At 46.6% G+C, this 57,671-nt stretch carries 52 protein-coding genes and 2 tRNA genes (1 of these 54 running past the window's edge); 32 read left to right on the forward strand and 22 right to left on the reverse strand.

Annotation, left to right across the window (positions count from 1 at the left end):
• Positions 1-265 precede the first annotated feature (265 nt).
• The 4 genes from A3773_RS14565 to greA all read left to right on the forward strand — a co-directional run bounded on the left by A3773_RS14565 (position 266) and on the right by greA (position 6,214).
• Positions 266-1,054 carry a substrate-binding periplasmic protein gene (locus tag A3773_RS14565; protein ID WP_231902218.1) on the forward strand — a complete coding sequence of 263 codons (789 nt, stop codon included), beginning with the start codon at positions 266-268 and terminating at the stop codon, positions 1,052-1,054.
• A gap of 237 nt (positions 1,055-1,291) precedes the next feature.
• Positions 1,292-2,425 carry a glutamine-hydrolyzing carbamoyl-phosphate synthase small subunit gene (carA, locus tag A3773_RS14570; protein ID WP_067987388.1) on the forward strand — a complete coding sequence of 378 codons (1,134 nt, stop codon included), beginning with the start codon at positions 1,292-1,294 and terminating at the stop codon, positions 2,423-2,425.
• 101 nt (positions 2,426-2,526) lie between these two features.
• On the forward strand, positions 2,527-5,736 hold the full coding sequence (gene carB / locus A3773_RS14575; RefSeq protein ID WP_067987391.1) for a carbamoyl-phosphate synthase large subunit: 3,210 nt from the start codon (positions 2,527-2,529) through the stop codon (positions 5,734-5,736).
• A gap of 1 nt (position 5,737) precedes the next feature.
• Entirely contained in the window at positions 5,738-6,214 is a 477-nt protein-coding gene (gene greA, locus A3773_RS14580; protein WP_067987394.1) for a transcription elongation factor GreA, read from the forward strand.
• Positions 6,215-6,271: 57 nt separating this feature from the next.
• Here the strand turns inward: greA and A3773_RS14585 are convergent, their stop codons facing one another.
• Positions 6,272-6,574, reverse strand: coding sequence for a YhbY family RNA-binding protein (locus A3773_RS14585; protein ID WP_067987397.1), 303 nt, complete (start codon positions 6,572-6,574; stop codon positions 6,272-6,274).
• Between the two features lie 125 nt (positions 6,575-6,699).
• Between A3773_RS14585 and rlmE the strand changes: the two genes are divergently transcribed.
• The 15 genes from rlmE to pnp all read left to right on the forward strand — a co-directional run bounded on the left by rlmE (position 6,700) and on the right by pnp (position 21,993).
• Positions 6,700-7,320: a 23S rRNA (uridine(2552)-2'-O)-methyltransferase RlmE gene (gene rlmE, locus A3773_RS14590; protein ID WP_067987400.1), complete on the forward strand. Its 621-nt coding sequence runs from the start codon at positions 6,700-6,702 to the stop codon at positions 7,318-7,320.
• A 103-nt stretch (positions 7,321-7,423) separates the two neighbouring features.
• Positions 7,424-9,385: an ATP-dependent zinc metalloprotease FtsH gene (gene ftsH, locus A3773_RS14595; RefSeq protein WP_067987541.1), complete on the forward strand. Its 1,962-nt coding sequence runs from the start codon at positions 7,424-7,426 to the stop codon at positions 9,383-9,385.
• A gap of 80 nt (positions 9,386-9,465) precedes the next feature.
• A complete protein-coding gene (gene folP, locus A3773_RS14600) occupies positions 9,466-10,323 on the forward strand; it encodes a dihydropteroate synthase (protein ID WP_067987404.1) in 858 nt (285 codons plus the stop codon).
• A 10-nt stretch (positions 10,324-10,333) separates the two neighbouring features.
• Positions 10,334-11,680, forward strand: a complete 1,347-nt coding sequence (gene glmM / locus A3773_RS14605; protein WP_067987407.1) for a phosphoglucosamine mutase — start codon at positions 10,334-10,336, stop codon at positions 11,678-11,680.
• A gap of 45 nt (positions 11,681-11,725) precedes the next feature.
• Positions 11,726-12,475: a triose-phosphate isomerase gene (gene tpiA, locus A3773_RS14610; RefSeq protein ID WP_067987410.1), complete on the forward strand. Its 750-nt coding sequence runs from the start codon at positions 11,726-11,728 to the stop codon at positions 12,473-12,475.
• Between the two features lie 15 nt (positions 12,476-12,490).
• Positions 12,491-12,871 carry a preprotein translocase subunit SecG gene (gene secG / locus A3773_RS14615; RefSeq protein WP_067987412.1) on the forward strand — a complete coding sequence of 127 codons (381 nt, stop codon included), beginning with the start codon at positions 12,491-12,493 and terminating at the stop codon, positions 12,869-12,871.
• Positions 12,872-12,890: 19 nt separating this feature from the next.
• Positions 12,891-12,977: transfer RNA gene (locus A3773_RS14620), tRNA-Leu, on the forward strand.
• 50 nt (positions 12,978-13,027) lie between these two features.
• Positions 13,028-13,104 (forward strand) — tRNA-Met (locus A3773_RS14625).
• 194 nt (positions 13,105-13,298) lie between these two features.
• Positions 13,299-13,757, forward strand: coding sequence for a ribosome maturation factor RimP (gene rimP, locus A3773_RS14630; protein ID WP_067987415.1), 459 nt, complete (start codon positions 13,299-13,301; stop codon positions 13,755-13,757).
• Between the two features lie 32 nt (positions 13,758-13,789).
• Entirely contained in the window at positions 13,790-15,280 is a 1,491-nt protein-coding gene (nusA, locus tag A3773_RS14635; protein ID WP_067987420.1) for a transcription termination factor NusA, read from the forward strand.
• Between the two features lie 27 nt (positions 15,281-15,307).
• Positions 15,308-17,869 carry a translation initiation factor IF-2 gene (gene infB, locus A3773_RS14640; protein WP_067987423.1) on the forward strand — a complete coding sequence of 854 codons (2,562 nt, stop codon included), beginning with the start codon at positions 15,308-15,310 and terminating at the stop codon, positions 17,867-17,869.
• A gap of 17 nt (positions 17,870-17,886) precedes the next feature.
• Entirely contained in the window at positions 17,887-18,288 is a 402-nt protein-coding gene (gene rbfA / locus A3773_RS14645) for a 30S ribosome-binding factor RbfA (RefSeq protein WP_067987427.1), read from the forward strand.
• 3 nt (positions 18,289-18,291) lie between these two features.
• Complete coding sequence (truB, locus tag A3773_RS14650; RefSeq protein ID WP_067987430.1) at positions 18,292-19,281, forward strand: tRNA pseudouridine(55) synthase TruB; 990 nt, start codon at positions 18,292-18,294, stop codon at positions 19,279-19,281.
• A gap of 140 nt (positions 19,282-19,421) precedes the next feature.
• On the forward strand, positions 19,422-19,691 hold the full coding sequence (rpsO, locus tag A3773_RS14655; protein WP_067987434.1) for a 30S ribosomal protein S15: 270 nt from the start codon (positions 19,422-19,424) through the stop codon (positions 19,689-19,691).
• Positions 19,692-19,887: 196 nt separating this feature from the next.
• On the forward strand, positions 19,888-21,993 hold the full coding sequence (gene pnp / locus A3773_RS14660; protein ID WP_067987437.1) for a polyribonucleotide nucleotidyltransferase: 2,106 nt from the start codon (positions 19,888-19,890) through the stop codon (positions 21,991-21,993).
• A 262-nt stretch (positions 21,994-22,255) separates the two neighbouring features.
• Here pnp and A3773_RS14665 read toward each other — a convergent pair whose 3' ends face one another.
• A complete protein-coding gene (locus tag A3773_RS14665; protein WP_067987440.1) occupies positions 22,256-23,656 on the reverse strand; it encodes an aminotransferase-like domain-containing protein in 1,401 nt (466 codons plus the stop codon).
• A 142-nt stretch (positions 23,657-23,798) separates the two neighbouring features.
• Between A3773_RS14665 and A3773_RS14670 the strand changes: the two genes are divergently transcribed.
• Positions 23,799-24,677, forward strand: coding sequence for a DMT family transporter (locus A3773_RS14670; protein ID WP_067987544.1), 879 nt, complete (start codon positions 23,799-23,801; stop codon positions 24,675-24,677).
• Between the two features lie 37 nt (positions 24,678-24,714).
• Here A3773_RS14670 and A3773_RS14675 read toward each other — a convergent pair whose 3' ends face one another.
• Both A3773_RS14675 and A3773_RS14680 read right to left on the reverse strand, forming a co-directional pair.
• On the reverse strand, positions 24,715-25,755 hold the full coding sequence (locus tag A3773_RS14675) for a class I SAM-dependent methyltransferase (protein ID WP_067987443.1): 1,041 nt from the start codon (positions 25,753-25,755) through the stop codon (positions 24,715-24,717).
• Complete coding sequence (locus A3773_RS14680) at positions 25,752-26,447, reverse strand: pseudouridine synthase (protein WP_067987446.1); 696 nt, start codon at positions 26,445-26,447, stop codon at positions 25,752-25,754. The genes A3773_RS14675 and A3773_RS14680 overlap by 4 nt, the downstream gene beginning before the upstream one ends.
• A gap of 144 nt (positions 26,448-26,591) precedes the next feature.
• Between A3773_RS14680 and A3773_RS14685 the strand changes: the two genes are divergently transcribed.
• Entirely contained in the window at positions 26,592-27,428 is an 837-nt protein-coding gene (locus tag A3773_RS14685) for a 6-carboxytetrahydropterin synthase (protein WP_067987450.1), read from the forward strand.
• An 85-nt stretch (positions 27,429-27,513) separates the two neighbouring features.
• Here the strand turns inward: A3773_RS14685 and A3773_RS14690 are convergent, their stop codons facing one another.
• From A3773_RS14690 to dksA, 10 genes are all read right to left on the reverse strand, one after another.
• Positions 27,514-28,695, reverse strand: a complete 1,182-nt coding sequence (locus A3773_RS14690) for an acetyl-CoA C-acetyltransferase (protein ID WP_067987453.1) — start codon at positions 28,693-28,695, stop codon at positions 27,514-27,516.
• A 390-nt stretch (positions 28,696-29,085) separates the two neighbouring features.
• Complete coding sequence (panC, locus tag A3773_RS14695; protein WP_067987456.1) at positions 29,086-29,934, reverse strand: pantoate--beta-alanine ligase; 849 nt, start codon at positions 29,932-29,934, stop codon at positions 29,086-29,088.
• A 2-nt stretch (positions 29,935-29,936) separates the two neighbouring features.
• Entirely contained in the window at positions 29,937-30,731 is a 795-nt protein-coding gene (panB, locus tag A3773_RS14700; RefSeq protein WP_067987459.1) for a 3-methyl-2-oxobutanoate hydroxymethyltransferase, read from the reverse strand.
• A 40-nt stretch (positions 30,732-30,771) separates the two neighbouring features.
• Complete coding sequence (folK, locus tag A3773_RS14705; RefSeq protein WP_067987462.1) at positions 30,772-31,257, reverse strand: 2-amino-4-hydroxy-6-hydroxymethyldihydropteridine diphosphokinase; 486 nt, start codon at positions 31,255-31,257, stop codon at positions 30,772-30,774.
• The gene (pcnB, locus tag A3773_RS14710) at positions 31,247-32,668 is read right to left on the reverse strand and encodes a polynucleotide adenylyltransferase PcnB (protein WP_067987465.1); all 1,422 of its coding nucleotides are present in this window, start codon (positions 32,666-32,668) and stop codon (positions 31,247-31,249) included. The genes folK and pcnB overlap by 11 nt, the downstream gene beginning before the upstream one ends.
• Positions 32,669-33,285: 617 nt before the next feature.
• On the reverse strand, positions 33,286-34,686 hold the full coding sequence (locus tag A3773_RS14715) for a sigma-54-dependent transcriptional regulator (RefSeq protein ID WP_067987468.1): 1,401 nt from the start codon (positions 34,684-34,686) through the stop codon (positions 33,286-33,288).
• Positions 34,687-34,708: 22 nt separating this feature from the next.
• Positions 34,709-37,642: a sensor histidine kinase gene (locus A3773_RS14720; protein ID WP_067987473.1), complete on the reverse strand. Its 2,934-nt coding sequence runs from the start codon at positions 37,640-37,642 to the stop codon at positions 34,709-34,711.
• On the reverse strand, positions 37,635-37,805 hold the full coding sequence (locus A3773_RS17875) for a hypothetical protein (protein WP_156473545.1): 171 nt from the start codon (positions 37,803-37,805) through the stop codon (positions 37,635-37,637). Before A3773_RS17875 ends, A3773_RS14720 begins: the two co-directional genes overlap by 8 nt.
• A 3-nt stretch (positions 37,806-37,808) precedes the next feature.
• Positions 37,809-38,693, reverse strand: coding sequence for a tRNA glutamyl-Q(34) synthetase GluQRS (gene gluQRS, locus A3773_RS14725; RefSeq protein ID WP_067987475.1), 885 nt, complete (start codon positions 38,691-38,693; stop codon positions 37,809-37,811).
• A 45-nt stretch (positions 38,694-38,738) separates the two neighbouring features.
• On the reverse strand, positions 38,739-39,167 hold the full coding sequence (dksA, locus tag A3773_RS14730) for an RNA polymerase-binding protein DksA (protein WP_067987478.1): 429 nt from the start codon (positions 39,165-39,167) through the stop codon (positions 38,739-38,741).
• 279 nt (positions 39,168-39,446) lie between these two features.
• Between dksA and A3773_RS14735 the strand changes: the two genes are divergently transcribed.
• Both A3773_RS14735 and sfsA read left to right on the forward strand, forming a co-directional pair.
• Positions 39,447-40,613 (forward strand): pyridoxal phosphate-dependent aminotransferase, encoded by a 1,167-nt coding sequence (locus A3773_RS14735; RefSeq protein ID WP_067987481.1) that lies wholly within the window; start codon positions 39,447-39,449, stop codon positions 40,611-40,613.
• On the forward strand, positions 40,610-41,314 hold the full coding sequence (gene sfsA, locus A3773_RS14740; RefSeq protein ID WP_067987483.1) for a DNA/RNA nuclease SfsA: 705 nt from the start codon (positions 40,610-40,612) through the stop codon (positions 41,312-41,314). The genes A3773_RS14735 and sfsA overlap by 4 nt, the downstream gene beginning before the upstream one ends.
• Positions 41,315-41,319: 5 nt before the next feature.
• Here sfsA and A3773_RS14745 read toward each other — a convergent pair whose 3' ends face one another.
• A complete protein-coding gene (locus A3773_RS14745; RefSeq protein ID WP_067987487.1) occupies positions 41,320-41,637 on the reverse strand; it encodes a Rieske (2Fe-2S) protein in 318 nt (105 codons plus the stop codon).
• Positions 41,637-43,169: a bifunctional aminoglycoside phosphotransferase/ATP-binding protein gene (locus A3773_RS14750; protein WP_067987489.1), complete on the reverse strand. Its 1,533-nt coding sequence runs from the start codon at positions 43,167-43,169 to the stop codon at positions 41,637-41,639. The genes A3773_RS14745 and A3773_RS14750 overlap by 1 nt, the downstream gene beginning before the upstream one ends.
• A 142-nt stretch (positions 43,170-43,311) precedes the next feature.
• Here A3773_RS14750 and mrcB point away from each other — a divergent pair, with 142 nt between their 5' ends.
• Both mrcB and A3773_RS14760 read left to right on the forward strand, forming a co-directional pair.
• Complete coding sequence (gene mrcB, locus A3773_RS14755) at positions 43,312-45,576, forward strand: penicillin-binding protein 1B (RefSeq protein WP_331709177.1); 2,265 nt, start codon at positions 43,312-43,314, stop codon at positions 45,574-45,576.
• Positions 45,564-46,172: a tetratricopeptide repeat protein gene (locus A3773_RS14760; protein ID WP_067987496.1), complete on the forward strand. Its 609-nt coding sequence runs from the start codon at positions 45,564-45,566 to the stop codon at positions 46,170-46,172. The genes mrcB and A3773_RS14760 overlap by 13 nt, the downstream gene beginning before the upstream one ends.
• A gap of 97 nt (positions 46,173-46,269) precedes the next feature.
• Here A3773_RS14760 and A3773_RS14765 read toward each other — a convergent pair whose 3' ends face one another.
• The 4 genes from A3773_RS14765 to A3773_RS14780 are packed head-to-tail and all read right to left on the reverse strand — an operon-like array spanning position 46,270 to position 50,542.
• Positions 46,270-46,869, reverse strand: a complete 600-nt coding sequence (locus A3773_RS14765; protein ID WP_067987499.1) for a hypothetical protein — start codon at positions 46,867-46,869, stop codon at positions 46,270-46,272.
• A complete protein-coding gene (hemL, locus tag A3773_RS14770) occupies positions 46,869-48,149 on the reverse strand; it encodes a glutamate-1-semialdehyde 2,1-aminomutase (protein WP_067987501.1) in 1,281 nt (426 codons plus the stop codon). Before hemL ends, A3773_RS14765 begins: the two co-directional genes overlap by 1 nt.
• Positions 48,150-48,167: 18 nt before the next feature.
• On the reverse strand, positions 48,168-48,797 hold the full coding sequence (gene thiE, locus A3773_RS14775) for a thiamine phosphate synthase (protein WP_067987546.1): 630 nt from the start codon (positions 48,795-48,797) through the stop codon (positions 48,168-48,170).
• Between the two features lie 20 nt (positions 48,798-48,817).
• Positions 48,818-50,542: a chloride channel protein gene (locus A3773_RS14780; protein WP_067987503.1), complete on the reverse strand. Its 1,725-nt coding sequence runs from the start codon at positions 50,540-50,542 to the stop codon at positions 48,818-48,820.
• A gap of 602 nt (positions 50,543-51,144) precedes the next feature.
• Between A3773_RS14780 and A3773_RS14790 the strand changes: the two genes are divergently transcribed.
• The 7 genes from A3773_RS14790 to A3773_RS14815 all read left to right on the forward strand — a co-directional run bounded on the left by A3773_RS14790 (position 51,145) and on the right by A3773_RS14815 (position 55,954).
• Positions 51,145-51,528 (forward strand): hemerythrin domain-containing protein, encoded by a 384-nt coding sequence (locus A3773_RS14790; protein WP_067987512.1) that lies wholly within the window; start codon positions 51,145-51,147, stop codon positions 51,526-51,528.
• A gap of 66 nt (positions 51,529-51,594) precedes the next feature.
• The gene (gene hmpA / locus A3773_RS14795; protein ID WP_067987513.1) at positions 51,595-52,800 is read left to right on the forward strand and encodes an NO-inducible flavohemoprotein; all 1,206 of its coding nucleotides are present in this window, start codon (positions 51,595-51,597) and stop codon (positions 52,798-52,800) included.
• Between the two features lie 38 nt (positions 52,801-52,838).
• Positions 52,839-52,976 carry a hypothetical protein gene (locus tag A3773_RS17880; RefSeq protein WP_156473546.1) on the forward strand — a complete coding sequence of 46 codons (138 nt, stop codon included), beginning with the start codon at positions 52,839-52,841 and terminating at the stop codon, positions 52,974-52,976.
• Between the two features lie 68 nt (positions 52,977-53,044).
• Complete coding sequence (locus tag A3773_RS14800) at positions 53,045-53,473, forward strand: Rrf2 family transcriptional regulator (RefSeq protein WP_067987518.1); 429 nt, start codon at positions 53,045-53,047, stop codon at positions 53,471-53,473.
• 383 nt (positions 53,474-53,856) lie between these two features.
• Positions 53,857-54,891 carry an N-acetyl-gamma-glutamyl-phosphate reductase gene (argC, locus tag A3773_RS14805; RefSeq protein ID WP_067987521.1) on the forward strand — a complete coding sequence of 345 codons (1,035 nt, stop codon included), beginning with the start codon at positions 53,857-53,859 and terminating at the stop codon, positions 54,889-54,891.
• 162 nt (positions 54,892-55,053) lie between these two features.
• Positions 55,054-55,410 carry an iron-sulfur cluster insertion protein ErpA gene (gene erpA, locus A3773_RS14810; protein ID WP_067987525.1) on the forward strand — a complete coding sequence of 119 codons (357 nt, stop codon included), beginning with the start codon at positions 55,054-55,056 and terminating at the stop codon, positions 55,408-55,410.
• Positions 55,411-55,504: 94 nt separating this feature from the next.
• Positions 55,505-55,954, forward strand: coding sequence for a DsrE family protein (locus tag A3773_RS14815; protein WP_067987528.1), 450 nt, complete (start codon positions 55,505-55,507; stop codon positions 55,952-55,954).
• Positions 55,955-55,969: 15 nt separating this feature from the next.
• Here the strand turns inward: A3773_RS14815 and A3773_RS14820 are convergent, their stop codons facing one another.
• Both A3773_RS14820 and A3773_RS14825 read right to left on the reverse strand, forming a co-directional pair.
• A complete protein-coding gene (locus tag A3773_RS14820; protein WP_067987531.1) occupies positions 55,970-57,076 on the reverse strand; it encodes an anhydro-N-acetylmuramic acid kinase in 1,107 nt (368 codons plus the stop codon).
• 5 nt (positions 57,077-57,081) lie between these two features.
• Positions 57,082-57,671, reverse strand: the final stretch of a protein-coding gene (locus tag A3773_RS14825) for an OapA family protein (protein WP_231902220.1). Its footprint extends 793 nt past the window's final position; only the last 590 of its 1,383 coding nucleotides appear in the window; its start codon lies off the right edge, out of view — the gene reads right to left on this strand; its stop codon occupies positions 57,082-57,084.

Here is a 57,671-nt window from a genome sequence, read left to right on the forward strand (position 1 = left end):
GCCGATGGTAGTGTGGGGTTTCCCCATGTGAGAGTAGGTCATCGCCAAGCATTTATTTAGAGAAACCCCGGTTACTATGTAGCCGGGGTTTTTTGCGTCTGGGATTTAGATTTTGGTCTGCGAATGGCGGGGCTATTTAACCGTTTGAGTTGAGCGCGGTGTTGCTTCTAGGTTGATAGGGTTCTTTTTGAGTTGCGTGTGTTTGAGTTTGCCGCCTATACTAAAACTTGTAGGTTCGATGTGCTTTAGTGTTGGAGTTATTTGTTTGAAAAGTCATACGTATTCCTTATTGTTTTTTATTGTTATAGCGTTGTTACCGCTCTCTATTCTTCGTGCGGATGAGTGCAGTACATTAACCGCAACCGGTAATGCCGAGTATCCACCCTATTTGTGGCGAGACCCTAAGGGAGGGAAGCAGCTTTTAGGGGCTAATCAATACGTGGTTGATGAGGTGGCGAAGCGCTTAGGTATTGTCATAGAGTTAAAAGATGTGGGCTCTTGGGCGAGGGCGCAAGAGGCGTTGAAACGGGGTGAGGTTGATCTGTTGGCCGGGGCTTTTTATACAGATTCTCGCCGTCATTATATGGATTATATCTACCCTGCTTTTTTGAATACCACCAGTGTTGTGTGGAGTAAGCCTGGCGTGAGTGATCGTTATCACGCACGCGAAGATCTTATTGGTTTAAAGGGCGTGACGGTTATTGATAACAGCTTTGGTCAAGAGTTTGATGAATATATTAAAGCGAAACTGGATCTGACGTATGTGCCGTCACTAAAGCAGGCGTTTTTGATGTTGAGTCGGGACCGGGCTGATTACATTCTTTACGAGAAAAATCCCGGATTAGTTTATGCAGAGTTGCTTGGTTACAAAGGGCGTTTTGATATTTTAGCCCCGGAGGTGAGTGCTGAAAGTTTATACCTGACAATTTCCCGCCAATCCAAATGTAATACTCCTATGTTTCGAGAGCGTTTAGCTAAGACGATACGGGATATGCAGGCGGATGGTTTTATGGATAAGGCGCTGATACAGGGCTTTGAAAGCTGGCGCCTCTAATTCTGTGAGTTGATTGTTTTTATATGTGTGATAAGGATTTTGCTTAATTATGTGGCTTTTCGCAATTGCGTAATAGACATAAAGCGCCTTTATGACATAGAATACAGCCGGTTTGCCTATAGCAAACCATTTGTACAGATTTCTTAACAAGGAAGCGAGGCTGAATTTCGGTTTGCCTCGCTTTTTTGCACGTATCGTTTCTGATTTTGTTGTTGCGCATTTTGCGGGGAGGTTCAATTGGCGAGACCAGCCATTCTTGCTCTTGAGGACGGAAGTATTTTCAAGGGCGTAGCCATTGGCGCAGACGGGCAGTCTAGCGGCGAGGTTGTATTTAATACCTCTATGACGGGTTATCAGGAGATTCTGACTGATCCATCTTATTGTCGTCAGATAGTCACCCTAACTTACCCTCATATAGGTAATACAGGTACCAATGCCGAGGATGAGGAATCGTCTCGCACTTGGGTTGCTGGCTTAGTTATCCGTGATCTTCCTTTAGTTGCGAGTAATTTTCGTAATGAGAAGAACCTCGATGATTATTTGAAAGATAATAATATTGTGGGTATCGCGGATATTGATACACGACGCTTAACTCGAATCCTTCGTGAGAAAGGTTCATTGAGCGGATGTATTATGGCTGGCGATATCGATGAGGCTAAAGCACTTGCTGATGCTAAATCTTTCCCTGGACTAAAGGGTATGGATCTAGCGCAAGTTGTTACCACGGAAAGTGCTTATGAATGGAACTCATCGACCTGGAAATTAGGGTCTGGTCATGCTGATATTGATCCCGCTTCTCAGCCGTTCCACGTAGTCGCATATGACTATGGGGTTAAACGTAATATTTTACGTATGCTGGTTGAACGTGGTTGTCGCCTGACCGTTGTGCCTGCTAAAACACCCGCATCAGATGTGTTGGCGATGAACCCTGATGGTGTGTTTTTGTCTAATGGCCCGGGTGACCCTGAGCCATGTGATTACGCTATTACCGCTATATCTGAAATCTGTAAAACCCAGATTCCTGTCTTCGGTATATGTTTAGGTCATCAGCTTTTGGCGTTGGCATCCGGTGCTAAGACAGTAAAAATGAAGTTTGGTCATCACGGCGCTAACCATCCAGTGCAAGATTTGGCGGGTAAGCAGGTTATGATTACTTCTCAGAATCATGGTTTTGCGGTTGATGAAGATGCATTGCCGGCAACCTTACGTGCTACGCACAAATCATTGTTTGATGGCTCTTTACAGGGTATTGAACGTACTGATCGTGCGGCGTTTAGTTTTCAGGGACATCCTGAGGCGAGCCCAGGTCCGCACGATGTTGCACCGCTGTTTGACCGTTTTATTGCTGATATGAAAGCAGCTAAAGCGTAAGTCATATGTAACCTAGAAATTAGGTTGTTTGAAACGATACAGGGAAGGTGTGAGTTGTCCGCCTTCCTTAGCTCCTAACTGATACGACTGGTTTAATACCGATGCCAAAACGTACCGATATAAAAAGTATTTTGATTCTTGGTGCAGGTCCAATTGTCATTGGGCAAGCATGTGAATTTGATTATTCTGGCGCGCAAGCGTGTAAAGCGCTACGCGAAGAGGGTTATCGAGTTATTCTTGTTAACTCTAACCCCGCAACAATCATGACTGATCCAGCCATGGCCGACTCTACTTATATCGAGCCTATTAACTGGAAAACAGTTGAAAAGATTATTGCAAAAGAACGTCCAGAGGCGTTGTTGCCTACGATGGGTGGTCAGACAGCCTTGAACTGTGCGCTAGACCTTGAGCGCGAAGGCGTGTTGGAAAAGTATGGCGTTGAGATGATCGGCGCTAATGCGGATACCATCGATAAGGCTGAAGACCGTAATCGTTTTGATAAAGCGATGAAAGCTATAGGTCTTGAGTGTCCACGTGCTGCGATTGCTCATAGTATGGAAGAGGCGCTGCAGGTTCAGGCGCAGCTTGGCTTCCCATGTATTATTCGACCTTCTTTTACGATGGGGGGTACCGGTGGTGGTATCGCTTATAATAAAGAAGAGTTTATCGAAATATGTGAGCGTGGTTTAGATCTATCTCCAACAACAGAGCTGTTGATCGACGAGTCTCTGATTGGTTGGAAAGAGTATGAGATGGAAGTTGTTCGTGATAAAAACGACAACTGTATTATTGTTTGTGCGATTGAAAACTTCGATGCCATGGGTGTACATACCGGTGACTCTATTACCGTTGCACCTGCACAAACGTTGACAGATAAAGAATACCAGATCATGCGTAACGCCTCTTTGGCAGTATTACGTGAGATTGGTGTTGAGACAGGGGGATCTAACGTTCAGTTTGGCGTAAACCCAGTAGATGGTCGTATGGTTGTTATCGAGATGAACCCGCGTGTTTCTCGTTCATCAGCGTTGGCGTCTAAAGCAACCGGTTTCCCAATTGCAAAAGTGGCTGCGAAGTTAGCCATTGGTTACACACTTGATGAGCTGCAGAATGATATTACTGGTGGTCGTACACCGGCATCGTTCGAGCCGTCAATTGATTACGTTGTTACTAAGATACCGCGCTTTACTTTTGAAAAATTCCCGCAAGCCAATGACCGTCTAACGACTCAAATGAAGTCGGTAGGTGAAGTGATGGCGATTGGTCGTACCCAGCAAGAATCACTGCAGAAAGCGTTGCGTGGTTTGGAAGTGGGTGCGACAGGTTTTGACTCTATCATCGATATTGAAAGCGATGATGCGCGCGCTACGATTGTACGTGAAATGAAAGAGCCGGGTGCTGAGCGTATTTGGTATCTGGGTGATGCTTTCCGTATGGGGATGAGCGTTGAGGAGTTGTATGAGATCAGTGGTATTGATCCATGGTTCCTCGTGCAAGTTGAAGACATTATTAAAGATGAGCTTTGTGTCTCTGAGATGACATTATCTGATCTAGATAAAGATGCGGTCTTTAAGCTGAAGCGTAAAGGCTTCTCTGATGAACGTTTAGCTAAGTTGCTTAGCGTATCGGAAAAACAGTTCCGTAAGCATCGTCACAACCTTGATGTTCGTCCTGTGTATAAGCGTGTAGATACTTGTGCTGCGGAGTTTGCATCTGATACCGCGTATATGTATTCCACCTACGAAGAAGAGTGTGAAGCTAACCCAACAGACCGTGAGAAAATAATGGTTATCGGCGGTGGGCCTAACCGTATCGGTCAAGGTATCGAATTTGATTACTGCTGTGTTCATGCTGCGCTTGCTGCACGTGATGATGGCTTTGAAACAATTATGGTTAACTGTAACCCTGAGACTGTTTCAACGGATTATGATACGTCGGATCGACTGTTCTTTGAGCCGATTACGCTTGAAGATGTATTAGAGATAGTACATGTCGAGAAGCCTAAAGGCGTCATTGTTCAGTACGGTGGTCAAACACCATTGAAGCTCGCGGTTGCTCTTGAGCAGGCGGGCGTGCCGGTTATTGGTACATCGCCTGAAGCGATTGATCGTGCAGAAGACCGTGAACAGTTCCAGCAGATGCTTAAACGCTTAGGCCTTAAACAGCCTGAAAACGCGACCGTACGTTCTTTAGAAGAAGCAATTATCGAAGCAGGTAAGCTTGGCTATCCTCTCGTTGTGCGTCCATCTTATGTATTGGGCGGTCGTGCGATGGAGATTGTGTACAAAGAGGAAGAGCTACGTCGTTATATGACAACTGCGGTTCAGGTTTCAAATGATGCGCCTGTATTGCTAGATCACTTCCTTAATGCCGCTGTTGAAATTGATATTGATGCGGTATGTGATGGTGAAACCGTCGTTATCGGTGCCATCATGCAGCATATTGAGCAGGCGGGTGTACACTCGGGTGACTCTGCATGTTCTTTCCCTCCATATAGCCTACCGGCTGATGTGCAGGATGATATGCGTGAGATGATTCGCAAGATGGCGCTTGAGCTGGGTGTTGTTGGCTTGATGAATGCTCAGTTAGCGTATCAAGATGGCGAGATCTATGTGATTGAGGTGAACCCTCGTGCATCACGTACAGTGCCTTTCGTGTCTAAATGCATTGGTGTTTCTTTAGCTAAAATCGGCGCTCAGGTGATGACAGGTAAGTCCCTGAAAGAGCTTGGTTTTACGGAAGAGATTGTGCCTAAGTTATTCAATGTTAAGGAAGCGGTATTCCCGTTCAATAAATTCCAAGGCGTTGACCCTATTCTGTCACCTGAAATGAAATCTACAGGTGAAGTTATGGGGGTAGGTGCGACCTTTGGCGAAGCGTTCATGAAGGCTCAAATCGGTGCGGGTGAAAACATGCCACAAGCCGGTCAAGCGTTTATCTCTGTGCGTAAAGTCGATAAAGAGGGTGCCATGCAAGTGGCGAAGGATTTAGTTGAATTAGGTTTCTCTCTTGTTGCTACACGCGGTACGGCGGCATTATTGGAAGAGAATGGCTTAGCGGTCAAGATCGTCAATAAAGTTAAAGAAGGTCGTCCAAATATTGTGGATATGATCAAGAATGATGAAATTGCCTACATTGTTAATACGACTGAAGGTCGTAAGGCGATTGAGGATTCTGCTGATATCCGTCGCAGCGCATTGCAGCATAAAGTGCCGTATACGACCACTTTGGCAGGTGCTGAAGCGATTACAATGGCCTTACAATACGGCGAAGAGAAAGAAGTGCGTCGAGTTCAGGACATAGGAGCGTAATGTGATTCGAGTACCCATGACAGCTGCAGGAGAGAAGGCACTTCGTGCTGAACTTGAGCAGTTAAAAACGGTTGATCGTCCACGCGTTATTGCGGATATAGCGGAAGCGCGTGAACATGGTGATTTAAAAGAAAATGCTGAATACCATGCTGCGCGTGAGCAGCAGGGCTTTATTGAAGGGCGTATTCAAGATTTAGAATCGAAATTGTCTAACTGTCAGGTGATTGATGTTTCTGCCATTCCTGCGACAGGTAAAGTAATCTTTGGTACGACCGTCACGATTATTAATCTTGATACGGAAGAGACTAAGACTTACCAGATCGTTGGGGATGATGAGGCGGATATCAAAGCAGGGAAAATCTCTGTTAATTCACCCATTGCGCGTGGCTTAGTGGGTAAAGAAGAGGGCGATGTCGTTAATATTCAGACGCCGGGTGGCGCGACTGAATTTGAGATTGATGAAGTCGCTCATCTGTAACAAGCTAAATAAAAAGGGGTGCCAATTGGCGCCCCTTTTTTTGTACAAAGACGGAAATTAACGAAGCAGGTTCGATAATTTAGCATTAGGTTCTAGCGCTTTGCGATAGATGAGGGCGATGTGTCCAATTTCTTGTACTAATTCAGCCTCAACGATAGAGCAGAGTTCGCGTATAATCTCTTTTTTAATCTCTCTGTCGCCCACTGCGAATTTTACTTTGATCAGCTCGTGATCTTCTAGTGCGCGATCGACTTCAAGTTGAACCGCTTCGGTTAAGCCTTTACCTGCTACAGTAACAACAGGGTTTAGTTTGTGGCCAAGAGTGCGATAATGCTTCTTTTGCTCAGGATTCAAGCTCATATTAAAATACGCTGCCTTAAAGTGTTTTGGTGAGCTTAGAGCTCAGAAAAGATAATATATCAATTTTACAACAGTTGTTCGCAGCTTAGTAGCGTACAACGCCTAAATCAGAGAGCAAGTGGTTAGTGGCAAAATCAGCAAGCAGTGAACGTTGGCTAAAAGAACATTTTGATGATCACTATGTGAAACAGGCAAAAGAGCATGGTTACCGTTCCCGTGCGAGTTTTAAGCTTATTGAGCTTGATACAAAAGATAAACTATTCAAACCTGGCATGACTGTGGTCGACTTAGGTGCGGCCCCTGGTGGCTGGTCCCAAGTGGCTGCTGAGCGTGTGGGCGAGAAAGGCCGAGTGGTTGCGTCTGACATCTTGCCGATGGATGGAATGTTCGGTGTCGAGTTTGTACAAGGGGATTTTACAGAGGAGACGGTGCTGCAGCAGATTCTTTCTGCTTTAGGAGATGAACCCGCAGACCTTGTAATTTCAGATATGGCCCCCAATATGAGTGGTATGTCAGCAGTTGATCAGCCTGCGGCCATGTATTTGGTAGAATTGGCCTTAGATATGGCGCGAGAGGTACTTAAGCCCGGCGGAAATTTTGTCGCTAAAGTATTTCAAGGCGAAGGTTTTGATCAGTATTTGCAAGATATGCGTACAAGTTTTAATAAAGTGGTCACCCGTAAACCTGACTCTTCCCGCGCCCGGTCGCGAGAAGTGTATTTATTAGGTAAAGGTTTTAAAGGGTAGACTGTGTTTTTGTGGTCAAGCGTGGCCGCTTAGTATAGTGTTTAGCGTCTCTGAGTAGAACGTAAAGCATAATCAGCAAATTGAGGGTATTCCATTGAATGATATGGCGAAAAATCTGGTTTTGTGGCTAGTGATCGCAGCGGTATTGCTGACAGTATTTAATAATTTTAATGAAAGTGCAGAGTCTCAACGTCTTAGCTATTCTGAATTTGTATCAGAAGTAAAATCTGGAAGTGTAGAAAAAGTCATTATCGACGGTTATACAATTCAAGGGCACCGCAGTAATGGTGAGACATTTGAGACAACGCGACCCGCGCTGCAAGATCCTAAACTTGTTGATGATCTGTTTGCGAATGATGTAATTATTGAAGGTAAACAACCTGAACAGCAGAGTATCTGGACACAGCTGTTGGTTGCCTCCTTTCCTATATTGGTCATTATCGCTGTATTTATGTTCTTCATGCGTCAGATGCAAGGGGGCGGCGGTAAAGGCGGCCCTATGTCGTTTGGTAAATCCAAAGCACGCATGATGGGTGAAGATCAGATTAAAACTACGTTTGATGACGTGGCCGGTGTTGAAGAAGCGAAAGAAGATGTTCGCGAATTGGTAGACTTTCTCCGTGATCCAGGCAAATTTCAGCGTTTAGGGGGACATATTCCCCGTGGCGTACTTATGTCAGGTAGCCCAGGTACAGGTAAAACCCTATTGGCTAAAGCGATAGCGGGCGAAGCAAAAGTACCTTTTTTTACCATCTCAGGTTCCGATTTTGTTGAGATGTTTGTGGGTGTGGGTGCATCCCGTGTTCGCGATATGTTCGAGCAAGCGAAAAAGAACGCACCCTGCATTATCTTTATCGATGAGATTGACGCGGTCGGTCGTCATCGTGGTGTTGGTATGGGGGGCGGTAATGATGAACGTGAGCAAACCCTAAACCAGTTACTGGTTGAAATGGATGGTTTTGAAGGGACTGAGGGCGTTATTGTTATTGCCGCCACTAACCGTCCTGACGTGTTGGACCCTGCATTACTACGTCCAGGACGTTTTGATAGACAAGTTCATGTTGGGCTGCCCGATATTCGTGGACGAGAGAAAATTCTTAAAGTCCATATGCGGAAAGTGCCTTTAGGGGACGATGTTAAGCCTGAACTCATTGCCCGTGGTACACCCGGTTTCTCAGGTGCTGATTTGGCTAACTTGGTCAATGAAGCTGCGCTTTTTGCTGCACGAGGTGGCAAGCGTACCGTTCGAATGGAACAGTTTGAAAAAGCAAAAGACAAAATCATGATGGGCGCCGAGCGTAAATCGATGGTGATGTCTGAGAAGGAACGCTTGAATACAGCGTATCATGAAGCGGGGCACGCGATCGTTGGTCGTTTAATGCCTGAACATGACCCTGTGTATAAAGTGTCCATTATTCCTCGTGGTCGTGCGTTAGGTGTGACTATGTTTTTGCCTTTGGAAGATCGCTATAGTCATAGCCGTCAGTCGATTATGTCCAACATCTGTTCGCTATATGGTGGTCGAATCGCTGAGGAGATGACCTTAGGTAAAGATGGTGTGACTACCGGGGCTTCTAACGATATTCAGCGTGCGACATCATTTGCTCGGAGTATGGTTGCGAAGTGGGGTTTGACTGATGAGATGGGGCCTCTGTTATATGATGAGGAAGAGTCTGATCCGTTTAACCGTGGCTACGGTCAAGGTGCTAAACCGCTTGCAGAGGAAACTCAACGTAAAATCGATATGGAAACGCGTAAGATTATCGATGAATGCTACAAGCGTGCTGAAAAGATCCTCGTAGATAATCGAGATATTCTTGAGTCTATGTGTGCTGCGCTTATGAAGTATGAAACGATTGATAGCAGCCAGATCGATGAGTTGATGGAACGTCAGCCTGTTTCTCCACCTGAAGGTTGGGTTGAGGGCGATGAGAGTGAAGGTGATACGCCTTCCGCGTCGGCAGATGAGTCGGCTAAGCCATCAAGTGATGACGTGGATATGAATGACGATGATGAGGGCGTTGATCCAGATGTACCTGATTCATCAGATAAAAATATCCACTAATTATTAAGTGGATTGAAAAAATAAGGCTGGCTTTGTAACGAGGCCGGCCTTTTTTAATTATTAGAATAAGGCAATATGCTATGCGTGAATTTAAATTCGGCACGCGTACTCTCGATTTATCTTATACCCATACTATGGGCATTCTTAATGTTACGCCCGATTCATTCTCTGATGGGGGTGCTTTATACAGTGGTCGTGACATTCAGCTAGATAAAGTATTGATGCAGGCGGAAAGAATGATTGCCGATGGGGCAACCATGCTTGATGTAGGGGGAGAGTCTACACGCCCGGGTGCAAAACCAGTTTCCCTGCAAGAGGAGCGCGACCGCGTGTTGCCTGTTGTTGAGAAAATTGCACAAGAATTGGATGTGGTCATCTCGGTCGATACCAGTACGCCTGAGATCATCACTGAGGTGGCGGCGTTGGGTGCGGGGCTAATTAACGATGTTCGTGCGTTAGGTCGCGAGGGCGCCTTACAGGCCGCCTCTCGTACCGGATTACCTGTTTGTTTGATGCATATGTTAGGCAGTCCTGCGACAATGCAGGATCGTCCGCAATATACTGATGTTTTAGATGACGTGAGTGATTTTCTTGCGCAGCGTATTCATGCCTGTGAAACTTCAGGGATCAGTAAAGATCGTCTGATTCTTGATCCAGGTTTTGGGTTTGGTAAAACGGTAGAGCATAATCTCAGGTTAATGAACAACCTGTCTACTTTAAAGTCATTCGGTGTTCCGCTGCTCATAGGTACTTCGCGTAAATCGATGTTGGGCGCGGTGTTAGGTCGGGACGTTGATCAGCGATTAGCTGGCGGCTTGGCCACGGTCGTTATGTCGGTGATGCAGGGTGCGGCGATTGTCCGTGTGCATGATGTTAAAGAGACTGCAGATGCAGTAAAAATGACCCGCGCTGTCATGGCGGAAGCGGTCATTAAATAGAGGAAGTAAGATGACAAAACGCTATTTTGGAACTGACGGTATTCGCGGTAGGGTTGGGCAGTTCCCTGTAACTCCAGATTTTGTTCTAAAGCTTGGCTGGGCGGCGGGTAAAGTCTTTGCGCGTGAAGGCTACAGTAAAATTTTGATCGGCAAAGATACGCGTATTTCTGGCTATATGTTTGAATCCGCTTTAGAAGCGGGTTTGTCTGCGGCGGGTGTCGATGTGTTATTGACTGGGCCGATGCCAACCCCTGCGGTGGCGTATTTGGCAAGAACCTTTCGCGCGGATGCGGGCATTGTTATTAGTGCTTCTCATAATCCTTTTTATGATAATGGTATTAAGTTTTTCTCATCGGAAGGAACCAAGCTGCCGGACGAGGTTGAGCGAGCAATCGAAGCGCAGATGGATATTGCGATGACAACGGTTGATTCGTCTGAACTTGGTAAAGCAAAAAGAATTGTTGATGCGGCAGGCCGTTATATTGAATTTTGTAAAGCCACGGCGGGCGGCATCTCGCTAAAAGGCCTAAAAATTATTTTAGATTGTGCGAATGGTGCTACCTATCATGTGGCGCCCTCCGTATTTACTGAATTGGGCGCGAAAGTGGTCGAAATCGCTTCCTCGCCTGACGGTTTAAACATCAATGAAAAGTGTGGGGCGACCGAAACTGCGCGCTTGCGTACCGTTGTGCTGGCTGAGAAAGCAGACTTAGGGATTGCGCTAGATGGCGATGGGGACCGTGTCATCATGGTGGATCAGCATGGAGAGGAGGTCGATGGTGACGAGTTGCTGTTTATCATTGCCGCTCAAATGCGCCGAGAAGGCGTTTTCTCTGGTGGTGTTGTTGGCACGTTGATGAGTAATTTTGGGCTTGAGCAGGCGTTTGCTCGCGAGGATATCCCTTTTATCCGGGCTAAGGTTGGCGACCGTTATGTTATGGAACAGTTGGATGCTAATGATTGGATCTTGGGTGGCGAAAGCTCAGGTCACATTGTTTGTCGTCACCTGACCACAACCGGCGATGGCACTGTTGCAGCACTGCAAGTGCTTAAAGCGATTGTTGAGACGGGTAAAACCTTATCTGAATTGCGGCATGGTATGACGAAAATGCCTCAAACGATGATTAATGTACGGATCGCACAAAAAGTTAATATTGATGAGATTGTAAGTATTCAGCAGGCGGTTAGCGATATAGAGCAGCAACTAGGTGAGCGGGGGCGTGTTTTGTTGCGCCCGTCTGGGACCGAGCCTCTTGTTCGAGTCATGATTGAGGGCGAAGATGCGGATGAAGTCGCTAATTTGTGTCAACAGTTAGCGAGTGATGTCGAAAAAGCCCTGATGATGCTTGAAAGTTAAGTGTAAGCCAGTTAATATTTGCGCCTCTTGAAATAGGGGGTATTAATGCGCAGAGCTTTAGTTGCCGGAAACTGGAAAATGAATGGTAGTACTGACTTCATTAGCGAGCTAATGGCTGAGTTGGTTGCTGGTATTCAGACATCAGATGTTGATGTGCTAGTTTGTCCGCCTGCGGTATACCTGTCCCAAGTAAAGTCGCTTTCGAGCTCACTGATTTCTGTCGGCGCACAGAATGTAAGTGAAAATAGCGAAGGTGCTTTTACGGGTGAGATTTCGCTGTCGATGTTGAGTGATCTAGGCTGTAACTATGTGATCCTAGGGCATTCAGAACGTCGCAGTTTATATGCAGAGAGTGATGCAGTGGTTGCTGATAAGTTTATCGCAACGGTGGCTGCTGGGTTAACGCCGATTCTTTGTGTAGGTGAAACGCTTGAAGAGCGGGAACAAGGTAAGACACTTGAGGTTGTCGGACGTCAATTGAAAGCAGTGATTGATGTGGCTGGCATTGAGGCATTTGCGAGTGCTGTTATAGCGTATGAGCCAATATGGGCGATAGGTACCGGCAAAACTGCAACGCCTGATCAAGCGCAAGATGTACATGCAGCAATTAGAGCAATGATCGCAGAGCATGATGCAAAAACTGCATCAGCCATTCGGATTCTTTATGGTGGTAGTGTTAATGCGAGTAATGCGGCTGAATTGTTCGCAAACGATGACGTTGATGGAGGGCTAGTAGGTGGAGCTTCTCTTAAAGCAAATGATTTTATTGCCATCTGCCATGCGGCAGGTGCATAAATAGACGGTTAAACAATGGAAACAGTAGTTCTGATTATTCATGTGTTGTTGGCAGCGGCTGTAATTGGTCTGATCCTGCTGCAACAGGGCAAAGGTGCTGAAGCTGGTGCCTCTTTCGGTGCAGGTGCTTCCCAAACTGTTTTCGGTAGCTCAGGTAGCGGTAACTTTCTGTCACGTATGACAGGTTTTGTTGCTGCCGGTATTTTTGCAACAAGCTTTGTTTTAGCTATTTACGCTAAAGACAAAGCAGAATCTATTAGTGATGCGGGTATCCCAACAGCAACTGTTGTTGAAAGCCAGGCACCTGCGGTACCAACTGAACCTCAACTTCCAGCATTGGAAGCAGAAGGTGCAGCGCAAAAGCCAGCTGAATCTGATATTCCAAAAGCTGATTAATAGATTGAAAAAGTTTGATGCCCAAGTGGTGGAATTGGTAGACACGCTATCTTGAGGGGGTAGTGGCCGTCAGGCCGTGCCGGTTCAAGTCCGGCCTTGGGCACCATTAATCTTGATTAAGGTCGCTGGTACATATACAATTTGCACCAGTTTTGATGCGGGGTGGAGCAGCTTGGTAGCTCGTCGGGCTCATAACCCGAAGGTCGTTGGTTCAAATCCAGCCCCCGCTACCAACCTTATTTAACGTAAGGCCCCTTTTTAGGGGCTTTTTCGTCAGTGAATTACAGCACCCGAATGATGTGTGTTGTAGGTCGGGAATGGGTCATTAGACCCATTTTTTGTTTGTGAAATTTGTGAATGCTTGGGTTAACTTATTGAAACTTAAGGGTCAAGCATCGAACTAAGTGTTAGTACGGGTGGGTTGTTCGTGTCAGCGAAAATGAAACTGTTACAAGAGTTAATTGAACCGTCGGTTATTGCGTTGGGGGTTGAGCTCTGGGGTATTGAGTTTCTCTCACAGGGAAAACACAGCACCTTAAGGGTGTACATTGATTCTGAAGAAAACGGCATTACCGTCGATGATTGCGCAAAGGTAAGTCATCAGATCAGTGGCATTATGGATGTTGAGGACCCCATCGCTGGGAATTATACCTTAGAGGTATCTTCGCCAGGTGTGGATCGTCCGTTATTTACTTTAGAGCAATTTGCGGCCTATGCCGGTTCTCATATTCAATTACGGTTACGTATTGCGTATGAAGGGCGTCGCAAATTTAAAGGTATCTTAAATGGTATTGAAGGCGACGACATTCTTGTCGTTGTTGATGAAGAAGAATATATGCTGCCGATTGAGTATATCGATCGGGCAAACATTATCCCTCAGTTTTAATATAGATCTGAGGTCTTGGGTGAGGCAGAGGCATGAATAAAGAGATTCTGTTGGTAGCGGAAGCAGTTTCTAACGAAAAAGAAGTTCCGAAAGAAGTAATTTTCGAAGCTATCGAAGTCGCATTAGCAACAGCGACCAAAAAACGTTATGACGAAGAAGCTGATATTCGCGTAGTAATTGATCGCGCAACAGGCGATTACGAAACATTCCGTCGTTGGTTAGTGGTAACCAACGAGGTTGTACCTGCACTAGGTACAGAGTTGACAATGCAGGAAGCTGAAGAGATTGATACAGCACTGCAGCCAGGTGATATCCACGAAGAGCAGGTTGAGTCTGTTAAGTTTGGTCGTATTGCAGCGCAAACGGCTAAGCAAGTTATCGTACAGAAAGTACGTGAAGCTGAACGAGCAAAAGTGGTTGAGCTATACCGTGATCGTCAAGGTGAATTGATCTCGGGCAGTGTCAAAAAAGTTACACGCGATAATATTATAGTAGACCTAGGTAATAACGCTGAAGCGTTACTGCCCCGTGATCAATTGATTCAGCGTGAAACGTTCCGCATGGGCGACCGTGTACGTGCTGTGTTACTTGAAGTGCGTTCCGAAGGACGTGGGCCTCAGTTAATTATGAGCCGTGCGTGCAACGAGATGCTGATTGAGTTGTTCCGTATAGAAGTGCCTGAAATATCGGAAGAGGTTATCGAGATTCGAGCCGCTTCACGTGATTTAGGTTCCCGTGCGAAAATCGCGGTGAAAACCAATGATGGTCGTATCGACCCTGTTGGTGCTTGTGTAGGTATGCGAGGTTCTCGTGTACAGGCCGTATCAAATGAGTTGAACGGTGAACGTGTTGATATTGTATTGTGGGATGACAACCCTGCGCAGCTCGTTATTAATGCTATGGCACCGGCTGAAGTTGCATCGATCGTTTTAGATGAAGAAACTCACTCGATGGATGTTGCGGTTGCTAGTGAAAATCTTGCAATGGCAATCGGTCGTAATGGACAAAACGTGCGTTTAGCCTCCGAGCTGACTGGCTGGGAACTTAACGTTATGACGGAAGAAGATGCACAGAACAAGCATCAAACTGAAGTCGGTTCGGTTATCGGTCAATTTGTTGATCATCTCGATGTAGATGAAGATGTTGCCGAAGTATTAGTTGGTGAAGGTTTCACTACACTGGAAGAGGTTGCTTATGTTCCAGTTGATGAGATGCTTGAGATCGACGGCTTTGATGAGGATATCGTCAACGAATTGCGCAAACGTGCTAAAGATGCACTGCTTAACTTGGCGATTGCCAATGAAGAGCAACTAGATAAAGCAGAACCCGCTGCAGATCTTCTCGAAATGGAAGGAATGGATAAGCACTTAGCCTTCATTCTTGCCGCTCAAGGTATTATTACCATGGAAGATTTGGCAGAACAATCTATTGATGATTTGATAGATATAGAAGACCTGGACGAAGAACGAGCCGCAGCGTTAATCATGACTGCTCGTGCTCCATGGTTTGCAGAAGAAGAGTAAGGTTAACGGAAGAGGAGCCCCTTAATAATGGCCGAAGTAACAGTAAAACAACTCGCCGAAATGGTTGGTGTTTCCGTTGATCGTTTGCTCGAGCAAATGAAGGAAGCAGGTATATCAGGTAAGAATGATGTCGCTGAAGTATCAGAATCAGAGCGTCAGACATTGCTTAATCACCTTAAACGTAGTCATGGTGAAGATGCAGCAGATGGTGAGCCAAAGAAAATCACCTTAAAACGTAAAACAACCTCACAGCTTAAAGTTGCAGGTTCATCCGGTAAGAAGAAAACCGTCAATGTAGAAGTACGTAAAAAGCGTACCTACGTTAAGCGTTCTGAAGTTGAAGGCGGTGATGAACAGGCTGAAAGCGTTGATGAAGCAGCATTAGAAGCACAGAAAGCTGAAGAGCTACGTTTAGAAGAAGAGCGTAAGCAGAAAGAAACTGAAGAGAAAGCAGCACGTGAAGCCGCAGAAAAAGCGGAGAAAGAGCGTGAAAGCAAACAAGAGCAGAGCCGTGAACAAGAAGAAGTTGATGTTCAGCGCAAGCAGAAAGAAGCTGACGAAGCGGCGCGTCTAAAACGTGAAGAAGAAGCAGAAGCTCGCCGTCGTAAGGCTGAAGCTGAATCTGAAGCACGCTTTAAAGCTCAAGAACAAGCTAAGAAGAAAGAGCCAGCATCACAGGATAATAATCGTCGCGGCAAAGGTAAGAATAACCGTGGTGATAACCGCAATGATAACCGTCGTGGCGGCAAAATCAGCCGTAACCGCGGTAAAAACGGGCGTCCTCTTTCTAATAAGCCAAATGAACACGGCTTTAAAGAGCCAACGACTCAACAGGTTATTGACGTTAGCGTTCCTGAGAGCATCACCGTTGCAGAATTAGCGAAGAAAATGAACGTTAAAGCTGCCGAAGTGATTAAGGTTATGTTTGGTATGGGCGCTATGGCGACTATTAACCAAGTCATCGACCAAGAAACAGGGATGCTTGTTGTAGAAGAGATGGGTCATACGCCAATCGCACTGCAGGAAAATGCGGTGGAAGAAGCGTTGATAGAAAGTATTCAAGCAATGCAGGGTGAGCGAGAAAGTCGTGCACCGGTTGTTACTGTTATGGGTCATGTTGACCACGGTAAAACATCATTGTTGGACTTTATTCGTTCCTCTCGCGTTGCGTCTGGTGAGTCGGGTGGTATCACTCAGCACATTGGTGCTTACCATGTAGAAACTGATAACGGCATGGTTACATTCCTTGATACACCGGGACATGCTGCCTTTACGGCGATGCGTGCACGTGGTGCGTCTGTAACGGATATCGTTATCCTTGTTGTCGCTGCAGATGATGGTGTAATGCCTCAGACTGAAGAAGCGGTACAGCATGCTAAAGCGGCAGGTGTGCCGCTTGTTGTTGCTGTCAACAAAATTGATAAAGAACAAGCTGACCCTGATCGTGTTAAAAATGAGCTTGCGGCATTGGATGTTATCCCAGAAGAATGGGGTGGTGAGAACCAGTTCGTTAATGTCTCTGCTAAAACAGGTCAAGGTATTGATGAGTTGTTAGATGCAGTATTGCTGCAGTCTGAGATCCTTGAGCTAACAGCGGTCCCTAATGCGCCAGCACAAGGTGTTGTTGTTGAGTCGCGTCTTGATAAAGGACGTGGTCCAGTTGCAACGGTACTGATTCAAAACGGTACCTTGGAAAAAGGCGATATCGTGCTTGCTGGTCTACATTACGGTCGTATTCGTGCGATGCTGGATGAGAATGGTAAACCGATTCACGGTGCAGGTCCTGCTATCCCGGTTGAGATTCAAGGCCTAGATGGTACGCCAAACGCAGGTGATGAATTCACTGTTGTTAGCAGCGAGAAGAAAGCACGTGAGATTGCACTGTTCCGTCAAGGTAAATACCGTGATGTGAAATTGGCGCGTCAGCAGAAATCTAAGCTCGAAAACTTGTTTGCTAACATGCAAGCAGGGGATGTTAAAACCTTTAATATCGTCCTTAAAACAGACGTACGTGGTTCATTAGAAGCCCTCACTCACGCATTAGAAGATCTATCGACTGATGAAGTTAAAGTGAATATCGTTTCTGGTGGCGTTGGTGGTATCGCTGAAACAGATGCTAACCTTGCAGTTACCGCATCGGCATTGATGGTTGGTTTCAACGTCCGTGCTGACCAGCAAGCGCGTCAGGTCATGGAGCGCGAAGGTATTGAGCTTCGTTATTACAGCGTGATCTACGATATTATCGATGACGTTAAGCAGGCGATGGGCGGTCTTCTGTCACCTGAATACCGTGAAGAGATTGTTGGTATTGCTGAAGTACGTGATGTATTTAAAGCGCCTAAGATCGGCCTTGTTGCTGGTTGTATGGTGATCGAAGGTACAGTCTTCCGTAACAAGCGTATCCGTGTACTACGTGACAACGTGGTTATTTATGAAGGTGAACTAGAGTCTCTACGTCGCTTCAAAGATAACGTAAACGAAGTGCGTCAGGGTATGGAATGTGGTATCGGCGTTAAGAACTACAACGACGTTAAAGTAGGAGACCAAATTGAGGTCTTCGATACGGTCGAAGTTCAACGTACACTTTAAGGTAATAGATAACCTTTATGGCACGCGATTATAGTCGTACATCAAGGATTGCAGACCAGCTCCAACGGGAGCTGGCTAAGCTTATCCAGTTAGAAATCAAAGATCCTCGTCTTGGTATGGTGACCGTTAGCTATGCCAAGGTGAGTAAAGATCTTGGCTATGCAGATGTCTACATCACCGTCTTACCGCTGAACGGTAAAGATGAAGATGAGGCGATAGTGGACTCACTTAAAGTGCTTAACAATGCCGCAGGCTTCCTGAGAGGGGCGTTGGCTAAAAATGTTAAGTTACGAGTGATGCCGCAACTGCGCTTCCATTTCGATGAAACTATCGAACGTGGTCGCCATCTGCACCATCTGATTGAGGCGGCAGTTCGCCAAGAAAATCAGAATTCAAATAACGACACCGACGGAGAGTAATACGTGGGTCGTCGTAGAAACCGAGGCCGGGCGGTCGACGGTGTATTTTTGTTAAATAAACCGCCTGGTATCTCTTCTAATTTTGCTCTTCAACAAGTGCGTCGCCTCTATGGCGCAGCCAAAGGTGGACATACAGGCGCTTTAGATCCTTTAGCAACCGGTATGCTACCGATCTGTTTAGGTGAAGCGACGAAGTTTTCACAGCACCTGTTAGATTCAGATAAACGCTACATCACCACCGCAAAACTAGGGATAAGAACAGACTCTAGCGATGCTGATGGTGTCGTTGTTGAAGAAAAACCTGTACCCACTGATCTCACTGATGCGCAGATTGAGCAATTTCTCGTTGAGCATTTTAGCGGTGAAATTGAACAAGTGCCGTCGATGTTTTCTGCCTTAAAGCATAAAGGCCAGCCGTTGTATAAATTGGCGCGTCAAGGCATTAAGGTCGAGGTTAAGCCCCGCAAAGTCACGATTCACGAGATCAAAATGACGGCCTTTCGAGGTGATGAAATTGATCTTGAAGTGTATTGCTCAAAAGGGACTTACATCCGTTCAATTGTCGAAGATCTAGGCCACCTTATAGGCTGTGGAGCCCATGTAAAAATGCTGCATCGAAAGGATGTCGGCGCATTTACTGCGGATCAGATGATGACATTGGATGAGCTGCGTCAAAATGTACCGGAAAATGCCGATGAAGACGCGCTAAAAGGCATACAAGTTGAACTAGATAAGCTATTATTGCCAGCGTGGGCCGCCGTGGCAGATTTGTCGGCAGTCCAGTTAGATCAGGCACAAACGACACGGGTTCTTCATGGCCATCATGTGTCGTTGAGTGAAGCGCAAACGCATGAGTATAACGTAGGTAGTTTAGTGCGTTTGTTTGCGGCGGCAACGGAGAGTGAGCCTGAACGGTTCCTTGGTGTTGCGGAGGTAAGTGACGAGGGTGTCTTTAAACCTAAGCGACTTATCTGTACCGCAGGCGATCAATAGGGCTGATCAAATAGAATTTTTTAGGTGTCAAACGAGGCCTAAATTATGTGGCGTTGTACTGAAAATATGCTCGGTGCATCGTTTCTTTTAAATCCGGCGACTGCGTAACAGTCGTGTGCATATTTTTTAGGAGAAGTAACATGGCATTAACTGCTGAGAAAAAAGCGGCGATCGTTACAGATTTCGCTCGCGCTGAAGGCGATACTGGTTCCCCAGAAGTTCAGGTAGCATTGCTAACTGCTAACATCGAAGGTTTACAGGACCACTTCAAAGTGAACAAGCATGACCATCACTCACGTCGCGGTCTAATCCGCATGGTAAACCAGCGTCGTAAGCTGCTGGATTACTTGAAAGGTAAAGATGCAGATCGTTACCTAGAGTTGATCAAGCGTCTAGGTCTACGTCGCTAAGTTAGTGTGAATTCCTCGGGGCCATACAATGTATGGCCCTGATTTTATCTGAGGCAGTAAAATAGTTAACAGTTTCATCCCGCCTGTACTTCAATAAGCTTTTGTGTTGTTTGGAAAAGAGTTTATTGGAGTACTGGCACTACTTAGGTATGGATGTTAACTAGCTGCGGCCTCATCCACTTTTAAGGAAATTATTGTGTTCCAAGTAACTACTAAAACATTTCAGTTTGGTGGTCAGGAAGTAACTATCGAAACTGGTCGCGTTGCGCGCCAGGCGACAGGTGCTGTTCTGGTCAAAATGGGCGGTAACGAAGTACTTTGTACGGTTGTTGGTGCAAAAGAAGAAAAACCAGGTCAAGGTTTCTTCCCGTTATCCGTTCATTACCAAGAAAAATACTACTCTGTTGGTCGTATTCCTGGTGGCTTCTTTAAGCGTGAAGCGCGTCCATCTGAAAAAGAAACACTGACATCACGTCTAATCGACCGTCCAATTCGTCCATTGTTCCCGAAAGGCTACATGAACGAAGTACAGGTTGTTTGTACTGTAATGTCTGCTGATAAAAAGAATGATCCTGATATCGCTGCAATGATCGGTACATCCGCTGCACTTGCGATCTCTGGTATTCCATTCCAAGGTCCAATCGGTGCTGCTCGTGTAGGTTTCACTGAGCAAGATGGTTATATTCTTAACCCAAGCTATGAGCAACTTGCTACGTCTGAACTAGACATGGTTGTTGCGGGTACGGCTGACGCAGTGTTGATGGTTGAGTCTCAAGCGCAAGAGCTTTCAGAAGATGAGATGCTAGGTGCTGTTCTTTTTGCTCACCAAGAGATGCAAACGGTTGTTGCGGCGATTAACGAGCTATCTGCTGAAGCAGGTAAAGAAGCGTGGGTATGGACGCCGAAAGAAAAAGACGAAGAGCTTGTTGCTAAAGTACGTGCTGAAGTTGCTGAAGGTATTGCAGCTGCGTACCAAGTTGCAGACAAAATGCAGCGTCAAAACGCATTAGCTGAGCTTCGCGCTAAAGCGGTTGATGCATTGTGCGGTGATGAGGAAGGTCAGCCTTCTGCAAGCGATGTGTCTAGCATTGTTAGCTCACTTGAAAAAGAGATCGTACGTGCGCGCATCGTAAGCGGCGAACCACGTATTGATGGTCGTGATAATAAAACTGTTCGTGCTATTGATGTACAGATCGATGTACTACAAGGTACTCATGGTTCTTCATTGTTCACTCGTGGCGAAACGCAGTCTATTGTTACATGTACTTTGGGTACTGCACGTGATCAGCAGATCATCGACGCAATCGAAGGCGAGCGTAAAGACCCGTTCATGTTGCACTACAACTTCCCTCCATACTCTGTAGGTGAATGTGGTCGTATGATGGGTGCTGGTCGTCGTGAAATCGGTCATGGTCGTCTAGCCCGTCGTGGTGTTGCTGCGGTTCTACCAACACAAGAAGAGTTCCCATACACAATCCGTATCGTATCTGAGATCACTGAATCAAACGGTTCAAGCTCTATGGCGTCGGTATGTGGTGCATCTCTATCGATGATGGATGCGGGTGTTCCTCTTAAAGCGCCAGTTGCGGGTATCGCAATGGGTCTTGTTAAAGAAGAGAACGGCTTTGCTGTCCTAACTGACATTCTAGGTGATGAAGATCACTTAGGTGATATGGACTTTAAAGTGGCAGGTACTGAAACGGGTATTACTGCACTTCAGATGGATATCAAAATTACAGGTATCACTGAAGAGATCATGGATATCGCGCTTGAACAGGCATATGAAGCACGTGTTCATATCCTTAAAGAGATGGCTAAAGTTATCGGTTACGCCCGTCCAGAGCTTCCAGATAATGCGCCTGCATTGACTCAGCTTAAGATCAATCCTGAGAAGATCCGTGACGTTATCGGTAAAGGCGGTGCAACTATCCGTGCACTGACTGAAGAGACTGGCGCATCTATTGATATCGAAGATGACGGTACGGTTCGTGTTTATGCGGCTGATAAAGCAGCAGCAAAAGCCGCTACTGATAAGATCCTAGAGATCACAGCAGAAGCAGAGATCGGCAAAGTTTACGAAGGTAAAGTTGTTCGTATCGAAGACTTCGGTGCGTTTGTTAACATCTTACCGGGTAAAGATGGTCTTGTTCATATTTCTCAAATCGATAACAAACGTGTTGAGAAAGTAACTGATTACATCCAGATGGATCAGATGGTTAAGGTTAAAGTTCTGGACGTAGACCAGCGCGGCCGTATCAAGCTATCTATGAAAGATCTAATTGCTGACAATGAAGTAAGCTAAGCATTGCTGCATAACACTTAGCTTCGGCTAAGATGGATTAAAAAACCGCCTTTGGTAACATTGGCGGTTTTTTTGTGCTGATTTTTTACCAACGGTGTGATGGATAAACGCCGAGTCTGTTGTTGACGGGGTTTAGTGGTTGATAACTTATCCCATAAATCTGTGGATAACTTCGTTAGTAGTCTGAGTGTCGATCGCTGTAAGCTTCTGATAGTAAGGGGTGTAGAGAATTGGTTATATTTTTATCAGCGGTGGAAAACGCTTAAAATTTATCCATCATTTCGCCTAATTTTGCGATCGCAGTGAGCTGTTCGTTACTTTGAGTGTAATGGGCATAGCAGAGTCGGATATGGTGATTGAAGCGGTTATCTGCACAAAAAAGATTGCCTGGGGATATACCGATTCCTGCGGTTAAGGCTTGTTGAAATAGCTGATCACTGGCGACCCGCTCAGGTAGAGTAAACCACTGTAAAATACCGCCTTGCGGTTTTATGAACATCGTTTCTTTGGGCCAGAGGCGGCGGACATCCTCTGTCAACATATCAACCCGTTCACTGTAGCTTCGACTGACTTGAGCTAAGTGACGTCGATAGCGCCTCCCTACCAATAGTTCACTGATGGCTTGCTGTGTAATGGCTGGGCACGCGATATTCGTCACAAACTTATAGTAATTGATCTTGTCGTAGTAGCGCCCGGGAAGCACCCAGCCGAGTCGAATATCTACATCGACAGTTTTGGAGAACGAGCCGCAATGGAGTACCCGCTGTTCGGTGTCTAAGGCTTTAAGGGGCGTAGGCCGTTGCTGGTTATAGCTAAGCTCAGCGAAGACATCATCTTCAATGATCGGGATATCCCAGCGGTTAGCAATATCGATAAACCGTTTTCGGGTGGGCAGGTCTAGGTTAAAGCCCAACGGATTATTAAAGCTTGGGTTGGTGAGTACTGCTTTAATTGACCATCGGTTGAGTGCGCTCTCTAAGGCATCCAGATTTGTCCCTTGAATGGGATCTGAGGGCAGTTCGATCACCTTTAGGCCTAACGCCTCTATGCATTGTAGGGTCCCGTAGTAGCAGGGAGACTCTACTGCAATGGTGTCCCCAGCTTCGGCAACCGCGCGAAGGCAGAGCGAAACCGCTTCTTGTCCCCCCTGAGTGATAACAATATCTTCACTGTTGCAGGTAAGCGAGGTGGTATTGAGGTGGTCGGCTAAGGCTGTGCGCAACCCCGGATCGCCTGGGGGTGTACTGTAGTGGCTCCTACGTCGGCTATTTTCTAACGCCCAACGGCGGGCGGTTTTCGCCAGTCGTTGATAATACCAATTAACGGTTGGCCAGCGTGAATCGGGGTAAGCAGAGCCAAGTGCTAAGTTGCCGGGTTGATTGGCCGCTCCGAGCACGCTGAAGGCTGTTGCCCCGAGTTTGACCTTTCTCGGCGCGAGTGTGGGGCTGTGCTTCTGTTGGGCTAAGACGAAAAAACCGTGTCGAGGTTTGGCCTGTAAGAGTTTTAAGCTTTCGAGTTCGGTGAGTGCACGAATAACGGTGTTTTTGCTTAGCTGATATTGCTGACTTAAAGTTCTGATTGACGCTAATCGAGACCCCGGCGGGAGCTCTCCCTGCTCAATACGTGATTGGAGTTGTTGTACTAATTGTTCATATCTTTTCATGGGTACAGCTTACTTTAATTTACACCTAAGTTCATATTATCTTAATCTGTACCCTTTTATTTCATCGTTACGTGTCCCTTTTCCATCTTGGCGCGAGTCTTTAAAGTGGGTCCCCATCATGAGAATGCTAGGTGAGGGCGTAATGCTGACGAGGCAACAAAAACTGACATTAGTCCCGTGGGCTTTTGTGGGTATCTGGAGTACGGGCTTTATAGGGGCTAAATATGCGGTGCCTTATATGGAGCCATTCAGTGTTTTATTTTTGCGGATGTTACTTACCTTGCTGGTGTTTGCTGCGCTTCTGTTTTGGCGTAAACCTAAGTGGTGCTCAGTGAACCAAGCGGGCCATCAAATGGTGGTGGGTTTTCTTGTGCATGCGTGTTATCTGGGGGGCGTATTTGTTGCAATTGATTGGGCGCTGCCTGCGGGCATTACATCGTTAATTATGGGGATTCAGCCGCTCTTAACTGCATTAATCGGTTGGTTGTGGATAAGTGAGCGCTTACATAAGATACAGTGGTGTGGGTTGCTGTTAGGGTTTATGGGTGTCTTGTTAGTGGTCAGCCAGAATGGTGCTCAGAATACGGACGTGGCCGGTTGGGATGCATGGATGGCCGCTATTATTGCCTTATGTGCTATCTCTATTGGTACGCTGTACCAAAAACGTTTTGGCGGTGGCGTTGATCTGATGGTCGGTGCTTTCTATCAGTATTTAGTGACCGCGGTTGTTATGGCCTTGCTTGCTTGGCAGTTTGATTCCGGCGAGGTGATTTGGAGTTGGCCGTTATTTGGGGCGGTGTTGTGGATGGTATTAGCCCTATCGGTGACGGCGATTTTGCTGTTTCTTGTGATGATTCGAGAGGGTGAAGCCAGTAAAGTTGTGAGTTATTTTTATCTTGTTCCACCGCTCACCGCGCTAGAGGCGTGGTTGCTTTTTGATGAGACATTGAATATTTATGCGCTATGCGGGATTGGCGTTACGGTGGTGGGCGTTTATCTGACGGTTAAGCGCAGAGTATAGATTAAAACAGGCTAGTGTTTGCTAGCCTGTGGATCGCTCACATTTTGTGCGTAAGGCGTATCAGCTTAAAATTGCCATTAGACATAATACATTCAGCTTGATGGAAGTATTTAAGGGCTTTGCGTTCTAAGGGGATATGCATATTCGTAACAAAACAAGCAATGCCTTGTTCATTGAGGTGATCATGGGCTGCTTTAAGGAAGCGGTCCGTAAGGTCACCATCTATTGAAAACCCGGCGTGGAAGGGCGGATTGCAGACGATTAGATCGAATTTATCCTTGATGCCTTGCGCGCAGTTAGCAGCAATGACTTTCGCGTTGATGGGGTAGCGGGCAAAGTTACGTTCGCAGGCAATGATCGCTGCTGCGTTGTTGTCTGTAGCGGTTACGGGTATATCTAAGTGTGTCAGGTTGAGGGAGAGGTAACCATAACCACAACCAAGGTCTAGCGCATTTTTGGGCGGTTCGGGCAGCGTCATCAAAAAACTGTCTAAATGTTCTATCAGGTAAGCGCTGCCTTTATCTACTTTATCCCAGCCGAAGATACCCGGCTTGCTCTGATACTCAAACCTATCATCAATGCAGCCTGTACGTAGTTGATGATAGTCTTTGTCATCTAAGGCGTCGTCGCTGTGCTGGTTGGTTTTTATGAGTTTGGCGAGCCATGTGTCTTTAGCGTTCTTGCTGTTTTCACCCATACCAAAGAGGGCTTTGGCTTTGGTGAAATAGGTTTTTATGCCTTCGTTTTTCCCTCCGGCGAGAATAAGTTCGCCGCCGACTTTTAGGCAGCGATAGGCCTCATTAATCAGGTGGTGAGCGACTAATTTCTCTTTAGATACCCTATAAATGACACGTTCTAAGCTATTATCTTCAATAATTGAGAGGTCATAGTCAGAAAAGAACGCTTTCCAGCCTTGTTTTTGTAAGTGCTCATGGAGATCTATTCGGTTGGTAATACAGATCACTGCGTCATTGGGCGGTAAGTTAGCGTCGAGAAAATTTTCATCGGCTAGCCAAAGGCTTTTTGTTGTTGCGCTCTTTATATAGGGAGCGAGCAGAGGAAAGGCGGAATCACTCATCGGATGCTGTTAATCTCTTCGTCAGTTAAAAAACGATATTCACCCAGTTCTAACTCTTCATCGAGTTCGATTTGGCCTATTTTTGCGCGGTGTAGCGCTTCTACTTTGTTACCAATGGCTGCGAACATGCGTTTAACTTGGTGGTAACGTCCCTCAGTTAAAACGACTTCGGCTTCGTGGCTACTAATAAGTGTTAAGTCTGCAGGTTTAGTACGCACGTTGTCGTTGATGAGTGTCAGTCCTTTCGCAAACTTTTCTATCGCATCTTCAGGAATCGGGTCGGCAGTGACCACTTGGTAGAGCTTCCCTGTTTTATGTTTAGGTGATGTTATTCTGTGGGCCCATTGGCCATCAGTGGTAATTAAAACAAGGCCGGTGGTATCTACATCTAAGCGGCCACAGATAGTGAGCTCATTGGCTCTAGGTAGATCAATAAAGCTTAAAACGGTAGGGTGAGTACCATCCTCATTAGCGCAAACGCAGCCTAGGGGTTTATTCAGCATAAGGTATTTTTCCCCAGGGGCGTCTAACGGGTAGCCGCTGAGGTAGATCTCATCTTCGGTCTCATTGATATGTAGAGCGGGGTTGGTTACCTCTTCTCCATTTAATGTGACCTCGCCTGTTTTAAGGAAGCGGCGAACCTCTTTGCGAGAAAAACCGGAAGACTGGGACAGGTATTTATCTAGGCGCATGTAGGTACTTTTTTAGTAACTCAGTGAGTGAAGCGTGCAATAAAGCAGCTATTATATCTGAAGGAGCTTATCCCCTACAGCCTACGGCGTTTTTTACCTGCGCATTTTAGGCTAATATACGCGCCTTAACCGTGGAGCCCGCTTGTGAAATTGTTTGTAGATAACCTTACCAATGTAGATTTTTCCTATTTGCACCCTCAACGAGGTCTATTGGGGGAGTCGTGGCTTGTTCAGTTGGAGCTTGATGGTAGCTTGAATGATCAAGGTATGATTTGTGATTTTGGTATTGTTAAAAAAGAAGTTAAAAAGTGGTTTGATCTTTGGATTGACCATGCGTTGGTTGTGCCGACGGGGCTGTCAGAGTTGGTGTATAACGTTGATGCGGGTTATACCGCGGTTGAGTGGGCCTACCCTAATGGTGAGCGCTTCTCTTGTCGCTCACCTGAAGCGGCTATCTGTTTAGTGGGTATGGCTGAGATTAACGAAGCGACGCTGGCGGAGTGGTGTCAGGGAAAATTACTTGAGTTGTTTCCCGGCGAAGTTAAGGGCTTAACTATTCGCTTTGTACCGGAAAAAATTGATGGGGCTTTTTATCATTACAGTCATGGCTTACAGAAGCATGATGGTAATTGTCAGCGCATTGCCCATGGCCATCGTTCTAAAATTGAGTTGTTCATTAATGGGCAACGGGATGCATCCCTAGAGGCGGAATGGGCGGCACGGTTTAAAGATATATACATAGGCTCAGCGTCCCATGTGACCTCCCAGAGTGATGATGAACATCAATATGCTTACCAAGCCCCGCAGGGGCGCTTTGAAATTAGTTTGCCTGCTCGGGTTTGTTATGTCATCGATACGGATTCTACGGTGGAATTAATTGCCTCGCATCTGGCTAAGCAGATCAAGTTAAGTTACCCCAATGATCGGGTGATGGTTAAAGCGTATGAAGGGGTTGGTAAGGGCGCGATCGCAGAAGCCTAGTGAGTGAAAATCCAATAAAAAACCGCAGATAACTGCGGTTTTTTTTATTTAAGGGAGGGGTGTTAATTAACCCCTCTTATCGCTATTAGCTACGTTCAACGGCTAATGCTGTACCCATACCGCCACCAATACAGAGTGTCGCTAGGCCTTTCTTCGCATCGCGTCGAGCCATTTCATGGAGAAGGCTGACGAATACACGGCAACCAGAAGCACCGATTGGGTGACCCAATGCGATTGCGCCGCCGTTAACGTTAACTTTATCTGTATCCCAACCAAGGTCTTTGTTTACAGACATCGCTTGAGCAGCAAAAGCTTCGTTCGCTTCAACTAGGTCAAGGTCACCAACGCTCCAGCCAGCTTTTTCAAGTGCTTTTTGAGTTGCGCAGATAGGGCCTGTACCCATAATTGCTGGATCAACACCGGCAGATGCATAGGCTTTGACAGTGGCAAGAACTGGAAGGCCTAATTCAGCTGCTTTCTCTGCTGAACATACGATCACAGCTGCAGCGCCATCATTAATTGTTGAGGAGTTACCCGCTGTTACTGTGCCATCTTTTTTGAAGGCAGGGCGTAGTTTAGCAAGCGCTTCTGGCGTGCAACCAAAACGTGGCTGCTCATCCGTATCAAAAACGATTGGATCGCCTTTGCGCTGTGGAATCGTTACAGGGATGATCTCATCCTTAAAGCGGCCTTCAGTTACCGCTGCTTCAGCTTTGTTCTGAGAGGCAGATGCGAAAGCATCTTGTTCTTCACGGGTGAAACCGTATTTTTCTACAATGTTTTCAGTAGTGATACCCATGTGGTAATCATTGAACGCATCCCAAAGGCCGTCTTTGATCATGGTATCGACCATTTTCCAATCACCCATGCGTGCACCATTACGGGAGTTGGGTAAAACGTGTGGAGACGCGCTCATGTTTTCCTGACCGCCCGCAATAATGATGTCAGCATCACCACAACGGATAGCCTGTGTAGCCATCTGAATCGCTTTTAGACCAGATCCACATACTTTGTTGATCGTAAGTGCAGATACAGAATTTGGCAGCCCTGCATTGAGGGTTGCTTGGCGTGCTGGGTTTTGACCACAACCCGCTGTTAAAACTTGGCCTAAAATAACTTCGTCTACTTGATTTGGATCTAAGTTAATTTTCTCGATTAAGCCTTTGATTACTGTCGCACCTAGATCAGATGCAGCGATTTTAGAAAGGGAACCACCAAAAGTACCAACTGCGGTACGGCCCGCAGCAACAATTACAACGTCACGCATTCGAAATGCCTCTTAGCTTAGCTATGTACAAAATTCATTCACGATGATGATAAGTCATAGATATGACTTGATTATTTCAAGTGAAAAGCGGCATTTATACAAAAACCTTTATCTGTCATTCCATAAGTGCATGACTGGTTTAAAAACCGTTTTTCTATGCAGCAATATTATTCATATTGTTTTTATTGCATTGCAGGAATTCATCGTCCTTGCAGTCTGCGTGACCAATGCCCTGCTTGTCAAGCCGCGAAAGTAGGGGGCTTATAAGACTTACGTTGATGATGGAATGTTGTGCACTGCGGCAAAAAGAGAGGATTTTGTGATTTTTATTGCTGAAAAGTAAATTAATTCAGAGACTTCCGAGCGAGGGGTCTCGCTCGGAAGCGATGCTTATAGATCAATTTGGATGTTATCAATCAGACGTGCTGCTCCTATATAAGCAGCAGCTAAAATAACGATTTCATGATCTGTGTCGGTAGCCGGTTGTAAATCAGCGCGGCGGCAGATCTGATAGTAGTCTCGTTTGAAGCCCACCGCTTCAAGGGTCGCTTGGGCCTGCTCTTCTATATCGGCAAAGGCTTTACTGCCACTGAGAAGCGCCGCTTTAGCGGTTTGTAGCGTTTGCTGCAGTGTCGGTGCGACCTCTAGCTCCTCAGGCGTTAAGTAGCCGTTACGGGAGCTTAAGGCTAGCCCCTTTTCGTTGCGGGCAATCGGAGCGCCCTGGATTTCGACAGGTAGGCTTAGGTCTTCAGTCATACGACGAATAACCATCAATTGCTGAAAATCTTTTTCACCAAAGATCGCAACATCCGGCTGCACCATGCCGAAAAGCTTACAGACAACGGTAGCGACGCCACGGAAATGCCCCGGTCGTGTGATGCCACAATACATCTCTGAGATGACGGGGACTTCAACTTGGGTTTGTGCTTCTCGCCCGTGTGGATAAACCTCAGCATCCGTTGGCGCAAAAAGGTAATTGCATCCACGTGATGATAACTTCTGTTGATCCGCCGCAAGGGTGCGAGGGTAACTGTCTAGGTCCTCACCTGCGCCAAACTGCAGTGGGTTAACAAAAATTGATGAAACAACAATATCGCTGCATTTTTTTGCTTGATCGATCAGTTGTAGATGGCCTTCGTGCAGGTTGCCCATGGTTGGGACAAAGCCTATACGTTTGCCTTGCGCGCGCTCTTGTTTAAGCGCAGCTCTTAATTCGGCTATAGAGTGTATCGTTTGCATACTTATTCGAATCCGTGTTCCTGAGCGGGGAAGGAGCCATCTTTAACCTCTTGAATATACAGAGAGATCGCTGCTTCAATGCTGTCAGCATTTTGCATGTAGTTTTTTACAAATTTAGGGCTTCGGCCGGGTGTTATCCCAAGCATATCGTGCATCACTAATACTTGTGCATCAGTGTCTGCGCCCGCACCTATGCCGATAACGGGAACATCGAGTGCAAGTGTAATCTCTTTGGCTAACAGTGACGGAACACACTCAAGTAAAATAATGCTGGCGCCCGCATCTTGTAATAATGCGGCATCGCTAAGCATCTGTTTTGCGCTTTCGCTATCACGTCCTTGAACGCGATAACCGCCAAGCTTATTTACGGTTTGTGGTGTTAGGCCTAAATGAGCGCAGACGGGAATACCGCGCTCTGCCAGCATAGACACGGTATCAGCGAGCCATGCGCCCCCTTCAAGTTTTACCATATTCGCGCCCGCTTGCATGAGTGCGGCAGAACTGTCCATCGCTTGCTCGGGGGTTGAATAGCTCATGAAAGGAAGATCCGCCATGATTAGACTGCCCTGATTGCCTCGTGCTACGGCTTGTGTGTGATAGGCCATCTCTTCAATGGTCACAGGAAGTGTGCTGTCATTGCCCTGGAGCACCATGCCTAATGAGTCGCCGACTAGAATGACTTCAGTTCCCGCAGCACTAATCAGGTGTGAAAAACACGCATCATAGGCTGTAAGCACTGCGAATTTCTCGCTAGCTTTTTTCATTGATGACAATGTGTGCAGAGTTATTTTGCTCATGGAATTCGCTTCCTAAGGTTACGCGTTGGCGCGATTATACCTATATCTTTATCAGGCTGCCCATAGGACATGCTGTTAATAGTGCAGACAAAGGTAAGCCTTTTGGCGTAGTAAGGTTTGGGTCAATTTCCGCTAAGGGGTATAGAACGAAGCTACGTTCGTGCATATAAGGGTGTGGAACTTTAAGGCGTTCAGTATTTATGATCTGTTGATCATAAAGCAGAATATCGAGGTCGAGTGTCCTCGGCCCCCAATGTCGCTCCCGAATGCGTCGATGCTTTTGCTCTAACCCTTGCAGTTGGTCGAGCAAAGCCTCGGGGGGTAAGTCTGTTTCAATTTCTGCCACGGCATTAATAAAATCCGGTTGGTCTTGGGGGCCAACCGGTGCCGAGGCATATAAGGAGGATGCGGTAATTAGCGTGCAGTGATCGAGTGCCGCTAATTCGCTTAAGGCATTTGAAACCTGGCTTATGGGGTTGTCTAAATTACTTCCTAAGCCAATAAAACAACGAAATTTAGCTTTCATTACCTGAACGTTCTTTTCTTGGCTTATTCGGTTTTTTACGACGAGAACGACGAGGTTTGTCGATCTTGTCTAAGCCGTTTAGCATCTCGCTTTGGGCTTCTGTGTTTGCATTCTGGAAATCGGTCCACCACTGGCTTAATCCGTCGAGCTGCTCTCCGCTGTTTTCTCGCAGTAGAAGTAGGTCGTAGGCGGCGCGGAATCTTGGCATCTCCATTAAGCGATGTGCCCGATGGCCTTGACGGCGAGGTAGACGTAACTGCATCTCCCAGATTTCACGAATCGGTGTAGAAAAGCGGCGCGGAATCGCTGTGGAGCGTACCTGTTCTGCAATCACTTGGTTTGCAGCTTCATGTAGCGCAGGTAGCGGTGGCATCTTTTGCTCTCGCATTAACTGTTGCATCCGTTTTTGCGTGGGATACCAAAGAATAGCGGCGAAAAGAAAGGCCGGGGTTACGCTTTTTCTTTGTGCAAGACGTCGGTCGGTATTTTTTAACGCATTCTCAATGAGTCGCTCAAGAGGCATATCTAAGTGAGGATCGTCTAACAAGGTCTGGACCTGAGAGAAAATAGGTTCAAACAGTTCAAGGCGGCGTAGTTGTTGGTAAGACTGGAGTGCGTGGCCTGATTGGAAGAGCTTTAATGTCTCATCAAATAAGCGTGCAGGCGCTATACGTTTGAGCATAGGCGCTAATGCAGGGATTGGACGCTCAGACGCAGGCTCAATGGTGAAGTCTAGCTTAGCGGCAAAACGCGCAGCCCTCAGCATGCGAACAGGGTCCTCTTTGTAACGATCTTCAGGATCGCCAATCATACGAAGTACACCGTTCTTCAGGTCGTCAAAGCCGCTGGTAAAGTCATATACGCAATGGTCTTTAGGGCAATAATATAAAGCATTAACGGTGAAGTCTCGGCGTAGAGCGTCATCTTCAATGGTGCCATATACGTTATCGCGCAGGATCATGCCGCTATCGCATTGCTCACCTGAGCCATCTTCTGGTTGGCTATCATGACTGGCTCTAAACGTTGCAACTTCTATTAGGTCACGACCATAACGGACGTGAACAAGCTTAAAGCGACGCCCGATAAGTCGGCCCCGACGAAATAACTCGGCGGCTTCCTCTGGGTGAGCATTGGTTGCAACATCAAAATCTTTAGGTTTTTTATTCAGCAGTAAGTCGCGTATGCAGCCACCGACGAGGAATCCGTCATAACCGGCATCTTGTAGACGATAGGCTACTTTTAAGGCGTTATCGTCTAGAAGCCGACGCGGAATTTTATGCTCTTCTTCTGATACTCTGTGCCGTTTGGCCTCGGTAATCATTGACGAGGGAGAGAGAGTGCCGTCATCGTTTTTAGAGTGTGGGTTGCTGCGGAATACTTTACCCAGCGCTTTGCTAATGGTTTTAAGCAATGTGGTGCCTATTTTAGTACAAATTGAATAATCTAATATGAGGGCCTACAGGCTAGGTGTATCTGAAGGATATTAAATCTTAACGATCCTTTTAGCCGTGTCCCTATAAAAAAATCGGGTGCGCAATCATATCATTGATAGAGGGTATAATGGGAGTATTAGGTGTTTTCAATTATAGAGTAAAACAAGAGGAGGGGATGGAATAGCTGACCGCATCTCAGGTAACAACGGCTATATGTGTTTCTTAGCTTGTTGTTATTTTTTCTAAGAGCCTTTTAGATCGTTACAACTTAGCTACGATCAGCTTTACTAAACCTCATTATTATTTTTATTCGAGGCGGGTGCTTTTAAAATCTAATTCCAGTTTTTATTTTTATTAGTGGTCTAGTTTTTAAAGCGTGCTTCTTTTTGTTTTCGAACTAATATAGTGCATGACATGTGCCATGTTTTAAAAACCCTTTTAAAACATGGTGTTATTATTTTTGTGCTTTTGGATCACCTACTTTGGTACTGATATTGTTACTGGTTGTTACGCTTAGGTGTTGCTGTGTGGGTAGTAAGGTAACACCTTGGTTGTTACCTTGTTGTTATGGTTGTTAGACTTTTATCTAATTGAATTATAATAAGTTTGCTTGCTTTTTGCTTTTGCGTGGAATGCCTAATTTTTGACGGCGCTCCCATAAGCACTTTCGGCTTACCCCGAGTTTCTTCGCAAGCTCTGTTTCGCTAAGTTTGTCTTGATTTTCTATGACAAAACGTTGGAAATAATCGTCTAGGGATAAATTAGCTTGTTCTTCGGTGCTAAGCGTAGCGTCCGGTTCGGGGATGCGTGCGGCGAACTGTGTTTCCAGTTCATCAAGGGATGCTTTAGGTATGTCGAGGCCTAATACATCTAATGTGATCAGGGAGCCTTCGGCGAGAATAACCGCACGCTCAATGGCATTTTCTAATTCTCGCACATTGCCGGGCCAGCGGTAGGTGCTCATGGCCTGTCTAGCTTCGTGAGAGAAATGGTAGTTAGTGACGTTCATGCGTCGGCATGCATTAACCAGCATCTGATCGGCGATCTCTAAAATGTCTGAGTCACGCTCTCTTAATGGTGGAATGCGCAACTCCATAACATAAAGACGGTAGTAGAGGTCTTCTCGGAATTGGTTTTGTTTGGCCAGTTCTTTTAGGTTTCTATGGGTCGCTGCAATAAGGCGGACATCGACTTTCTTTGAATGAACTGAACCTACGCGACGTATCTCACCTTCCTGAAGAAAACGTAACAAGCGAGCTTGCGCCTCAAGAGGAAGTTCACCAATCTCGTCGAGGAATAGGGTTCCACCATCAGCGGCTTCGAGTAAGCCGCTGCGGCCAACATTAGCGCCGGTAAACGCGCCTTTTTCATGACCAAATAGTTCCGATTCAATTAAGCTTTCGGGTATGGCGGCACAGTTAACCGAGATCATGGGTATATGTGCGCGGTCGCTTTGCTCATGGATTGAGCGTGCGGCGAGCTCTTTACCGGTGCCAGATTCGCCTTGAATGAGTACGGTTGCATGGGTGCGTGCGATTTTTGTAATGCGCTTGGCTAGCTCTTGCATAGCAGCGCAAGAACCTAAAATATGCGTTTGGCCGGCATTTGTGTTCGTTTGTAAGGTGTTAGCTTGGACGGGGTTGTTTGTTTTGCCGTCAAGAATGCTTCTAACGGCGAGGAGCATCTCGTCGTGATCAAAAGGTTTCGCTATATAGTCAACCGCGCCTAGTTTCATCGCGTCCACTGCGGAGCGTAGGCTCGCATAGCTCGTCATAATGAGGACCGGTACGGATTTGGCCAGTTCGATAAGGTCGGTGCCTGGCGCACCCGGCAAGCGGAGGTCGCTAATGATGAGATTGAAATCTTCTAATTTAAAGCGACGGGTGGCTTCATCAACCGATGCGGCATCCTCCACTTCAAAGTTGTTTTTTTCGAGCAGCCTGCGTAATGCGGCTCGAATAATAGCTTCATCTTCTACAATCAGAATTCGACTCATAAGCTCTCTACCTTACATCCCACTATCTCGCGCGGTCAGGATCTTCTGTCCATCTCAGGCGCGGGAGCGTTATTGCCACTTGAGTGCCTTTCTTCTGTTTGTTGTTGGCAGGGCTTAGTATCTCAATACTACCATAATGCTCTTCAATTATGTTATAGACTAATGATAGTCCTAAACCTGTCCCTTGGCCTGGGTCTTTTGTTGTAAAGAAGGGCTCAAATAGACGCTCTTTCGATTCGTCGGTTATGCCGCTGCCTTCATCGGTCACACGTAAAATGACGGTCTCTGTTGTTTCCTCGGCTTCCAGCCAGATTTTATCCTGATTTTTTGACGCGTCACTGGCATTTTGTAACAGGTTAACAAACACTTGATGCATCTGCTGAGGGTCTCCGACAATTCTTAAGTTGTCGGGGATCTGGTTGATGTACTGTAAATGCTTACCGTGACTGTCCAGTGAGAGGAGGTGGATCGCTTCTTCTGCGCACTGGGCGAGGGAAACAGGGAGTTGCTCACGGTCGGCTTCTGGTCGTCCAGCATGAGCGAAACGTACCAGTGATTGTACTATGCGGCTGATACGCTTAGTTTGATCAACGATCTGATCACCGGTTTCCAAAATGTAAGGGTTGTCTGTTTCGAGTTTTAAATTTTGCGCTAAGCAGGCGATCCCGGTAACAGGGTTACCTATCTCATGGGCAACACCGGCAGCAAAGCGCCCAATGGAGGCTAAGCGTTCATTATGGGCGAGCTTGTCTTGCATGTTTTTGGTGTCGGTGTCATTTTCCAAAAGAATAACCATGCCTATATCTCTACGCTCTTTAAGAATAGATTTATGGAGGCTAAACCAATGGGTGTGCCCATCAATAATAAGTTTTTGTCCTAGCTGGTGGTCTATAGGCGCGTCAACAAACTGTTCGAGCACTTCGCTCCACGGGTTGCTGTTACTGCTTAGGGCACTGCCGATCACCTCTTCGTTGAGTATATGGGTTAAACGCTCCATCTCATGGTTCCAGAATAGTACCTGACCTTCCGTATCTAAGGTGCAGACACCTATCGGTAGTTTTTGCAGTGTTAAACGGTGATAGCGTCGCATCTCATCAAGTTCAGCAGCAAGGCCTGTGAGCTGTAATTGATAGTCTTCCAATTGATTTTCAATTAAGTGCACATTACTGGCTTTGAAACCGACCCCCATAGGGTCTGCTGGACGGTCAATCGGCTCCAGTAAAGCCGCGGCCTCTACTGGGCCTAGCAGGCCTGAGAGGTTGTTTTCTAACATTGCTCTTAAGCGCAGTAGGTCAACGGGGCGAATACTGTCTGGATGAATGTTCATGCTATCCAGCGCTTGCTGAACTTCTCTCTCTGCTGCTTTTCGCCCCAGTCTAGATGCGAGCATCTCGGTGAAATCGCTGATGCGTGAAGCGCGGAGGTTGGTTGTGTTTGTTTTTTGCAGCGCATTCATTAAGCAGGCTTGGGCCGCTTGGGATTCCTCGGATGATTGAGGCGTAAAGAGGGAAACAATGGTCATAACTGCGGTGTTGACTAATAACGACAGGATGGCGATATGATCCCAGTTACTGTTATTGATATTGAACGGGAGTGTTTCTAGGGGTGATGCGCTCAATACAGGGATTAACATACTAAATAACCAGATTCCCATACCTGATATTAAACCCAGCAGTAGTCCCCAGCGGTTTGCGTGCTGCCAAAAAAGCGTAACAAGCAATCCGGGTAAAAATTGCAAAAAGGCCACAATGGCGACGATGCCCATTTGATGAAGATCGAAGTGGTTACCTATCAGGCGGTAAAAGAGATAACTGCCTAAGATCATCGCCATAATTAGAATACGTCTTAGCCAGAGTAAACGTGCATAAAAGCGAGACGTTTTAGGTTTTGGGATAAGCGGTAAAATGACATGGTTTTGCAGCATGGAGGCGAGCGCAACGGTGGCGACAATCATGATGCCACTGGCTGCCGATAGCCCACCAATAAAGGCGATGACGGTTAACCAAGAGGAGTCCAGCATCAATCCTATGTTTAAGATGATGAACTGCGGGTCGCCACCTACGTTTAAGGATTGGCCCGCCCAAATAATCGGTGGTACGGAACAGGCGAGTAAGAGTAAGAAAAGGGGCATCGCCCAGGTCGCTTTATAGAGCGTTTCATCTGAGGAATTTTCAGTAAACAGCATGTGAAAGGTATGGGGCATGACAATTGTGGCAGCAAAAAACGCCAATATGAGCGTACGCCAAGCTTCACTATTAACGGGTGTTTTTAGCTGCTCGACAATCTCAGGGTGTTGGGTGATAAAGCTTCCTGTTTCGCCGATGCCGCCGAGAATGCCAAAAATGGCGAAGCCCGCAATGATGAGCAGCGCGCTCAGCTTTATGACGGACTCAACTGCCATCGCCACCATTAAACCACGATGATTGGTTCTGAGTGAGGCATGCCTGGCACCAAATAAAATCGAGAAGAGGGCGATAATAAAACAGAATCCAACGCTGATCTGGTCAGCACTGAATTGATCGTTAAGGATGTACAGTGTATCGGACACGGCCTGTATCTGTATGGACAGCATAGGCAGAGTGGCGAAGACGGAAATCAACGCAGTAAGGGTACCAACCGATCCGCTTCTAAACCGGAAGGCAAATAGATCGGGCAGTGAACTTAATTGATATGTGCGCGTGATACGTAGAATAGGAATTAATAACGCCGGTGCTAATAGAAAGGTCAGTACGGGGCCGAAGTAAGAGCCGAAAAAGCTGTATCCCGACTCTTTGGCTAGGCTGAATGCGCCGTAGAATGTCCAAACACTGGCGTATACACCGATCGAAAGTACATGGGTTAGAGGGTGACGAACAAGTTTTTTAGGCAGTACGCCACGTTCTGTTAAATAGGCGGTCCCAAATAAAAACAGGAGGTAAGCAACGCCGATCAATATCAGTGACGGTAAGCTAAACATCGGTGCGTTCCCTCTCAACCAAAAAAGCGATCAATATGATGGCTAGCCAAATAATGTAAGGGAGGTACCACGGTGCATCGATACTTTGCCAGCTATCGATGACCAGTGGGACAACTAAATAAAGCATGAGAATAAGCAGTATCAGTAATCGATGAAAATACATAGCCTATTTACTCAGTTCTACAGGTTTAGCTAAGGTTGGGCTAACTCGGTCTATCTGCCAATGTTCGATGCCCCAGCGAATAATCTCATCACGGCTTGCCTCTAATAGTTCGGTAGGCGGCTGTTGGTCTAAAAAAAGAAGCGCTTTGAACAACAGAGGCACCGTGTCATCTAAGGTTAAGGCGGGTGCAAATGTCTGTTTGCTGAGTTTTTGCCCTTGTGGGTTATTGGCCACAGGAATATGGGCATAGGTGGGTGTTGGGTAGCCAAGCACTTGTTGTAGATGTATCTGTCGTGTTGTTTCCGCTAAAAGATCAGACCCTCGAACCACGTGCGTTACCCCCTGATGGTAATCATCAACCACAACCGCGAGTAAGTAAGCGTATAAGTGATCGCGTCGATACACAACAAAATCACCTCCACTGCTATTGGGGCTGATGTATCTGCCTTGGATCGTATCGTTAAAATGACGTGGCATGTTGTCAAATTTGACCCGAATGGCACATTGCGCTTCTGCGCTAGGGGGGTGATATAAGCAGTGACGGTCGTATAGAGTACTGCCGCATCGGGCTAAAATCTCTTTGCGAGAACAGTTGCAGCGATAAGCTTGGTGCTGAGCTAAAAGGTGTTCTAGCACGTCTTGATACGCATGATGGCGATCGCTTTGTCGGCATATTTCACCATCCCAATAGAGGCCGAATTTGGATAAAACGGCTGGGAACTGCGCTTTTACGTCAGCCTGTTCACGGGGCGGATCGAGATCCTCAATGCGGAGTAACCATTGGCCATGATTAGCGCGCGCGTCTAAAAAACTAGCGAGCGCGGCGATGAGCGAGCCAAAATGAAGAGGCCCTGTAGGGGATGGGGCAAATCGACCGATATAGGCCACAAGGTAGATCCTAAAGAGCCAGCATTGGGCTGGCTCTATAGTGGATTAGCGACCAAGCTGCTTTTCTTTGATCTCGGCCAGCGTTTTGCAATCGATGCAAAGTGATGCCGTTGGGCGAGCTTCAAGCCGGCGGATACCGATCTCAATGCCACATGCATCGCAGTATCCATAATCATCGTCATCGATAAGATCTAGCGATTCATTGATTTTTTTGATCAACTTGCGTTCACGGTCACGAGTGCGAAGTTCGAGGCTGAATTCCTCTTCCTGGCTAGCTCGGTCACTTGGGTCAGCAAAGTTGGATGGCTCTTCACGTAAATGGTGAATAGTGCTGTCCACCTCTTCCATTAGTTCTTGTTTCCAAGCCCCAAGAATGTTGCGGAAGTGGTCTTTGTGCTTCTCATTCATGTACTCCTCACCTTCAGTAATCGGGTAAGGATCAAAATGTGTGAAAGATTCGCTCTTGTTTGGCATAAGCGCTGCCTCACTCTTTTACGTAAGTCATCATTAGGATGACTTCACTTGTCCGTGTTATTAATGCAAGAAATGCATTTAGCATGAAAGGCAGGCAAATTACCAGATGCGTTGCCGTTGTGCTAGCCCTAAATTTATTCAATAGGCCCCTAAAGGCAATAAATCAGGCTTTGTCTCTGCCTTAGCCCTTATAAACAAGGGCTTGCGCCTTGGTTTTAATTATTACGTCGTTGAATATAGGTATACTTAACTTATTTTAGGCCGCAACCAGGAATAAATATGGCTTTTCACCCTTCGAAGCGCGTTTCTGAGATAGAAACGTTTAAAGTAATGGATCTTTTAAAGCGGGCTAAACAGCTAGATGCCGCTGGGTTTGACGTGGTTCATATGGAGGCGGGCGAACCGGATTTTGCCACTGCGCCGGCTATCGCTGATGCCGCTAAAGCTGCGATAGATAAAGGACTTACGCAATATACCCCCGCAGCGGGCATCCCCGAACTGCGGACGGCGATTAGTCAGTGGTATAAGCGTCAATATGGGTTAGATATTTCACCTGAGCGGATCATTGTGACGACGGGGGCCTCAAGCGCACTGCTCATGGTTTTTTCGTTGCTGGCTGATGCGGGTGACGGCTTTATGATGGCTGATCCCGGTTATCCCTGTAATCGACAGTTTCTGCGTTTTTTGAATGCTCACTCCCAGCTTGTACCGGTGGAGGCGGAACAGAATTTTCAACTGAATGCGGATTTAGTGGAACAGCACTGGCAATCTGAAACCGTTGGGGTGCTGCTCGCATCGCCTGCTAACCCTACCGGTGCGATCGTAAGTGATGAGGCGTTAGCAGCCATTGCTGATGTGGTCAGAGAGAAAAAAGGTGCGCTGGTGGTTGATGAGCTTTATCACGGTTTGACCTACGAGGGCGCGACCTCGTCAGTTCTGTCAATTGATCCAGATGCGTTTGTGATTAACAGTTTTTCTAAATATTTTGGTATGACAGGGTGGCGTTTAGGCTGGTTAGTGGCACCGTCAGATGCCGCACCGGAGTTAGAAAAGTTGGCGCAAAATTTAATGATCTCCCCCCATACGGTGTCTCAGTATGCGGCATTAGCAGCGTTTGAACCTGATACCATCGCTCTGTTCGAAACGCGAAAAGAGCAGTTTAGGGTGCGGCGAAATGTATTGGTTAATGGTTTACGAGCATTGGGTTTTTCAATCCCTGTGATGCCTGAAGGTGCATTCTATGTGTATGCGGGTGCTCAGCACTTGACGGATAATACCTTTGATTATTGCTGGTCCCTCTTGGAAGAGGACCACATTGCAACGACGCCAGGCTTAGATTTTGGTCACCATCGTTGTAATGAATATATCCGCTTTTCCTATACCACCGGCCTTGATCGAATAGAGCTGGCGTTAGCGCGATTAGAGAAAAGGATTAAAGGGGCATGAAGTTAGATAACCTGATTCAAGGTCGGCTGGTGAAACGCTATAAACGATTTCTTGCTGATATCGTGCTCGATAATGGTGAAGCGGTAACGGTTCATTGCCCTAATACGGGGTCAATGAAAAACTGCGCAGATGCTGGTAGTAAGGTATGGGTGCTGGATAGTAAGAACGAAAAGCGAAAATACCCTTTAGGCTGGGAGTTGGTTGAGGTGCAAGGGCAATACCTTGCTTGCATCAATACAGGGCGCGCGAATAAGTTGGTTAAAGAGGCTATCGAAAACGGCACGATTCAACCGTTGCAGGGGTATGCCTCCATGCGGCAGGAGGTTAAGTACGGTGAAAATAGCCGGATCGACCTGCTGCTGGAGGACTCCGATAAAGGTCGTGTTTGGATCGAGGTTAAGAATGTTACCTTGTTAGAGGAGGCTAACTGCGGACGCTTTCCTGATGCGGTGACCGCACGGGGCGCTAAACATTTGCGGGAGTTGATGGCGATGGTTGCGCAAGGGGACCGAGCTGTTATGTTGTTTTGTGTTCCTCACACCGGTATTAACACAGTGAGTCCAGCGGATCAGATTGATCCTGAATATGGGCGTTTGCTACGAGAGGCTAAGGCGGCGGGTGTTGAGGTGATGGCCTATGGCGCAGAGATTAGTGAAACGGCGATCAGTCTTGTGCGTGAATTGACGGTCGTATTGGATTAGGTGGGTTAAAGGCAGATGTAGATCTCATCACCTTGGCATCGGTGCTCTATTTTATTTAACTGGTCGTCTACGCAAGGCCCTGCAATACATTCCCCTGTATCTATTTTGAATAGGGCTCCGTGGGTGGCGCATTGAATAAAGGTTTTCTCATAATCTAAGAACTGATCGGGTTGCCATTCCAAAGGAATACTACGGTGGGGGCAGCTATTTTCGTAGATATAGATCTGATCACGGTAATTGAGGGCGACCAGTTTTTTTCCTTGGACCTCAAACCCCTTGGCGCCGCCTTCAGGTATATCAGATGTTGAGCACAGCTTGATCATTAAAAAATCACTTCCTGTATTCTTAGTTGCTCTAATAAACGGTTGATCGCGTCATCATCATCGGTTTCTACCACAACGGTGATGTTTTCTTCTTCAGGTGTTAGAGGTTGTTCATGCTGCTGCTGTTCTTGCATCACCGAAATATCCGCGTCAGAGGCGTCATTACCCTCTATTTCGCGACGTTTTAAGCGAGCTTCTATTAACTTTTGTTCGCATTGGCAGCTAATGATTCTGATAGGAATGCCGCGCTTTTTAGCGAGATCAATATAGCTTTGTCGGGTGCGCTGTCGAATGAAGGTGGCGTCAACAATAACCGAATACCCGTTATGCAATAGCTTTGAGCTCGTATCAAACAGCAAGTTAAAGGTATGCGCGTTCATTTTTGGGCTGTAGAGTTCTAGTTTTTCACCCCTCAGGCTCAACTCCCTAAAGAGGCGTTTACGTTCTACATCAGATCTAATTCTAATGGTGTCGGTTGTATCGACCAGTTGCTGGCTTAAATGGCTTTTCCCGCTACCGGATACACCGTGCATTAGAAACAGGGTGGGTTTAGGTTTACGTACGTAATAGTCGGTTAAACGCAGATAACGTCGTAAACTGGCCATGTCGTGCATATCGCCTAACACGGCAACTTTAGCGCGTACCATTGAGCGGTATGCTTTGTAGAAATTTAGCAGGGGTAGGGCTTGGTAATCACCGCTGATCTCTAAATAGCGATTGAGGCAACGGTTCGCCCAGCGAAATTCACCGTTGGCTTCTAAATCCATCAGGAGAAAGGCTAAGTCGCTGATGGTATCGATCCAGCGAAACTGTAAATTGAACTCGATGCAGTCAAAAAGGCGCAGTTCGCCGTTATAAAGCGTGATGTTGGATAGGTGTAAGTCACCATGACATTCACGTACATGGCCTTCAAGTTTCCGCTGCTGCATGAGGGGTGTTAACTTGCGGAAACGCTGCGCAATAAACATAGATAGTTGTTGTACTTTGTCGCAATCATCTAAGTTGGTAGGCGCTAAGGTATTGAGTATATGGGTGAAGTTGTCCGCAACGACTTCCCAGATAGTATCCGGTTCGCCCCAAGGGCTATCCTGGGCGACGATCGGAACGATACCATGAAATTCTGCCACCTGTTCAGCCAGTGTATCGATCCAGCTGGCTTCGAAACGCTGGTTTTCTAAAAGTAGGTCAAGACGCTGTTCTGTATCGAATTGATACATCTGTACCGCGTATTCTATCGCTAATTCATTATCGTCAATATCAAAGATAGGGTGCGCTTCAGTCCCGCCGATGGCGATCACGCGCTGGTAAATGTCAGGCGCAAGACGCTGATTAAGGCGCAGCTCCTCTTCACAGAAGTGCTGTCGCTTAACGAGCGTGGTAAAATCCAGAAAACCAAAATCCACAGGCTTTTTAATCTTATAGGCATAAGTGCCTGTTAAGATAAGCCAGGAGATGTGGGTTTCTATCAACTCGATTTTTTCAACCGGGTGTGGATAGAAATCAGATTTTTGTAGAGAATCTAGCAGCGTCATAAAGGTTCTAAATAATTTATTGGGTCTGGTTAGCCGCGTTTGCGCTAGCCCCCGGGACAGGCATTATACTTAGCGAATGGCAAAAAAGAGAGCACCAAAGTCATCAAGTCGAGGTAGATCATCGAAAAAACCTCGCAGTTTCTTGAAAAAGATACTATTTCTGCTGTTGAAAATATCCCTGTTAGGCCTGGTTTTAGGCGGTATTGGCTTAATTTATCTGGATATGCAGGTAAAAAATAAATTTGAAGGAAAACGTTGGGCGCTACCGGCAAAAGTGTATGCGCGCCCGTTAGAGCTGTACGCAGGGCAAGTATTGGATCGTGCAGCGTTAAAACAGGAATTAAAAGGTCTGGGTTATCGCTTTGTAAACCGAGCAGACCGTCCGGGCATGGTTGAATGGGCGTCCAGTCGGGCACGGGTTCATACCCGTGGGTTTAGTTTTCCCGATAGTGATGAGCCGCCTCGAAAGTTAATGCTTAACTTTAGCGGTAACCAATTGATGTCCATTAGGGATGAGCGGGGCAAAAATGTTTCATTAAGCCGTTTAGAACCTATTCTTATTGGCGGTATTTATCCGAAAGATAACGAAGATCGCGACCTTATTCGGTTAGATCAAGCCCCCGAAGCGTTGTTGTCGGCGCTTATTCAAATAGAGGATAGAGAGTACTACAACCATTTTGGTATCTCGCTTAAAGGCATCGCTAGAGCGATGGTGGTGAATGTTAAAGCTGGGCGCTTTATTCAAGGGGGGAGTACCTTAACGCAGCAATTAATTAAGAACTTTTATTTGACGTCAGATCGCACATTGGCCCGTAAGCTGATGGAACTTCCGATGGCAGTTTTACTGGATTTTCATTACAGCAAAGATGAAATTCTAGAGGCCTACCTCAATGAGGTCTATCTGGGTCAGGCCGGTTCCCGTGCGGTTCATGGCTTTGGGTTGGCGAGTCAGTACTATTTTGCGCAACCGATTAATGAGCTTAAATTACATCAGGTTGCGTTGCTCGCTGGCCTCGTTAAAGGCCCCTCCTATTATGATCCTAGGCGGCACCCCAAAAGGGCTAAGGGGCGTCGGGATCTTGTGTTAAAAGTCTTGCAGGAGCAGGGCGTTATTAGTATGAAAGCGCGTTTGGATGCAGAGAAACGTCCGCTAGGCATTGTAAAACAGCGCAGCTTACATAAAGGCGCCTACCCCGCGTATTTGGATCTCGTTAAACGACAATTGCGGGAGGAGTACCCAGAGGAGGTGCTCAATTCAGAAGGGTTAAGAGTTTTCACTAGCCTGAATCCAACGGTGCAAACACATAGTGAATCGGCGTTGGCTACAACAGTGACAGCACTACAGAAGCGTTACGGTAAGCCCGTTAAAGAGCTGCAAGGGGGGATGGTTGTGACGGATCCCCAAACAGGGGAGGTGTTAGCGCTGGTGGGGGGGCGTAATGCCCGTTATCAAGGCTTTAACCGTGCGTTAGATGCTCAGCGTTCCATAGGCTCACTGGTTAAACCGGCGGTATATTTGGCGGGGCTTGAGGCAGGTTACACCCTTGCCACTTTATTAGATGATCAGCCGGTAAGTGTGCCGCTGCCAAATGGTAAAAGTTGGGTGCCGCAAAACTTTGATCATGTGAGTCATGGTAAAGTCCCCTACTTTCGCGCGTTGGCTAAATCCTATAACCAGAGCACGGCTCAATTGGGCATGTCGATAGGCTTGGATCGTGTTATCGATATGCTGCAACGTTTAGGGATTAGCCGTAAACCTAAGCCTTACCCTTCCTTGCTGCTGGGGGCTGAGTCAATGAGCCCATTTGAAATTGCGACGGTCTACCAAACCATTGCTGCGAATGGTTTTAGGGCGCCGATGCGGGCGATACGTTTAGTGACGGATTCCGAAGGTGTGGAGTTGTCACGTTACCCCTTTGATGTCAAACAGGTGGTATCAGCGGAAAATATGCACTTGATCCAATATGCACTGCAAGCAGTGACCCGTGAGGGGACTGGACGGTCTGTGTATAACCGCCTTCCCGCAGGGCTTAATGTGGCAGGTAAAACCGGTACGAGTAATGATCAGCGTGATAGTTGGTTTGCCGGTTTTGCGGGAGATCGTATGGCTGTTGTCTGGTTGGGCCTCGATGATAACGGCAAGTTGCCGTTTACCGGTTCGGGTGGTGCATTAAAAGTATGGACTGAATTGATGGTGAAAGAGCAGCCTCACTCATTTATGTCTGTGCAGCCGGAGGGTATTGAGTATTATTGGATCGAAGAGAGTACTGGGTTATTGTCAGCAGAACAGTGCGAAGGTGTGCGACAATTGCCATTCATAAAAGGTACAGCTCCGCAGGATTATGCTGAGTGTGCTGATAATAAGCAAAATGAATCTGTGGATTGGTTTAAAAGATGGTTCAGGTAACAATGTTGCAGGCAGTTGTTGAGACAAAAGCGTTACGGATGAGCACGGTGGTTAAAGCGGTGTGTGTTGGTTCCGTTATATTGGGCTTGGCTGGATGTGTAAGTGGAACAGGAGGCTATCGCCCACCGGTTGAGGATAGAACCGAGCAGGGTGGTGTTATTCAGCCAGCAGAATCAACATCAACAGGTGTGATGGTTAGACCGGCGGTTGTTAGTGAGGGGCGTACAGAGCAACAGGTGTCTGTGCCTGTACCTACCCCAATGACATCGAGACCGCAAAACCCTGCTGTGATTGCTTTATTGAAAAGTGCGGATCAGCAGAAAAGTAGCGGTTCGATGCAAGCAGCGGAAAGTAGTTTAGAACGGGCTCAACGTATCGCACCAAGAGATCCGGAAATTTATTATCAGTGGGCCGATATTCGGCGGCTTGAAGGACAGTGGTCCCAAGCTGAACAGTTGGCGCTGAAAGGCACGAATATGGCGATAGGCGATGCAATTATGTTGCGTCGCTTATGGCTATTGATTGCTGACATCCGGTCGGGTGTGGGTGATAGTGCGGGCGCGAAGCAGGCTAAGAACAAAGCATTTAGTTACTAAGTTGTAATGCTTGATTGAAATAAAAAGGGACGCAGTAGCGTCCCTTTTTTTATGGGTTAATCTTATGTTCTATATTGAACACCGCTTTTGGTTGCGATTAGAGTGTGCTTTTTTGCAGTGTTCTCGAGAGTAAAAGTAAGGCGATGCCGAGTAGTATGTGGCCGTATACGCTGTTTTGTAAGAAAGGTATTAGGCTGCCTTGGCTGAACGCTAATACGCTTGCCGCAAAGAATAGACTAGCGGCGATGCCGTAGACCCTTGCTAAGGGAGAGGGCGTCTTTATAAAGCTAACAAAAAGCGCAATCACGGTGATCGTCGCCATGATCTGGCTGTATTGTACTCCGAAATCGGCTCGCCGAGTCACTTCAAATAGCGCGAATAAGGCTAGCAACCAGCGTCCCCACGCTGGTTTTGACCATTTACCCTTCCATGCGATATCAATAAAAGCACTCGCAATAAAGGGAATGCCTGCGAAGAAAGCTAGGTTCTCCAGCATCCGTCTTAGCGTTTGTAGATCTTGATTGGGCTGTTGGATCAATAAGGCACTCGCCGCAGAACACGCAATGAACACAGAAGCTAAGCTGATGACCATGCACGCAAGTTGATCTTTTTGCTCGCTAATTGTATAGCTGCGCCGTGCTAAAAGCAGGGCGCATATAAGTAAAAAAAGATCACTGATAAGGAATAAAATGGTCATTAAAGTGTTGCAAACACGCGGTCAGCGGCGGCGATGGTTGCTTCAATATCTTCTTGGGTATGCGCAGCAGAAATGAAGCCCGCTTCAAATGCCGACGGCGCTAAATAAACCCCTTGTTCTAACATGCCGTGGAAGAATGCAGAAAACTTATTCGCATCACACACCATGGTTTCAGAGAAGCTTGTCACCTGCGTTTGATCCGTAAAGAAAAGACCAAACATTCCGCCGACTTGGCTAGTCGTGAAAGGTACACCATTCGCCATGGCTACCGCTTCTAGTCCCTGAGTTAATAGTTCTGCTTTGGCGCTAAGCTGTTCGTAGAATCCCGGTGCAGAAATAGCATTTAGCATGGTTAAGCCTGCAGCCATAGCGAGGGGGTTGCCTGAAAGTGTGCCGGCTTGGTAGACCGGACCTAAAGGTGCAATATGAGACATGATCTCTTTTTTGCCGCCAAATGCGCCAACAGGCAAACCACCACCGATGACTTTGCCTAAAGTGGTTAGATCAGGTTTGATATTGTAGACCGCTTGAGCGCCGCCTAAAGCAACACGGAAACCGGTCATGACTTCATCAAAAATAAGGACCGTACCGTATTCGTCACAGACCTCACGTAGTCCCTCTAAGAAACCAGGAACGGGAGGGATGCAGTTCATGTTGCCTGCAACAGGTTCCACAATAATACAAGCAATCTGATCACCGCATTCTGAGAAAGCGTTGCGTACACTGTCGATATCATTATAGGTCAGAGTGATGGTGTGCTCTGCCAGTGATGCCGGTACACCCGGTGAGCTTGGCTCACCTAGTGTCAGCATGCCTGAACCTGCTTTGACCAATAACGAATCTGAATGGCCATGGTAGCAGCCTTCAAATTTAATAATTTTGTCGCGTTTGGTAAAACCTCGGGCTAGGCGAATTGCGCTCATGGTGGCTTCTGTACCAGAGCTCACCATGCGAACCATCTCCATAGAGGGCATGATGTCGCATACTTTATCTGCCATCTCTATTTCGATTTCGGTTGGTGCGCCGAAACCTAGACCGTTATCCAATGACGCTTTTACAGCATCAATTACCGCCGTGTTGCAATGGCCTAGAATCATAGGTCCCCATGAACCTACGTAATCAATATATTTGTTGTCGTCTTCATCAAACAGATAAGCGCCTTGGCCTCGTTTAAAGAAGATGGGTGTGCCGCCCACGCCTTTGAATGCTCGAACAGGTGAGTTAACGCCACCGGGAATATGGATTTGTGCAGCTTGGAAGAGTTCTTCTGAACGGGACATCTGTCTACTCTCTGAAATTCAGTTATTAAATTGCTGGTGGAAGTGTTGGGCGGTTGCTTCTATATCGTTCTGGGCATAAAGCGCGTGAATCACAGCAACCATATCCGCACCGGCAGCGATAATTTTGTTTGCATTATCCACGCTAATGCCGCCAATCGCCACTATTGGTAAGGTAAGTTTTTCTTTTGCTGAGTGTATAAGTTCGAGTGGCGCTGCTTTCGCATGAGGTTTTGTCTTCGATGGAAAGAATGCACCAAAGGCGACATAATCAGCGCCATCTAACGCCGCTTTTTCCGCCAGTGCTAGTGAGTCATGGCAGGTTACGCCAATAATGGCATTGGGGCCGAGGCGTGTTCTAGCATCTTTAATATTGCCGTCACTTTGGCCTAAATGAACCCCTGCGGCAGCGACAGTTTCTGCCAGCGCTACATCGTCATTAATGATTAATGGCACAGCATAGCGTTGGCACAGATGGTTTAACGCGCTCGCTTCGCTCAGCCTTTTTTCCGAGTCGGATGATTTGTCTCGGTATTGGATCAGGGTAGCCCCACCCATGAGGCTGCGTTCTACTTGTATCAGCATCTGATCAAGTGTTGGCATCAGGGTTGGGTCTGTGATGCCATATAACCCGCTTAAGGTGTATCTCATAATAGTGTCATCGGTCACAATTAGTTTTCGCGATAGAACGCTTCAATTTGGTCACGTGTAAGTAAACCAATAATATCCTGTGTGCTTGTTTCTATGCATAACGCCTCGACATTATGTTCGGCCATCAGGTCGAGCGCTTGTTGTAGCGTCGCTCTACTGTCGAGGGTACGTGTATCTAATCTAAGTGCGGGTACTTTCAGTAAATCGATCAGCTCTTCATCTGAGTGGGTTTTCTGGATAGCCGTGTGTAAGTCGCCGGGGGATAGAAGCGTGTATGTGTCCTGTTCAGTTATGAGTAACCAGCTAGGCGAACTTTCGAGTGCTTTTGCTGCGCCTTGAGCTGAGATGACAGTGTCACTCTTAATGAAATTTTGATTCATTAACCGTTGTACGGAGGCGGAGTTGAGCATTTGAGTTAAGGGCCGGTAACGATAATCCATTCCCTGTAGATGCATGCTGATGACAAAAATAGAGGGCATTTTGAACACGTATCTGGCAATAAGGTTCGACACCACAATAGAGATCATAGCGGGAAATATGATGTTTGGATTGCCCGTTAGCTCAAGGATCGCGACTAACGCGGCCATCGGTGCATTAGTGACTGCAGCCATCATACTGCCCATGCCTAACAGAGCGTAAAAACCTGGGTGGGCAACGGTTTGGTTGACCGCAACGCCCCCTAATAGACCCAATAAACCGCCCGCCATCGCGCCAATAAAGAAGGTTGGTCCAATTAGGCCGGCAGGCATGCCGAGTCCAAGGACGATAGGGGTTAATAGGCATTTGGCGATAAGGATGCCTAAAAGTAAGCCGAACCCTATGTCGCCTTGTAGGGCGGAGGTGACTGTGTCATAGCCCATTCCCATGACTTGAGGGTAGAAAATGGCAACGATTCCTGTGATTAAGCCGGCCAACATCAGCCTAGATTTATAGCCCAATGTCGATTTATTCGACCAGGTCATAGCTGCTCTCATTAAGGCGATAAAAGCGACGGCGAGTAGACCAATAATGCCGCCCAAAAATGCGACATAAGGGATCTCGTGCAGTGATTCGATCTGCATGGTGGGGACGGTGAGTGCCCATGCATTGCCAAACATAAATTGAACGACTAATGCACCGGTCGCTGCTGAGACCATAACGGGCATAAAGCCGATGACCGTATATTCTAGAAGCACCACTTCCATCGCAAAAACAACCCCTGCTAGGGGCGTGTTAAACGTTGCCGCAATACCTGCTGCGGCACCGCAGCCCACTAAAATTCTCAAGGTGTTGTTGGGAAGGTTAAGCCGTTGGCCTAGTTGGCTTCCGCACGCTGCGCCTAAATGTATGGCGGGCCCTTCTTTACCAACGGAGTGCCCAAATAGCAGTGCAAGAACAGCGACAAAAAACTGAATAATTGCATTTGTTATAGGGAGGTAGCCCTGATGGTATGCCATGCGCTCAAGCAAGTGAGTAATACCTACTTTTCGTTTGAGCGGCGTTACCCGTGACAAAATAGCGATGAGCACTAAGCTGCCGATAATCGGTAGTAGAAAGTGAAGCCAAGTGGGTAGGCCTTCAAAGTTCTCGCTTTGTTGATTGGGCAGTAGATGTTCTAACGGGGTTTCAAGTAGCGTTCGGAATAAGCCGAGTACTAAGCCGCAAACAAGACCGCATAGCACGCCTAATATGACCATCTGAGGGAGCGCTTCACCGTACGCGAGTCGATGGCGAAACTGTTTCATGGAAAATGTGTTTCGAAACATTATATTACTTACTTAATTGAATGGTCTGTGCGTGACGGCTTAGCCCTAGTATACGTCAACAGTACATCAACGCTAAGTGCTTGTAGTGTGGTTTTTGCGGTGTCAGATCATATTGCTATCAAAATAGCCTAGGGTGATTAGGGTAAGTGCCTATTTAGGTGAGCGTGATCTATCACGCTGGCAGTATGAACGACGGGGTAAGGTATGCGGCATACCTTACCTGCTAGGTGCAATGGTTTGCTCCTGATCGGCTTGTCTCGTTCGCTGTACATTATTGATGTTTGGCGTTCTTGAGATTTAACCTAAGACATGTGAAATATAAATTTTTGCAGTGATTGCAAAAAGTGTTAAGCCTGTTATTAAACCTAAAAAGATAGTTCGTCCCTCCCTGTTTGCACCGGCCTTAAGTGATACGTGCCATACGCTCCAGAGCTTAAAAATAATCATCCCTATCACTGCAAAAAAGACAACTATTTCACCGGTAGACCAAATGACCATTGTGCATTCCTTTTATAATATTCATTTGACATGAATATTATATCTAAATAACATGTATTTCAAATAAACATTATTAGGTTCGCATCGTTAGATGGAGTGAGATTGTGAAAAGATCAGAAATTCTTAAGCCTTTAAGTCGAGAGCATCATGTGGCATTGGTACATGCAAAGCGCTTGTTAGCGTTTTCTGAGCAAGATGCTGACGCGATGTTGAGTTATTGGCAGGAGGTACGTACCGCTGTGCTCGCTGACCTTAATCGTCACTTTGAGGAGGAAGAGTTATTGGTTCAGGACATTGATGAGCCATTGTTAGAGCGTTTTCACGATGAGCACCGTCAATTACGAGGGTTAATGCAGACCGATAATGTCAAACAGCTAACGATCTTTGCCATGTTGCTGACCGACCATATCCGCTTTGAAGAGCGTGAGCTGTTTCCTTGTTTGGAAACGCTTCATTACAACATTTTAGACCGAAATAGAGTGAGCTGACGTGTAATTTCAGCGCCTCTTTCATGTGAAATAAAACCTCAAACTTTTTAGACAGTAAGGGTGGTTATGCAAACTGAAACAATGACCATTGTGAAATCGACTGTGCCTGTTATTCAGGCATCGGGTGAAGCGATCACAACGCATTTTTATGGGCTGCTATTTGCGGAAAATCCAGAATTGCAGCATGTGTTTAATATGGCTAGCCAGGCCAGTGGACGCCAGCAATCAACCTTGGCGGCAGCTATTTTAGGCTATGCTGCGAATATTGATAACCTTGGCGCATTAGGGGGGACGGTCGAAAAAATTGCGACAAAACATTTTAGCCTTGATATTACTCCTGCTCAGTATGAGATCGTTGGGCGAAACTTACTGAAGGCGATTCGTGATGTGCTTGGCGCCGATGTGGCGACTGATAATGTCTTAAATGCGTGGGCAGAGGCTTACCAGCAGCTAGCGGATATCTTGATTGGGCGAGAACAACAGCTTTATGCGGACGCCGAGGTTGAAGGCTGGGCTGGGTTTAAGGCATTTAATGTGAGCCGTATCGTTGAGGAGAGTGAAGATATTCGTTCAATCTACCTAACGCCGGTAGACGGTAAGCCGCTGCCTTCTTATCGTGCGGGGCAGTTTCTGAGCATTAAAATCGCTAACCCTGAATGGGAACATGAAGAGATTCGCCAATACAGTCTTTCTGATTGCCACTCTCCTGATGGGTACCGTATATCGGTTAAGCGAGAGCCTGCGCCATCGGCTGAAATCCCTGAGGGGCGTGTGTCGAACTATTTGCATACGCAATTGGAGGTGGGTAGCCGTTTGGCTATTCATGTACCAGGGGGCGATCTCTTTTTGAAAGAGAATAGCCGGCCGGTTGTGTTGATAAGTGGCGGTGTAGGTATTACTCCGATGCTCAGCATGTTGAATGAGATGTTGGCGAATAAAGATACTCGCCCCGTCGTGTGGTTGCATGGCACCCGTAATCGTAACACCCATGCATTTGCACAGCATATGGCAAAGGTGAAACGGAATTTTCCTGAATTGACGATCCTCACGTTTTACGACGATATTTCGGGGGCTCAAGAGGGGATCGATTACGATAGTCAGGGGTATATTACATCGGACTGGCTGGAGCGCTGTTGCCCCGCCGATGCTGAGTATTACTTCTGTGGTCCTTTGCCCTTTATGAAGGCGATCTACCGGCAGTTGAAAGCACTGCATATTGAGGATGCGCGGCTTCACTATGAAGTATTTGGGCCGGGAGAAAGCTTGAATTGAGTAAGGCTTAACGTCTGTTGCAAAAATAGAGTCTCTGCATGCGTTATATTTTAGTTGTTCTGTGTGGGTACCGATCAATAAAATATGTGGCGTTACCTTTATCCACAATCGGCGGCGCTGGTGGTGTGCTGGTATTGTTGCCTGCGGGGTTTCTGATCGCTTCTGCTATTGCATGACAATTAAACGGGGTATAGTTGTTTATACCCCGTTTTTATTAGATATATGAATCGCTTCAGGAGTGTCTATGAGATTAAGCGCTTTTACCGACTTTGGTCTGCGAACGTTGATTTATCTTGCCAGTTTAGAAGAAAAACGCTTAAGCAGCGTAGGTGAAGTATCTTCTGTTTATCAGGTCTCTCAAAGCCATATGGTTAAAGTGATTGGGCAGTTGGCAAAGTTGGGTTATGTGCAAACGATTCGCGGTAAAAATGGCGGCATCCGATTGGGAATGACACCTGATATGATCAATATTGGTGAAGTTATCGAACAGTTGGAAAATCATCTAGATGGTGTCGACTGTCTTTCAACTGATTGTCAGTTGCTGCCTTGCTGTGAGTTAAAAAAGGCGCTGACGGAGGGGATGAAAGCATTTACGGATACGATGCGTAAATACACTTTAGAGGATCTGACGGCTAATAAACATGACCTGATTCCGTTACTCCGGGTGAGTTAATTAAGGTATGCCCCGCACCGTTGGTTACGTTGATTTGTCGGTAAGTTTTTTGCTACGTGGTTCTCTATAGTTCATCTCCTTTCTTGTTATCGATCGTATTCCCTGTTTTTGCGTAATCCCCTCTGCTTCTTTTATATCTAGTTAAACGTTATCTTGTTGTCTCTTACTTGAGGAGTTCTGCTGTTCAGTAGGTCGATAGGGGAGCTTGTTGTTGTGGGTAAGATGGCGCGACTCTGCCTTATGCCATATTTTATGGGTGGTTTATGCGCTTGCTGTTATTTTTGGGTAAATGTATTTCAAATCGCTTATTTAGTAGTTATCGGGCTAACGCTTTGTAGTAATATATATCATTCGTTTTTTTTTTACGCTTATGAGAGGTCTTTGTGATTAAGGTAGGTATTGTCGGTGGCACAGGGTATACAGGCGTAGAGTTACTACGTTTGTTGGCAAATCATCCCGAAGCTGTGGTTGAGGTAATCACTTCTCGATCAGAGGAGGGTATTAGCGTAGCTGACATGTATCCTAATCTCCGAGGCATTTATGACCTTAAGTTTTCGGTGCCTGATGTTAAAACGCTAAGCGCGTGTGATGTTGTGTTTTTTGCTACACCTCATGGTGTTGCTATGAAAATGGCGGCAGAGCTTATTGATAATGGTGTCAAAGTTATCGATTTAGGCGCAGATTTCAGAATTAAAGACCTCGATGTTTGGTCGCAGTGGTATGGGATGGAACATACCTCGCCAGAGATGGCTGAACTGGCTGTGTATGGTTTGCCTGAAGTCAACCGTGCGCAAATTAAAGACGCAAAATTGATCGCGTGTCCTGGCTGTTACCCGACAGCGACGCAGCTTGCGTTTCTACCCTTATTAGAGAATAAACTGATCGATCATCGTCGTCTTATCGCTGATTGTAAGTCCGGTGTGAGCGGTGGTGGCCGAGGTGCAAAAGTCGGTATGCTAATGTGTGAAGCCAGTGAAAGCATGATGGCCTATGGGGTTCATGGGCATCGACATTTGCCAGAAATTAAGCAAGGTTTAGCGCTGGTGGCAGAACGGCCCGTGCACTTGACCTTCGTGCCCCATTTGACACCCATGATTCGGGGTATTCACTCTACCTGTTACGGGGTGCTAAAAGATCCTGTTGATCATGATTTGCAGCGTTTGTTTGAAGAGCGTTATGCCAATGAGCCATTTGTTGATGTGATGCCTGCTGGTAGCCACCCTCAAACACGAAGTGTTAAAGGCGGCAATATGTGCCGTATTAGCATTCATCGTCCGCAAAATGACGATACTGTAGTCGTTTTGTCGGTTATTGATAATTTGGTGAAAGGGGCTGCGGGCCAAGCTATCCAGAATATGAATATTATGTTTGGTATTGATGAGGCCTCAGGGCTCAATGTTGTCGGCTTAATGCCTTAATACTTGACTAAATTGGTTGGTTAAGGTGATAATTACACTCTACCTGTGGGTAGGGTGTATATTTAAACAGAGGTAGCTGTAATCAATCAGCTACCGATATAGCTCCTATGCTCATATACTAAGTACCTTAAAGTACCTAAAAAGTACCTAGAAGAAGTATCTATGATAGAAACTGTTGATCCAAGTCTAGAGTCTCCGATGTTATTCACAGAGGCTGCGGCTGCAAAAGTAAAATCTCTTATCGATGAAGAGGAAAACGATAGCTTAAAACTACGTGTGTTTATCACAGGTGGTGGTTGTGCTGGTTTCTCTTACGGTTTTACGTTTGATGAGCAGGCTGCTGAAGATGATACGGTTGTTGAGCGCGATGGCGTGACAATGGTCGTAGACCCTATGAGTTTCCAGTATCTAGCGGGCGCTGAGGTGGATTTTAAAGAGGGGTTACAGGGGTCTCAGTTTGTTATCAATAACCCAAATGCAACAACAACCTGTGGTTGCGGTTCCTCCTTCTCTATTTGATCCTGATCATTAGGGCTATGGATGATTGATTCATAGCCTATTCATATCTCCTCTGCTCTGATATAAAAGATAAATATCCCTTTAAGGAGAGCGTATGCGTCTTTTATTTACGAGTTTGTTTTTTCTATTCTCTAGCTTTTGTTTCGCTGATACGCTGCAACAATCTCCAGTGACCCCTGATGTGGCGCCGCATTATTTGGCGTTAATAAAAACAAACTCACCCAGCGAAGTTGAGATGTTATTTAAGCGGGCAAGTATGCTGGCGGATGATGTTGAGAACTTAAATGCTTATGAGCCTATTGTTTTTGTCTTACATGGTGACGAGGCGCACGCATTTCGTCAGCGTAATATGGAGCAGTATAAGGAGTTGCTTGATTTAGCTGAGCGACTTGAGAAAAAACACGTTATTGATATTCGAGTTTGTGAAACGTGGATGCGTAAGAATAATGTGGATCGTTCTGAGCTACCTGATTTTATCGACACGGTGCCGTTAGGTCCGGCAGAAAAAGCGGAGCTTCGTCGCCAAGGTTATATTTACTTTTAACGAGGCCTTTTTCCATTAGGCTTGATAGATAGCGCCTAAAATTCGCTCGCCTCTTGCGCCGGTTACGCTGGTTTTGTTCCCACTCTTTCCCTCTAGGCATCGTTTCGCTAACCACGCAAACGCTGCCGCTTCCATCCAGTCCGCATTGATGCCAGCATTGTCGGTTGTGCAAACGTTGTTGTTGGGTAATAGCGCTTGTAATCTCGCCATTAGAGCATTGTTTCTGCTGCCGCCTCCGCATACGAAGAGTTCGAACGTTGTGCTTGGCACGTATGTATTTATCGCATTGACGACTGTTTGTGCGGTGAGCTCAAGTAAAGTGGCTTGTACATCTACGGGGGAAGTAGAGTAGGGCTCTACTTGCTGAGTCAGCCAATCAAGATGGAACTGCTCACGCCCCGTGCTTTTGGGTGGCGCCTCATGGAAGTAGGGCAGCTGGAGTAGCTTATTTAACAGTGGCAGGTCGCAGTGGCCGGACTGCGCCCATGCGCCATGTTGATCATAGGGGCTGTTTTGGTGGTGTAGAACCCAAGCATCCATCAACACGTTGCCAGGCCCGGTATCAAAGCCAAGTACCTCGTGTTTTGGTGCTGCTGGGAGGTAGGTTAAATTGGCCATGCCGCCGATATTTAGGAGGATTCTATCGTGTTCAGGGGAGCGAAATACTGTGTCGTGGAACGCTGGTACTAAAGGCGCTCCTTGGCCTCCTGCTGCCATATCCCTACGTCGGAAATCAGTAATGGTTGTAATGCCTGTGGCTTCGGCAATGATATTTGCATCACCAATCTGTAACGTATAGTTAAATTCGGGACGGTGCCTGATCGTTTGACCGTGGCTGCCGATGGCGCGGATTTGGTTTTTGTTTAAGCCTTCATTGTGTATGAGTGAATTGATGGCCTGGGCAAACAGTTTGCCTAACTCAACATCTACGGATCCCATCAGGTCAATTTCGTTATGACCGGGTTGGGTTAGTTGTAATATGTTTTGTTTGAGAGGTTTTGGTATCGCTTCTGAGTGCGTTGCAATGAGCTTTAATGTGGGATCAAAGCTCACTGCAGCAACATCAATGCCGTCTAAACTAGTTCCGGACATTAATCCAATGTAAATATCAGAAGCATCCATTGGTTCTACAATTTTTGTGTATCAAGTGCCGCGAGTGTCGTCGCTTGATAAGTTTCAAGTTGGGCCAATAGTGAGCTTGCTGTAGATTTAAACGTTGAACGTTCGCTCTCGGCAATGGGCAGTGCTTGTGGCAATTTTACGGTTAATGGGTTTTTGTGAACGCCATTAACTCTGAACTCATAATGAAGGTGTGGGCCGCTCGCGAGCCCTGTTTGACCGACAAAGCCAATAACCTGACCTTGCTGAACACGGTTGCCAGTTTTTTGCCCGCGCTTAAAATTACTCATGTGGGCGTAGAGTGTTGTTATGTTGCTGCCGTGTTGGACAATGACCACATTGCCAAACCCGCCTTTTTTGCCGCGGAAAATGATTTTTCCATCCCCAGCTGCTTTGATTGGCGTGCCTGTTCTTGCCGCGTAATCCACTCCTTTGTGGGCGCGAATACGATTAAGGACTGGGTGTTTTCTATTAAGGCTAAACCTAGAGCTGATACGCGCAAAGCCTACAGGTGCTCTTAAGAATGCTTTGCGCATGCTGTAGCCTTCAGGAGTGAAGTAGCTGCTCTCTCCATCGGCATTGGTATACCGTAGTGCGG

It is taken from the genome of Neptuniibacter pectenicola (assembly GCF_001597735.1).
Taxonomy (GTDB): Bacteria; Pseudomonadota; Gammaproteobacteria; order Pseudomonadales; family Balneatricaceae; genus Neptuniibacter; species Neptuniibacter pectenicola.

Excerpts from the sequence above, each read along its gene's own strand:
- carB (WP_067987391.1), top strand. The coding sequence starts at position 2,527 with ATGCCAAAACGTACCGATATAAAAAGTATTTTGATTCTTGGTGCAGGT.
- A3773_RS14585 (WP_067987397.1), bottom strand. The coding sequence starts at position 6,574 with ATGAGCTTGAATCCTGAGCAAAAGAAGCATTATCGCACTCTTGGCCAC.
- ftsH (WP_067987541.1), top strand. The coding sequence starts at position 7,424 with ATGGCGAAAAATCTGGTTTTGTGGCTAGTGATCGCAGCGGTATTGCTG.
- folP (WP_067987404.1), top strand. The coding sequence starts at position 9,466 with ATGCGTGAATTTAAATTCGGCACGCGTACTCTCGATTTATCTTATACC.
- glmM (WP_067987407.1), top strand. The coding sequence starts at position 10,334 with ATGACAAAACGCTATTTTGGAACTGACGGTATTCGCGGTAGGGTTGGG.
- tpiA (WP_067987410.1), top strand. The coding sequence starts at position 11,726 with ATGCGCAGAGCTTTAGTTGCCGGAAACTGGAAAATGAATGGTAGTACT.
- secG (WP_067987412.1), top strand. The coding sequence starts at position 12,491 with ATGGAAACAGTAGTTCTGATTATTCATGTGTTGTTGGCAGCGGCTGTA.
- nusA (WP_067987420.1), top strand. The coding sequence starts at position 13,790 with ATGAATAAAGAGATTCTGTTGGTAGCGGAAGCAGTTTCTAACGAAAAA.
- infB (WP_067987423.1), top strand. The coding sequence starts at position 15,308 with ATGGCCGAAGTAACAGTAAAACAACTCGCCGAAATGGTTGGTGTTTCC.
- rbfA (WP_067987427.1), top strand. The coding sequence starts at position 17,887 with ATGGCACGCGATTATAGTCGTACATCAAGGATTGCAGACCAGCTCCAA.
- rpsO (WP_067987434.1), top strand. The coding sequence starts at position 19,422 with ATGGCATTAACTGCTGAGAAAAAAGCGGCGATCGTTACAGATTTCGCT.
- A3773_RS14665 (WP_067987440.1), bottom strand. The coding sequence starts at position 23,656 with ATGAAAAGATATGAACAATTAGTACAACAACTCCAATCACGTATTGAG.
- A3773_RS14670 (WP_067987544.1), top strand. The coding sequence starts at position 23,799 with ATGCTGACGAGGCAACAAAAACTGACATTAGTCCCGTGGGCTTTTGTG.
- A3773_RS14675 (WP_067987443.1), bottom strand. The coding sequence starts at position 25,755 with ATGAGTGATTCCGCCTTTCCTCTGCTCGCTCCCTATATAAAGAGCGCA.
- A3773_RS14680 (WP_067987446.1), bottom strand. The coding sequence starts at position 26,447 with ATGCGCCTAGATAAATACCTGTCCCAGTCTTCCGGTTTTTCTCGCAAA.
- A3773_RS14690 (WP_067987453.1), bottom strand. The coding sequence starts at position 28,695 with ATGCGTGACGTTGTAATTGTTGCTGCGGGCCGTACCGCAGTTGGTACT.
- panC (WP_067987456.1), bottom strand. The coding sequence starts at position 29,934 with ATGCAAACGATACACTCTATAGCCGAATTAAGAGCTGCGCTTAAACAA.
- panB (WP_067987459.1), bottom strand. The coding sequence starts at position 30,731 with ATGAGCAAAATAACTCTGCACACATTGTCATCAATGAAAAAAGCTAGC.
- folK (WP_067987462.1), bottom strand. The coding sequence starts at position 31,257 with ATGAAAGCTAAATTTCGTTGTTTTATTGGCTTAGGAAGTAATTTAGAC.
- A3773_RS14715 (WP_067987468.1), bottom strand. The coding sequence starts at position 34,686 with ATGAGTCGAATTCTGATTGTAGAAGATGAAGCTATTATTCGAGCCGCA.
- A3773_RS14720 (WP_067987473.1), bottom strand. The coding sequence starts at position 37,642 with ATGTTTAGCTTACCGTCACTGATATTGATCGGCGTTGCTTACCTCCTG.
- A3773_RS17875 (WP_156473545.1), bottom strand. The coding sequence starts at position 37,805 with ATGTATTTTCATCGATTACTGATACTGCTTATTCTCATGCTTTATTTA.
- dksA (WP_067987478.1), bottom strand. The coding sequence starts at position 39,167 with ATGCCAAACAAGAGCGAATCTTTCACACATTTTGATCCTTACCCGATT.
- A3773_RS14735 (WP_067987481.1), top strand. The coding sequence starts at position 39,447 with ATGGCTTTTCACCCTTCGAAGCGCGTTTCTGAGATAGAAACGTTTAAA.
- sfsA (WP_067987483.1), top strand. The coding sequence starts at position 40,610 with ATGAAGTTAGATAACCTGATTCAAGGTCGGCTGGTGAAACGCTATAAA.
- A3773_RS14745 (WP_067987487.1), bottom strand. The coding sequence starts at position 41,637 with ATGATCAAGCTGTGCTCAACATCTGATATACCTGAAGGCGGCGCCAAG.
- A3773_RS14750 (WP_067987489.1), bottom strand. The coding sequence starts at position 43,169 with ATGACGCTGCTAGATTCTCTACAAAAATCTGATTTCTATCCACACCCG.
- A3773_RS14760 (WP_067987496.1), top strand. The coding sequence starts at position 45,564 with ATGGTTCAGGTAACAATGTTGCAGGCAGTTGTTGAGACAAAAGCGTTA.
- A3773_RS14765 (WP_067987499.1), bottom strand. The coding sequence starts at position 46,869 with ATGACCATTTTATTCCTTATCAGTGATCTTTTTTTACTTATATGCGCC.
- hemL (WP_067987501.1), bottom strand. The coding sequence starts at position 48,149 with ATGTCCCGTTCAGAAGAACTCTTCCAAGCTGCACAAATCCATATTCCC.
- thiE (WP_067987546.1), bottom strand. The coding sequence starts at position 48,797 with ATGAGATACACCTTAAGCGGGTTATATGGCATCACAGACCCAACCCTG.
- A3773_RS14780 (WP_067987503.1), bottom strand. The coding sequence starts at position 50,542 with ATGTTTCGAAACACATTTTCCATGAAACAGTTTCGCCATCGACTCGCG.
- hmpA (WP_067987513.1), top strand. The coding sequence starts at position 51,595 with ATGCAAACTGAAACAATGACCATTGTGAAATCGACTGTGCCTGTTATT.
- A3773_RS17880 (WP_156473546.1), top strand. The coding sequence starts at position 52,839 with ATGCGTTATATTTTAGTTGTTCTGTGTGGGTACCGATCAATAAAATAT.
- A3773_RS14800 (WP_067987518.1), top strand. The coding sequence starts at position 53,045 with ATGAGATTAAGCGCTTTTACCGACTTTGGTCTGCGAACGTTGATTTAT.
- erpA (WP_067987525.1), top strand. The coding sequence starts at position 55,054 with ATGATAGAAACTGTTGATCCAAGTCTAGAGTCTCCGATGTTATTCACA.
- A3773_RS14815 (WP_067987528.1), top strand. The coding sequence starts at position 55,505 with ATGCGTCTTTTATTTACGAGTTTGTTTTTTCTATTCTCTAGCTTTTGT.
- A3773_RS14820 (WP_067987531.1), bottom strand. The coding sequence starts at position 57,076 with ATGGATGCTTCTGATATTTACATTGGATTAATGTCCGGAACTAGTTTA.